The sequence below is a fragment of the Campylobacter concisus genome (genome assembly GCF_002913225.1).
Classification (GTDB): Bacteria; Campylobacterota; Campylobacteria; order Campylobacterales; family Campylobacteraceae; genus Campylobacter_A; species Campylobacter_A concisus_J.
The window spans coordinates 1-49,827 of sequence record NZ_PPAW01000031.1; the positions used below are offsets into that span (position 1 = coordinate 1).

Annotated in this window: 51 protein-coding genes and 1 tRNA gene; 46 read left to right on the forward strand and 6 right to left on the reverse strand. The window is 38.4% G+C overall.

Annotated elements, in window-relative coordinates:
- From CYP26_RS10180 to aqpZ, 14 genes are all read left to right on the forward strand, one after another.
- Positions 1–4,170: hemagglutinin repeat-containing protein (locus CYP26_RS10180; RefSeq protein WP_181000869.1), on the forward strand; the 4,170-nt coding region annotated here is incomplete at its 5' end.
- Complete coding sequence (locus tag CYP26_RS05985) at positions 4,163–4,522, forward strand: hypothetical protein (protein WP_103630752.1); 360 nt, start codon at positions 4,163–4,165, stop codon at positions 4,520–4,522. The genes CYP26_RS10180 and CYP26_RS05985, both read left to right, overlap by 8 nt.
- 140 nt (positions 4,523–4,662) lie before the next feature.
- On the forward strand, positions 4,663–4,932 hold the full coding sequence (locus CYP26_RS05990) for a hypothetical protein (protein WP_103630753.1): 270 nt from the start codon (positions 4,663–4,665) through the stop codon (positions 4,930–4,932).
- Between the two features lie 390 nt (positions 4,933–5,322).
- Positions 5,323–5,679 carry a hypothetical protein gene (locus CYP26_RS05995; RefSeq protein ID WP_103630754.1) on the forward strand — a complete coding sequence of 119 codons (357 nt, stop codon included), beginning with the start codon at positions 5,323–5,325 and terminating at the stop codon, positions 5,677–5,679.
- Positions 5,672–5,974 (forward strand): polymorphic toxin type 50 domain-containing protein, encoded by a 303-nt coding sequence (locus CYP26_RS06000; RefSeq protein ID WP_103630755.1) that lies wholly within the window; start codon positions 5,672–5,674, stop codon positions 5,972–5,974. Before CYP26_RS05995 ends, CYP26_RS06000 begins: the two co-directional genes overlap by 8 nt.
- A gap of 13 nt (positions 5,975–5,987) precedes the next feature.
- Complete coding sequence (locus tag CYP26_RS06005) at positions 5,988–6,275, forward strand: hypothetical protein (protein WP_103630756.1); 288 nt, start codon at positions 5,988–5,990, stop codon at positions 6,273–6,275.
- A 552-nt stretch (positions 6,276–6,827) separates the two neighbouring features.
- Positions 6,828–7,154, forward strand: coding sequence for a hypothetical protein (locus CYP26_RS06010; RefSeq protein WP_103630757.1), 327 nt, complete (start codon positions 6,828–6,830; stop codon positions 7,152–7,154).
- A 105-nt stretch (positions 7,155–7,259) separates the two neighbouring features.
- Positions 7,260–7,505 (forward strand): hypothetical protein, encoded by a 246-nt coding sequence (locus tag CYP26_RS06015; protein WP_103630758.1) that lies wholly within the window; start codon positions 7,260–7,262, stop codon positions 7,503–7,505.
- Complete coding sequence (locus tag CYP26_RS06020; RefSeq protein WP_181000870.1) at positions 7,502–8,101, forward strand: hypothetical protein; 600 nt, start codon at positions 7,502–7,504, stop codon at positions 8,099–8,101. Before CYP26_RS06015 ends, CYP26_RS06020 begins: the two co-directional genes overlap by 4 nt.
- 271 nt (positions 8,102–8,372) lie before the next feature.
- On the forward strand, positions 8,373–8,756 hold the full coding sequence (locus tag CYP26_RS06030; RefSeq protein ID WP_103606476.1) for a hypothetical protein: 384 nt from the start codon (positions 8,373–8,375) through the stop codon (positions 8,754–8,756).
- Positions 8,757–9,101: 345 nt separating this feature from the next.
- Positions 9,102–9,563 carry a hypothetical protein gene (locus CYP26_RS06035; RefSeq protein ID WP_103630760.1) on the forward strand — a complete coding sequence of 154 codons (462 nt, stop codon included), beginning with the start codon at positions 9,102–9,104 and terminating at the stop codon, positions 9,561–9,563.
- 55 nt (positions 9,564–9,618) lie between these two features.
- Positions 9,619–9,993: a phytanoyl-CoA dioxygenase gene (locus CYP26_RS06040; protein WP_103630789.1), complete on the forward strand. Its 375-nt coding sequence runs from the start codon at positions 9,619–9,621 to the stop codon at positions 9,991–9,993.
- A 621-nt stretch (positions 9,994–10,614) separates the two neighbouring features.
- Positions 10,615–10,881: a hypothetical protein gene (locus CYP26_RS06045; RefSeq protein WP_103630761.1), complete on the forward strand. Its 267-nt coding sequence runs from the start codon at positions 10,615–10,617 to the stop codon at positions 10,879–10,881.
- 118 nt (positions 10,882–10,999) lie between these two features.
- Positions 11,000–11,488, forward strand: a complete 489-nt coding sequence (aqpZ, locus tag CYP26_RS06050; protein ID WP_258031433.1) for an aquaporin Z — start codon at positions 11,000–11,002, stop codon at positions 11,486–11,488.
- A 227-nt stretch (positions 11,489–11,715) separates the two neighbouring features.
- Here aqpZ and CYP26_RS06055 read toward each other — a convergent pair whose 3' ends face one another.
- The 6 genes from CYP26_RS06055 to ccoG all read right to left on the reverse strand — a co-directional run bounded on the left by CYP26_RS06055 (position 11,716) and on the right by ccoG (position 19,721).
- Positions 11,716–11,946: a hypothetical protein gene (locus CYP26_RS06055; RefSeq protein WP_180995481.1), complete on the reverse strand. Its 231-nt coding sequence runs from the start codon at positions 11,944–11,946 to the stop codon at positions 11,716–11,718.
- Positions 11,947–11,964: 18 nt separating this feature from the next.
- Positions 11,965–13,347, reverse strand: a complete 1,383-nt coding sequence (locus tag CYP26_RS06060; RefSeq protein ID WP_103630762.1) for an efflux transporter outer membrane subunit — start codon at positions 13,345–13,347, stop codon at positions 11,965–11,967.
- Positions 13,337–16,462 (reverse strand): efflux RND transporter permease subunit, encoded by a 3,126-nt coding sequence (locus tag CYP26_RS06065; protein WP_103630763.1) that lies wholly within the window; start codon positions 16,460–16,462, stop codon positions 13,337–13,339. The genes CYP26_RS06060 and CYP26_RS06065 overlap by 11 nt, the downstream gene beginning before the upstream one ends.
- A gap of 10 nt (positions 16,463–16,472) precedes the next feature.
- Positions 16,473–17,630, reverse strand: a complete 1,158-nt coding sequence (locus tag CYP26_RS06070) for an efflux RND transporter periplasmic adaptor subunit (protein WP_103630764.1) — start codon at positions 17,628–17,630, stop codon at positions 16,473–16,475.
- A 108-nt stretch (positions 17,631–17,738) separates the two neighbouring features.
- A complete protein-coding gene (locus tag CYP26_RS06075) occupies positions 17,739–18,365 on the reverse strand; it encodes a TetR/AcrR family transcriptional regulator (protein ID WP_103630765.1) in 627 nt (208 codons plus the stop codon).
- 30 nt (positions 18,366–18,395) lie between these two features.
- Positions 18,396–19,721, reverse strand: coding sequence for a cytochrome c oxidase accessory protein CcoG (gene ccoG, locus CYP26_RS06080; protein ID WP_103630766.1), 1,326 nt, complete (start codon positions 19,719–19,721; stop codon positions 18,396–18,398).
- Between the two features lie 106 nt (positions 19,722–19,827).
- Here ccoG and CYP26_RS10485 point away from each other — a divergent pair, with 106 nt between their 5' ends.
- The 32 genes from CYP26_RS10485 to CYP26_RS06230 all read left to right on the forward strand — a co-directional run bounded on the left by CYP26_RS10485 (position 19,828) and on the right by CYP26_RS06230 (position 49,778).
- A complete protein-coding gene (locus CYP26_RS10485) occupies positions 19,828–20,571 on the forward strand; it encodes an FAD-binding protein (protein ID WP_258031430.1) in 744 nt (247 codons plus the stop codon).
- Between the two features lie 63 nt (positions 20,572–20,634).
- Entirely contained in the window at positions 20,635–21,303 is a 669-nt protein-coding gene (locus CYP26_RS10490) for an FAD-binding protein (RefSeq protein ID WP_258031431.1), read from the forward strand.
- A 58-nt stretch (positions 21,304–21,361) separates the two neighbouring features.
- Positions 21,362–21,574 carry a 30S ribosomal protein S21 gene (gene rpsU / locus CYP26_RS06090; protein ID WP_009294994.1) on the forward strand — a complete coding sequence of 71 codons (213 nt, stop codon included), beginning with the start codon at positions 21,362–21,364 and terminating at the stop codon, positions 21,572–21,574.
- 103 nt (positions 21,575–21,677) lie between these two features.
- Positions 21,678–22,310 carry a DNA-binding protein gene (locus CYP26_RS06095; protein ID WP_103630767.1) on the forward strand — a complete coding sequence of 211 codons (633 nt, stop codon included), beginning with the start codon at positions 21,678–21,680 and terminating at the stop codon, positions 22,308–22,310.
- Positions 22,307–22,924, forward strand: coding sequence for a UPF0323 family lipoprotein (locus tag CYP26_RS06100; protein WP_021083915.1), 618 nt, complete (start codon positions 22,307–22,309; stop codon positions 22,922–22,924). Before CYP26_RS06095 ends, CYP26_RS06100 begins: the two co-directional genes overlap by 4 nt.
- Positions 22,925–22,926: 2 nt before the next feature.
- Positions 22,927–24,108, forward strand: coding sequence for a glutathionylspermidine synthase family protein (locus CYP26_RS06105; protein WP_103630768.1), 1,182 nt, complete (start codon positions 22,927–22,929; stop codon positions 24,106–24,108).
- Positions 24,109–24,110: 2 nt separating this feature from the next.
- Positions 24,111–25,040: a D-2-hydroxyacid dehydrogenase gene (locus CYP26_RS06110; protein WP_103630769.1), complete on the forward strand. Its 930-nt coding sequence runs from the start codon at positions 24,111–24,113 to the stop codon at positions 25,038–25,040.
- Positions 25,041–25,043: 3 nt separating this feature from the next.
- On the forward strand, positions 25,044–25,541 hold the full coding sequence (locus tag CYP26_RS06115) for a YajQ family cyclic di-GMP-binding protein (RefSeq protein ID WP_103558229.1): 498 nt from the start codon (positions 25,044–25,046) through the stop codon (positions 25,539–25,541).
- A 274-nt stretch (positions 25,542–25,815) separates the two neighbouring features.
- On the forward strand, positions 25,816–26,607 hold the full coding sequence (locus tag CYP26_RS06120; RefSeq protein WP_103630770.1) for a YegJ family protein: 792 nt from the start codon (positions 25,816–25,818) through the stop codon (positions 26,605–26,607).
- A 34-nt stretch (positions 26,608–26,641) separates the two neighbouring features.
- Entirely contained in the window at positions 26,642–26,788 is a 147-nt protein-coding gene (locus tag CYP26_RS10270) for a hypothetical protein (RefSeq protein ID WP_181000872.1), read from the forward strand.
- The gene (locus CYP26_RS06125) at positions 26,785–27,531 is read left to right on the forward strand and encodes a hypothetical protein (RefSeq protein ID WP_103630771.1); all 747 of its coding nucleotides are present in this window, start codon (positions 26,785–26,787) and stop codon (positions 27,529–27,531) included. The genes CYP26_RS10270 and CYP26_RS06125 overlap by 4 nt, the downstream gene beginning before the upstream one ends.
- A 77-nt stretch (positions 27,532–27,608) precedes the next feature.
- Complete coding sequence (locus CYP26_RS06130; protein ID WP_103630772.1) at positions 27,609–28,319, forward strand: hypothetical protein; 711 nt, start codon at positions 27,609–27,611, stop codon at positions 28,317–28,319.
- A gap of 2 nt (positions 28,320–28,321) precedes the next feature.
- Complete coding sequence (locus CYP26_RS06135) at positions 28,322–29,638, forward strand: YrzE family protein (RefSeq protein ID WP_103630773.1); 1,317 nt, start codon at positions 28,322–28,324, stop codon at positions 29,636–29,638.
- A gap of 190 nt (positions 29,639–29,828) precedes the next feature.
- Entirely contained in the window at positions 29,829–31,193 is a 1,365-nt protein-coding gene (locus CYP26_RS06140) for a coproporphyrinogen III oxidase family protein (RefSeq protein ID WP_103630774.1), read from the forward strand.
- Complete coding sequence (locus CYP26_RS06145; RefSeq protein ID WP_103630775.1) at positions 31,193–32,827, forward strand: multidrug ABC transporter permease/ATP-binding protein; 1,635 nt, start codon at positions 31,193–31,195, stop codon at positions 32,825–32,827. Before CYP26_RS06140 ends, CYP26_RS06145 begins: the two co-directional genes overlap by 1 nt.
- A 107-nt stretch (positions 32,828–32,934) precedes the next feature.
- A complete protein-coding gene (locus CYP26_RS06150) occupies positions 32,935–33,324 on the forward strand; it encodes an NAD(P)H-quinone oxidoreductase subunit 3 (protein WP_103630776.1) in 390 nt (129 codons plus the stop codon).
- Positions 33,306–33,818, forward strand: a complete 513-nt coding sequence (locus CYP26_RS06155) for a NuoB/complex I 20 kDa subunit family protein (RefSeq protein WP_021083979.1) — start codon at positions 33,306–33,308, stop codon at positions 33,816–33,818. The genes CYP26_RS06150 and CYP26_RS06155 overlap by 19 nt, the downstream gene beginning before the upstream one ends.
- Positions 33,815–34,579, forward strand: coding sequence for an NADH-quinone oxidoreductase subunit C (locus tag CYP26_RS06160; RefSeq protein WP_103630777.1), 765 nt, complete (start codon positions 33,815–33,817; stop codon positions 34,577–34,579). Before CYP26_RS06155 ends, CYP26_RS06160 begins: the two co-directional genes overlap by 4 nt.
- The gene (gene nuoD, locus CYP26_RS06165) at positions 34,576–35,805 is read left to right on the forward strand and encodes an NADH dehydrogenase (quinone) subunit D (protein ID WP_021086332.1); all 1,230 of its coding nucleotides are present in this window, start codon (positions 34,576–34,578) and stop codon (positions 35,803–35,805) included. Before CYP26_RS06160 ends, nuoD begins: the two co-directional genes overlap by 4 nt.
- A complete protein-coding gene (locus tag CYP26_RS06170) occupies positions 35,802–36,032 on the forward strand; it encodes an NADH-ubiquinone oxidoreductase subunit E family protein (protein WP_103630778.1) in 231 nt (76 codons plus the stop codon). Before nuoD ends, CYP26_RS06170 begins: the two co-directional genes overlap by 4 nt.
- Complete coding sequence (locus CYP26_RS06175) at positions 36,029–36,739, forward strand: hypothetical protein (RefSeq protein WP_103630779.1); 711 nt, start codon at positions 36,029–36,031, stop codon at positions 36,737–36,739. Before CYP26_RS06170 ends, CYP26_RS06175 begins: the two co-directional genes overlap by 4 nt.
- On the forward strand, positions 36,736–39,036 hold the full coding sequence (locus CYP26_RS06180) for an NADH-quinone oxidoreductase subunit G (RefSeq protein ID WP_103630780.1): 2,301 nt from the start codon (positions 36,736–36,738) through the stop codon (positions 39,034–39,036). The genes CYP26_RS06175 and CYP26_RS06180 overlap by 4 nt, the downstream gene beginning before the upstream one ends.
- A complete protein-coding gene (gene nuoH / locus CYP26_RS06185) occupies positions 39,029–40,024 on the forward strand; it encodes an NADH-quinone oxidoreductase subunit NuoH (protein ID WP_103630781.1) in 996 nt (331 codons plus the stop codon). Before CYP26_RS06180 ends, nuoH begins: the two co-directional genes overlap by 8 nt.
- An 8-nt stretch (positions 40,025–40,032) precedes the next feature.
- Positions 40,033–40,671 carry an NADH-quinone oxidoreductase subunit NuoI gene (nuoI, locus tag CYP26_RS06190; RefSeq protein WP_103630782.1) on the forward strand — a complete coding sequence of 213 codons (639 nt, stop codon included), beginning with the start codon at positions 40,033–40,035 and terminating at the stop codon, positions 40,669–40,671.
- The gene (locus CYP26_RS06195; RefSeq protein WP_103630783.1) at positions 40,664–41,200 is read left to right on the forward strand and encodes an NADH-quinone oxidoreductase subunit J; all 537 of its coding nucleotides are present in this window, start codon (positions 40,664–40,666) and stop codon (positions 41,198–41,200) included. The genes nuoI and CYP26_RS06195 overlap by 8 nt, the downstream gene beginning before the upstream one ends.
- Positions 41,197–41,499 carry an NADH-quinone oxidoreductase subunit NuoK gene (nuoK, locus tag CYP26_RS06200; RefSeq protein ID WP_004317991.1) on the forward strand — a complete coding sequence of 101 codons (303 nt, stop codon included), beginning with the start codon at positions 41,197–41,199 and terminating at the stop codon, positions 41,497–41,499. The genes CYP26_RS06195 and nuoK overlap by 4 nt, the downstream gene beginning before the upstream one ends.
- Positions 41,500–41,502: 3 nt before the next feature.
- Positions 41,503–43,341, forward strand: a complete 1,839-nt coding sequence (gene nuoL, locus CYP26_RS06205) for an NADH-quinone oxidoreductase subunit L (RefSeq protein WP_103630784.1) — start codon at positions 41,503–41,505, stop codon at positions 43,339–43,341.
- On the forward strand, positions 43,341–44,852 hold the full coding sequence (locus CYP26_RS06210) for an NADH-quinone oxidoreductase subunit M (RefSeq protein WP_103630785.1): 1,512 nt from the start codon (positions 43,341–43,343) through the stop codon (positions 44,850–44,852). The genes nuoL and CYP26_RS06210 overlap by 1 nt, the downstream gene beginning before the upstream one ends.
- Positions 44,849–46,339 carry an NADH-quinone oxidoreductase subunit NuoN gene (nuoN, locus tag CYP26_RS06215; RefSeq protein ID WP_103630786.1) on the forward strand — a complete coding sequence of 497 codons (1,491 nt, stop codon included), beginning with the start codon at positions 44,849–44,851 and terminating at the stop codon, positions 46,337–46,339. Before CYP26_RS06210 ends, nuoN begins: the two co-directional genes overlap by 4 nt.
- Positions 46,340–46,361: 22 nt before the next feature.
- Entirely contained in the window at positions 46,362–48,731 is a 2,370-nt protein-coding gene (locus CYP26_RS06220; protein ID WP_103630790.1) for a tetratricopeptide repeat protein, read from the forward strand.
- Between the two features lie 6 nt (positions 48,732–48,737).
- Positions 48,738–49,466 (forward strand): HEAT repeat domain-containing protein, encoded by a 729-nt coding sequence (locus CYP26_RS06225; RefSeq protein WP_103630787.1) that lies wholly within the window; start codon positions 48,738–48,740, stop codon positions 49,464–49,466.
- Between the two features lie 236 nt (positions 49,467–49,702).
- Positions 49,703–49,778: transfer RNA gene (locus tag CYP26_RS06230), tRNA-Lys, on the forward strand.
- The last annotated feature ends 49 nt before the right edge of the window (positions 49,779–49,827 follow it).

Genomic DNA, 49,827 nt, shown 5'->3' on the forward strand with positions numbered 1-49,827 from the left:
AGCATAAGCAAATTTAAAAAGGAAGCAAAAGATAAAAACGTAAAAGCCTCAGCTCTAGTAATGGCTAACAACATAGACCTAGACGCCAAAGGCAACATAAGCCTAGCTGGCAGCGTAGTGGCTGATAGTCTAAATTTAAATGCAGATAAAAAGATAAAGCTAAAAGGCGCAGAACTATCAACTAGTAGAGATGCTAACATCGCGGCTAATGATATAGAGATAGATAGCTCTGATCTAAAATCTAAAAATCTAAGCTTAAATGCAAAGAATAATATAAATTTAGATCAAAGCAAATCTCAGTTTAGCAAAGTCTCTAACCTAGAGGCTACAAACGATATAAATTTACAAGCTGGCAATGATATAAAAGTCTCTGGCTCAAATTTAGATGCGAGTGGAGATATAAATTTAAACTCAGGCAATAATATAGAGATAAAAGCAGATGAGTTTAGCTACACTCATCATGTAAGCTCCAAAGGGATGAAATTTGATGAGAGCGTAAAAAGAGTAAGCGCTGCAAATTTAGATGCTAAGGATATAAATTTAAATGCTAAAAATGCTCTTTTAGTCTCATCGTCTCATTTAAATGCCCTAAAAGATATAAATTTAAATGCTAGTGACATCATACTAGCAGCACAGTCAAACACTAGCGAAGCAACAGCTATAAATAGCTCTAAGTCGCTCCTTTCTAAAAAACAAACCATAGATAGCGCCGTAAGCTCAGAGGTTGTAAGCACTAGCCTAAAATCAGGCAATAATATAAATTTAAACTCAGCTAATGATATATATCTAGTATCATCTAAGCTAAAATCAGACAAAGATATAAATTTAAACTCAAACAACAACATCCTCTTTGAAAATGGCTACAACGTAGAGGCTAGCTCACACTCTTCTAGAAAGAGTAAAATATCTTTAAATCCAAATGCCTTTTATAAGAGTAGCTTTGATCTTGTTGCAAATGGCACTAAAAAGGCAGTTTATAGCACTATAGACTCAGGAAGCGATATAAATTTAAATGCCAAAGGTGCTCTTAGCCTAAAAGGTGCAAACCTAAACTCTGGCAATGATATAAATTTAAACGCAGAGCTTATAACTATATCAAACACTAATGATGAAAGCTATCATAAAGAGGAGCATAAGAGTAGTAGGGTAGGTATCTTAAAGCCTAATGAAGTGCTAAAAGATATCTTTGTCGATCTAAAAAGAAAGCTAAACCCTCTAAAAGAAACAAAAGATAAATTTAGCTCACTTAGCACACCTACATTTGTAATAGGAAAAACATCTACTAAATTTGAAAGCAACAGCCTAGAAGCCAAGAGCTCTAACATAAAAGCTGGCAATAATATAAATATCAATGCCAATAAAGATATAAACATAGTTGCTTCAAATGTAGATGCTAAAGAGAACTTAAATTTAAAGGCTAATGAAGCGATAGAAATTTCATCGACAAATAGCATCTCTAATACCAAATCAGAATCTACATCTAGAAAGATCCTTGGCAAACAAAGCGCGTCAGCAAGCTCAACAAATGAAGAGGTTGTTAGCTCAAATTTAAACTCCAAAAACATAAACATAGCTTCAAACCAAGATACTACACTTATAGGCTCAAATATCAGCGCAGATGAGAGCTTAGATATAAAAGCTGATAATCTAAATTTACTCCCAGCCTCATATAGCTTAGAGAGCTCATCTAAATTTAAAGACTCAGGCTTTGGCGATCTAATAAAGTCAAATGGTGAAGAGAGTAGCTCAAACTATAACCTTGCCACAAGCACACTATTAGCAAAAGATATAAGCCTAAGCTTAAATACAATAAACGCCCTAGCATCTGTCATAGAGGCTACTAATTTAGATGTAAATACAAAGCTTTTAAATTTAGTCTCATCAAAGAGCACATCTGTAAATACAACTCTAAGTAACAACGCAGGAGTTTTAACAGCTACTGTAAAAACAAAGGGCAAGATAGAAGAGGTAGAGATACCAGCTATCATCAAGGTAAAAGATAAATTTACACTAAATGGCAAGGATATAACAGATAAACTAGACACTACAGCCTTTAAAGCCATAAACGACTCTTTAAACTCAGAGGAATTTAAAGAAGGAGTTATAAGAGAGCTAAGATCAAACTCAGATACTCCAATAGACGAAGAGACGATAAATCAAGTAAAGGCGGTTTTAAATTCTAAAGAGTGGGAAGATAAGACAACTACTCTTAGTGGAATGGGAGCTCTAATAATAACAGCCATCGTTACATTTCTAACAGCAGGAGCTGGAACCGCTGTAGCTGGAGCACTTGGAGCAGCTGCTAGCTCAACTGCAAGTGCAGCCATATCAGCTATGACAACAGCTGTCATAGCAAACTCAACTGTTCAGCTAACAAACAACCTCTTATCTCATGGCAAGGTTAAATTTGATACATCATCCCTAGCTAAATCAGCCATCAGTGCAGGGGTAGGCTCATATGTTAGTAGCTATATATCAAGCATAGATACTCTAAGTAATACCAACATCACAAATACACCATCCTATACCTTCTCTTATGCAGATCTACTAAGCTCTACATCAAACGCAGCAATAAACTCTGCCATCTATAAAGCAAACTTTAAAGATGCACTACTATCAAATTTAATCTCTAAAGCAACAGATAATGCTTACAAGGCAGTAGGAAGCTACTCAAGCAGTGAAGCAAATATAAACTCTAACTCACTATTTAAAGAATCAGGTCTAGGCAAGATAGCTCTTCACTCAGCCGTAGGAGCACTCTCAGCAAAGCTATCTCATGAAAACGTTGCAGCTGGTGCATTAAGCGCAGCTGTAAATGAAGCACTATCTTCTATCTTATATAAAGATACATCAAATATGAGCACTAAAGAGATAGAAGCTTATAACAATAAACGCCTACTAGCATCCCAGCTAATAGGCATAATAGCTGGAGGTATAGCTAATGGGGATAAAGGAGCAAACACAGGATATAAAATAACCACAAGTGCAGATACTTATAATAGGCAGCTTCATCAAAGAGAAACCGATAAGATCAAAGAGTTATCAGAAATTTATGCCAAAGAAAAGAGCATATCACTAGATAAAGCAACGAGCATAGTAGCAAAAGCATATTATTCTAGTGTAGATAGTGACGCCAACGACTTTTATATAAATAACCTAAGTAGTGATGAGGCTATAGAGATATTAAAAGCAAAAGAATTTATACAAGATAATTTAAATAGCCCTAACAACCATTTAGTAAATGGTAATGATATATCAAACACATCTAAAAAAGAGTATTACGATAGGTATTCAAATTTACAAGGCTATAATGACAATAAAGACTTTTATGAAAAATACCTTAGCATAAAAGATCAAGATAATACTCTTAAATTCTCTGCCTCAGATTTAGCTTCTGGTTTTATAAAACCATATAAAGATATATTTGGCTATATAGTGTCTGATCCACTAAATAGCTCAAAAGATATCTTACTAGGAGCTATAAACCCTATAGGATCAGGATATGAATATGGACGTCACCTAAGAGAAATTTATGAAAAAGCAAGTCTAGATAGCTTCTTAAAAGATGAAGCTGGCTATAATAAACATGGTGGTGAACTAGCAGGTAACGCAGTCCATGCGATAGCTTTAGGTGGTAAAGGTGTAAAGCTAGTTAAGGATAAGCTAGGCTCTTTGGTTCTTAAAGATTTAGATACTCTAGGCAGTAGTTTTTCTGGATATGCCATTAAAAATGCTGGAGAAGCTGGTAGGGCAATAAGCGAATTAAATTCACAAATTTTACTATTAAAAGAGCTATCTTCTAGTGGTGTTAAATTTACTTCAAGTGATATTGTATTGATAACTAAAATGCCTAATGGAAAAATAGTATGGTTGGAAAAAGGAACAACTGATGCCGAAGTCATAGCTTTAGGTAGAAAAAATGGAGCTGGATTAAAACACATAATAGAGAAACATGGAGCTGAATTAGAGCAAAAAGGTATTATGGAAAAGGATATACCAAACTATGTTGCAACAGCAATAAAGGAAGGAAAAGTTATAGGATACCAGGGCAAAGGAAATGGCAGACCAATATATGAATTTAAATATAATGGAAAAATAGAACGAGCAGCAATTACAATAGGTAATAATGGCTTTATCATAGGGTTGAATAGAAGGAGTTTGAATGAGTAAAAAGTTAAAAATAGTTTTACAAACAGAATTTGCATGTGATAGCGTATTTTGGATATATGATGAATTTGGTGAAAACATAAATGGCGGAACATGGGTAGAGCAAGAAGATGAAACATCTTGGGATAGCAAACTTCCAGATGAACTGCTATCTTGTCCAGATATAAAAAGGCTCTCTACGGAAATTATGAAAGAATACAATAGTCTTTTTATAAACAATGAAAAAGAATTTAGTTATAAGGGCTTTGCTAGTCCCAAATCCGAAGCAAAATATATGCAAAAAATCAATGAGCTTAGAAAAATTTTATATGAAAAATGTGGTGACAAATACGAAATAGTAGACTGTTTGCGTTAAGCTAAAATTATTTTATTGCATAAAACATGAAACAATGTCAAAAAGCATCATGCCCATTTCGAGGTATATGACCAACCAATTAAAAGTGGTGGAAAAATAATATAAAATACGGCTGTAGAAATTATTATGGATAGTAAAAAATGAGAGAACTTTATAAGATTTATTTAAAGGACAATGCGCAATTTGGGCAAATGCCAAAAACAATTCACTATTCTGGCAGCGCTCTTTTGTCAAAGCCATTTGCACTAAGTATTGTCAAGTATAGTGACAATGAAGGATATTATTTGCTTTATCTTGACAAATTTGGAGAAGAGCAGACAGATACATATCATGAGACTTTAGAAGATACCTTTGGGCAAGCAGAATTTGAATTTGGCGTAAAAAAAGATGAGTGGTTGATTGCACAGTAGCTAAAGAAAAAACAGTAGATTACTCATAATAACGCAAACAATTGGAACAATAATGGTAATGATGGAATAGTTGTTGCTGGGGGAGAAAATGTTAAAAATATTATCACGGATAATAAGGCTAAAAAAATATTTGGAACAAGAGAAGGGCATATTATTGATACGCCACAAAATAGAGAGCTTTTAACAAATGTTGCCAATGATGCAAATAATATTTTAGGAAATGATAAATTTGGAAATACATGGAGTGCAAAACTTTTAGATACTGGGGAACAAGTTTGGACACAAACTAGAAACGGGCAAATTATAAATGGTGGAATAAACAAAGTTCCTAAACAATTTAATTCTGAAACTGGTTTATCATCACCAATAAGACCAAATTGGAAATAAATTATGAAAAAATATTTAACTACAAATGAAGCATATATTTATGCGTATAACTTTTTGAGTGATTTATATTTTCAAAATTTAGATGATGATTTAGGTGGTTTTTTAGGCAGTATGTCGCCAGAAATTTGGGTGGGAGAGAATTCAGGAGATGGATATTTATATCATCAATGGGCTGGGCTTGTCAATGAAATTTCAAGTTCCGAAAAAATAACACTAAAAGAAAGTTTTTTGATTATGATAAAATTTTTAAATGCGCAACATGAACAGTTTGACGAGAAATGGGCTAAAAAATTAGCTAATGAAATTTTATTTAATAAAAAATATTTCAGGCAATGGATAGCGGAATATAAAAATGATTAAATTTAATAAATATATAAAATTCGGTGGGCAAGGATGCCCACCCTACGGTGCTAATCAAAACGGTGTAACAAGAAGTATATTGACAGAGAATGTAGAAAATTTATTACCAAAATTAGGAACGGGTCAGAAAATAAATAATGTAGAAATCGGTTTAGCTGGTTCAAAAGAAAGAATTGATTTTGGAAAAGTAATTGGTTATTATGTTGATGAAGCTGGAAATAAATTGCCAACTACAAAAGGGATAGTTCATTATGGTAAAAATGGTGCCAATATTGTTCCGAGTAATCCAAATTGATAAAGGATTTGGTATGAATGAAATAATTTCTAAAATTCTATCATCTACAAAGAGAGCATTAAATGGCGAGACTACACAAAATATGCGTGCGTTATATGTAACTTTGGAAAATTTTACTATTAAACTATTGTTTATATATAATGGTGAAATAACAGACGACGATCAGGATAATATAGGATATATTAGTAGTTTGATTATCGCAGATTTTAACGAATATAAAATCGATGAAAAAGCAATTAGAATTGATTATCCAAATTTATTTTCTGTGCCGCAAAATTATTTTTTGGCATATAAAGGATAACGATTAGAAAATGACTAAATTCATAAATTTATCTTAGCACTTATAATTTTTATTGTAACTGGTTGTAGAGTTTCTCTAAATTTAAATAACACAAATGGAGATAAAGGAGCAAACACAGGATATAAGATAACCACAAGTGCAGATACTTATAATAGACAGCTTCATCAAAGAGAGATAGACTTTATAAACAATAAAAACAATATAGAAAGCTTTAAAACAAAGCTACAAACAACAACAAATAAAATTTATAGTGATGATGAAGCAAAATCTATCCTAGCAAAAGCAGCACTATCTCTAACAGATAGATCATTTAACGAAGCATATAGACAAAGTCTAAGCTCAAATGATTTATATAATATAGAACTAGCAACAAATTTCATAAAACAAAGTAGCTTTTACAATACAACTCTAGATAATACAAATGCCTTTAATCCAAATAAGAAGCAAGGTATATCTATCTAGATAGTTTTACTAACAATAGAGAATTCTATGATAAAAATCTAAAAGTAGATACAAAGCTTAGTAATGATATAGCAAACTTTGCAACAGGATTTGCAAAAAGGTGGAATAAATCTTGTAAAAGATACAATAACAGGAGTTTATTATCTAGTAACAGACACAAAAGAGACAGCTAAAGGCATAGCAAATACTCTCTCAAATGTAGATACGCTTATTTATAACGGCTTTATGAAAAGCGAACTAGATACGGTATTAGGTGATTATGAGAGTGTAACTGCTAGGGACTTTGAATTTATAGCTGGACTTACTGGTCCTGGTGCTGCTACAAACAAAGCTGGAAAAGCAGTTTGGGATAAGTTTGGTAAAAAGCCTAGTGAGGTAACTAGTGATGTTGCTAAAATAGATAATCCAACCATATAGTTAGTAAAAGACAAAGATAGTGCCGCAAATGTTTCTTTGTATGAAAAGTATAAAAAAGAGTTGTCGAATTTAGAAATAAGCAGTTTATTTAACAAGGATGGAACTTTGACTAAAGAAGCTATAAAATTAGGAAAACCACTAAGTGGCTATACTGGAGACAAATTAGGAAACGTTGTTTTGAAAGAAAATCTTATTAAGGATGACAGTAACTTAACGGATTGGAATAAAAAATATATAGAGCTAAGTGGCAATAGACAGCTGTATTACTATGAAAATAAGGTTACGGGTAAGATTTATTATGATATGGATTATAAAATAAAATTACCAGATTCTAAAAAGGGTAAAATTTGAAAGTAAGATTAAAAGATGGTGTTGATAAAGATAAATACCACATACCAACATATAATTCTATCGGTGATTATTTAAAAATAGATCAGGAGTATGAAGTTTGCGGGATAGAGGTAAATAAAAATGATCCATGTTGTATAAGTTATTCGGTAATATTTGATTATAGAACTTGGAGTTTTGATGCAAATATTTTTGTTATAACAGATGACACTATTGGTGATGATTGGGTTTTAAGACAGATAAACGAGAGCATTTTTATGCTTGCTCCAAAATGCATAAATTATCTTGGATTTGTAGAGGAATTTTGGGACGACGAACTACTAGCGTTAAGAGCGTATTATAAGAGATTTGATAGTGCTATAAAAAGATCATTTTCACGATATGAATTTAGAAAAATCTTTAACGACTATCAAGATCCAAGTATCAAAGCTATCGGAGTAGATACGCAAGCAGATGGCTACGTGGTTTGTCCGCATTGCTACAATGCAGAACAAGCAAGCGTAGAACTAGGTGCCATAAAGTGTGAAAAATGCCACCAAGAATATAACAACCCACTTGCAAAAATTTGTCCAAGTGGGATAGAAGTGGTGGATGAATAGCTAGTATTAGTTGTTATAGTTATATAAAAAATAGTCGTGATGAGGCTGGGAAAAATGATATATAAAAACTAAATAATAATGACATGTAAGATTATTCATGCACCTAGCACAAGTCAAAAACTAGATAGTTTTCTTAATGATAAACAAGGTTATATTTTAAGAATATACGATAAAAATAAAAATTACTTAGATAATTTTGGAAATAGTGGTGGCTATAAGGCCAATGAAACGCATATGCCAATTTATGGAAATCCTATTTTGGAGAAATAAAATGCTAGTAGAAAAGGGATATTTTTTATTAAATTTATGTAGAATGGCTTCTTTGTGGCATCAAGATAAGTATTTGGTTAATCCAACTATGGATAAATATGAAACAGTAGAGGACTTGGTACAAGATATATATAATGCTTGCGAATATGCGTTATATCCTAGAAATAAAATATATTTTTCAAAGCGAGAACTAGAAATCATAAGCCACTTCAAATCATTTATGGATAAGAATTTTGGAATAGATTTTTGGAATGAAATAGAAAAAATAGATAATAAAACTTTGGTTTATTCAAATAAAACTTGGATAAAAGCAAGAGAATTTGCTGGTACAATTATAAAAAGATTTGGTTTTAGCATAGAAAATTTTAATTATGAAAACTTTTAACCACTTTTGCAATAAATCTTTGAAGATGATCTAAATTTTAGAGAAAAAGAGAAGAGATATTGTTTTGCTTTTAGAAATTATGTAGTTGAATTTGTTGGTTTCATTTATTTTAAAATTTATAAAAGCGAATTTAAATAAATTTAAAGGTACATTGGGAAAATTGCAGAGACTCTTGATAAAATAGAAAAAATATCTGTAAATCAAATAACAAATTCTACGCAAGAAACCTATAAAGGCTCCATCATTATAGGTCATGCGTTAAGTAAGCATACGGGTAGAAAACCTGAAATTTGGGGTAAAACAACTGGTAGTATGGATACTTGGAATTTACAAGGCATGAAGCATTTGAAAGATATTTTAAATTCTGATATTGAATTTAAGAAAGTTACAAATAGTAAAGGTATAACATTTTTGGAAAAAAGATTACCAGATGGTCGTGGTATTAGATTGGAATTAAATGTAAATTCCACTATTTATCCTAATTTATCAAAAGAAAATTATAAAAATTTTAGGTTTGATGAAACACAAAATGGGTATATATATTTTCAGTTCAAAAATTCACAAATTTTTGATTTAAAATTTGAATTTTTTGAACTATATATTCTAATATATAATAATGAAAACGAACTAACATTATCTTTTGATTTTAATGAAGCAAATAAAATTCCCTTACAAAATTTTATTGATTTTTGCAAGAAAATGGCAAATGCATTAAATACAAAGTTTTATTATTGCGGTTTAGAGCCTGCTCAGGATACTAGCACACAGTTTTTTACATACAATGGTGTAGGAAAAATAAACTGGTAAACAAAATAATGAAATCGAGTTTATGGAAATCTTAATGCTGTTAAGGGAAATTAAAATGAGAAAAATAAGGGAATTATTGGCAAAGTCTTTGTTTAGACTTGCTTCAACAGATTATCAAACACAATATATTGATAATTCTACTATTTATGAGTATGTGGTGCCAGAAGACTTAATTGAAGAAGTTGCAAATTTTTGTAGAGAAGCACAATTAGATTGTTTCAAAAATAATTTTTCAGAACGAGAATTAGAATTTGCAAATATATTGCGAAATAAAATACTTAACCTGCCAAATGGTGATATATACAGAACAAATATATGGGCTGAATTAAAAATAGATGCAGAAAAATTTTTAAATATTTTGGGTTATCAAATAAAAGATTTTGATTATAATACAATAGATAATATAGACCGCAATGAGCTTGGTAAATAAAATAACAAAATCGAATTTACGGAAATCTTAATGCTATTATGGGAAAATAAAAATGTATCAACTAAAAAAATATTATTAGAAAGGCTATTTGAATTAGCTTCTACTGAGTATCAAAAAAATATATAGACAATGCTACTACTGATAAATATACTTGGGGCGATGAATTAGTAAATGAGATAATTAATCCATTAGAACTTATACAAAGGCCAGAAAATAAGTACTTATTTGATAATAATGAGCTCCTAGCTATAAAAGAATATAAAAATAAACTTGATACTATTTGTAAAAATAATAATACGGATACAGATTTATATGAAATGCCAGAAATTTGGAATAAGATAGTTATAAGTTCTGTAAATTTACTAAATTTATTAGGTCATTTCATTAATGACTTTGATGAAGATGCGAAATTGATAGCTGAACATAAAGTTTAGTAATATAGTATTGGTAAAAATCAATAAATTTACTTCCTTGCATTTACTATTTCTAAGATGGTGCTATATAAAACTAGATAAGGGTAAATTTGAAGCGATGACAAGCATTGATAGGCTAAATTTATACTTAAAGTGGTGGAAAAATAATATAAAATACGGCTGTAGAAATTATTATGGATAGTAAAAAATGAGAGAACTTTATAAGATTTATTTAAAGGACAATGCGCAATTTGGGCAAATGCCAAAAACAATTCACTATTCTGGCAGCGCTCTTTTGTCAAAGCCATTTGCACTAAGTATTGTCAAGTATAGTGACAATGAAGGATATTATTTGCTTTATCTTGACAAATTTGGAGAAGAGCAGACAGATACATATCATGAGACTTTAGAAGATACCTTTGGGCAAGCAGAATTTGAATTTGGCGTAAAAAAAGATGAGTGGTTGATTGCATAGCAGCTAATGAAAATTAGTAGATTACTTGTTTGGTGAGGCACTTAAAAATTTAAGGATAAAGTGACAGTTGGATGTGTAAAAATAAACGAAAAGCGAGAGGAATTGAAATTACATAAAAATATTTGGTCTTACAGTTCTTACGATGGCTTACGCAGTTGGTCACATCAGTGGCGGACACTTCAACCCTGCTGTCTCAGTTGGCCTATTAGTTGGCGGAAGATTTGATAAAAAAGATCTAGTGCCTTACGTCATCGCGCAAGTTATCGGAGCGATCGCAGCTGCTGGCGTGCTATATCTTATCGCTTCAGGCAAGGCTGGATTTGACGCTACTGCGAGCGGTTTTGCTAGCAACGGATACGGCGAGCACTCACCAAATGGCTATAATCTAGTCTCAGCGCTAGTTGCAGAGGTCGTTCTAACTGCTTTTTTCCTTATTATTATCCTAGGTGCGACTGACGAGCGTGCTCCAAAGGGCTTTGCACCGATCGCTATTGGCCTTGGCTTGACGCTTATCCACCTCATTTCAATACCTATCACAAACACATCGGTTAATCCAGCTCGCTCAACTGGCGTTGCGATATTTCAAGGCACTTGGGCACTAGAGTAGCTTTGGCTTTTCTGGGTTGCACCTATCGTTGGAGCGATCATCGGAGCTATCATTTATAGGATTTTAGGCTGCACATGCGGCTGCAAAAGCGCAAAATAATCAAATTTTATGCTTCAAGGGGCGATCTTCGCCCTTTCTACTCTTTCAAATTTAAATAAGTAAAAAGAAATTTATAATGTATTTTGAGGGTTCATCTAAGAAATTTAATTCTTAGATGAAAAGAGTTTTTAGGCCTTTTTTGTCATCGCCCTAATAGGTATAACAAATATCGCTGCAATAAGGTAAAAAACGATACCAAAGACAGCTGCCATCATAAATATCTCGCCGATATCATAAAAGCTTGACTCAAGCCTAATGGTATCCACGTAATTTATCGCAAACCATAATGCTACGCCAAGAGCGATAGCAAAAACAAAAAATCCCCAAGAAAATAAAAAATTTAAAATTTTAGTCATCAACTTTTCTCCTTTTTGAGTTTATTTATCTACCTTAAATCCGCCGCCAAATGCTCTATAAACTTCAACCGCGCTATCTACCTCATCAAGCTTAGCTGAGATATCTTGAAGCTTTGCTTGAAGCAAATTCCTCTGTGCATCAAGAAGCTCTAAGTGACCGATATAGCCAGCGTTATACTGGTCTTTAGCAAGCGAATAAATTTTTTGCTGCGATTGTAGCAAATTTTTTACCTGATCCAAAGAGAGCTTTGCGTTTTGCCTTGATATAAGGGCATCTCTAACCTCACCAAGGGCTGATCTAATAGTCGCTTCGTAAGTGACGGCCGCGATTTGCTCGTTTGTCTCAGCAACTCGGACATTGTTTTTTGTCCTGCCATAGTCAAATATCTTTTGAGCTAAAGAGCCACCTATGTTCCAAGTATTGGCATTTCCTACAAATATATTTTCAAAATCAACACTCGTAAAGCCCAAAAGTCCAGTAAGTGAGATCGTAGGAAAATAATCAGCTTTTGCCACGCCCACAAGCGCATTTGTAGCTTTTAGATCTGCTAGCGCCTTTGCCACGTCACTTCTTCTAAGCAAGACATCTGAGCTGATGCCAGCCTTTATCTCGGGCGAACTTGGTAAATTTTGCGCACTAACAATGGCTCCTTTTAAAATTTCATCATTGCTCTTGCCAGTTAGGATAGCTAGCGAGGTTAGCGCTTGCGACTTTGAGTTTAGCACTGAAGTTAGGCTAGTCTTTGCCCTTTCTACTTCAGCTTTACTTTGCAGATAGGTCATCTCATTTATGCCACCAAGATCAAGCTGCATCTTGCGAAGCGCTAGCGTATCTTCGTAGGTTTTTAGTGTCTCTTTTAGCACCGCTTCTTGCATGTTTAGCGACACTAGAGCAAAGTAGCTTTTTGCCACACTTGAGCTAAGGCTTAGTCTGGCGCTATCGTAGTCAAATTTGCTAGCATTTAAGCTTTCATTAGCTGCAAGTACGCTATTTCGCACTCTACCCCAAAGATCTATCTCGTAGTTTAGCCCTAAATTTATGCTCGAGCTTCTATAACGTGTTTGAGGCTGCCCAGTGTAAGTTTCACCACTGCTTTTTGCTTTGGTATAACTTACATTTAAATTTACCCCAGGGAGCAAGCTAGCCTCAGCAACACCAAGGCTTGCCTTTGCCTTCTCTAAATTTAAATATGCGATGCGTAAATTTGTATTTTTCTCAAGCGCACTTTCAACAAGAACATTTAAATTTTCATCTTTAAATTCCTTCCACCAAAGATCTCTTACATCGCTTGTCTCGAAAGTGTATGTTGAGGTAAAATTTGTATCCACATTTGGCATATCTGGGCGAAACGAGCAACCAGCCAAAAACGCCGCCGTTATAAGTATAAACGCCTTATTTCTCATCTTTTTTTGCTCCCTTTTTCCAGTATTTTTCATTTAAATTTTCAAGCAAATAGTAAAACATAGGCACGAAAAATATCGCTATCGTTGTTGATGCGATCATGCCGCCAACTACGCCAGTTCCTAGTGAGTGACGAGATGCAGCGCCAGCACCCGTGCTTATAACCATTGGGAAAACGCCTAGAGTAAATGCGATCGAGGTCATTACGATAGGTCTAAAGCGAAGTTTGGCCGCATTTACAGCTGATTCAAATATGCTCTTTCCACTCTCGCGCTCTTGCATAGCAAATTCTACGATCAAAATGGCGTTTTTGGCCGCTAGACCGATGAGCAGCAAGAGTCCGATCTCAAAGTAGATATCGTTTGTCAGCCCTCTTATCCAAACAGCTAGCAACGAGCCAAATACTGCAAACGGCACGGCAGTGATGACCGCAAGTGGGATGAGCCATCTTTCGTACTGAGCCGCAAGGATCAAAAAGACAAAGACCATACCAAAGATAAAGGCGACTGTGCCTGTTCCTTGAGAATTTACCTCTTGATACGCCGTTCCAGCCCAGCTTATAGCGTACTCATCGCTGCTTAGTGTGTCATTTACGACCTCTTGTATCGCTCTTATCGCATCGCCTGATGTGTAGCCAGGTTTTGGATCGCCCATGATCTTAGCTGCTGGAAAGAGGTTAAATCTATCAACGATATCAGGTCCGATCGATCTTGTGAGCGTCGCTACTGAATTTAGTGGCACCATGCCGCCCTCGTATGAGCGGACGAAAATTTTTCTTAGATCCTCGGGGTTGTTTCTAAAGTTATCGCTTGCCCTTGCATATACGCGGTAAGACTTGCCAGCAAGGTTGAAGTCGTTTATGTAGTAAGAGCCAAAGCTAGCTGCTATCGTGCTAAAAATTTCGCTCTCGCTTACGCCAAATAGCCTTGCCTTTTCTTTATCAACTGTTATCTTAAACTGGCGGTAGTTTGTCTCAAGCGTCGTTCTCACGCCAGTTAGCTCAGGTCTTGCGTTTGCTGCTGCAGTTACCTTTCTAGCGTCCGCTTCTATCTCGTTGTAGCTCTTGCCGCTCTTATTTTGTAGATACATCTCAAAGCCGCCAGTCATTGATAGACCCATGATAGGTGGCACATTTACGACAAAAGTCATTGAGTTTTTTGAACCCCAAAGCATGCCATTAAACTGACCTACTAAGGCATCTGCACCGTCCGTTGCACCTTTTCTTTCATTCCAGTCTTTTAGCTTGACAAAGCTGATGGCTGAGTTTTCTCTAAGCGAGCTAGCTAGCATATCATAGCCTGCAAATCCCATGGTAAATTCGACATTTGGGTTGCTCAAAATGGCGTTACTAATAGATTTTACCTCTTCTTTGGTCTTTAGCATATTTGTTGAAGGTGGAAGCGAGGTGATAACCATCAAAGCGCCCTTATCTTCTGAAGGCACAAGTCCTTTTGGTACCTTTTGAAATAGGCCATACGTTGCAAATCCCATTATGCCAATGACTATAAAGCTAATGATGACGTGTTTTAAAATTTTTTCCACGCCAGCTGTAAAGAGCCTAGTGCTAAAGTCAAAAAAGTCGTTAAATTTCTGAACTATCCAAAATGGCTTGCTCTCTTGCTTTTTAAGCATAACCGCACAAAGTGCTGGCGTAAGCGTAAGAGCGACAAAGCCCGAAATACAAACAGAGACGACAAGTGTTAGCGCAAACTGCTTTTGTATAACGCCAACAAAGCCCTCCATAAATGAAACTGGCACGAAAACCGCGCAAAGCACGAGCACGATAGAGATGACTGGAGTTTGCACCTCCTCCATCGCCTTAAATGTCGCGTCTTTTACGCTTATCTCTTTATCTTCATGCAAAATTCTCTCGACGTTTTCTATAACGATGATCGCGTCATCCACGACGATACCGATGGCTAGGATCAGGGCAAAAAGCGTTATCAAATTTATACTAAAGCCCATCACATAAAGCCCACCAAATGTGCCTATGATAGAGACTGGCACGGCTAGCATCGGTATGATGGTAGCTCTAAAGCTCTTTAAGAAGAAGTACATTACGATAAGAACTAGCACCATCGCTTCTACGAAAGTTTTTATGACTTCGTCTATTGAGACGGTGATAAATTCAGTTGGATTATAAGCTATGGTGTGCTCTAGGCCAACTGGGTAAGTTTTCTTTAGCTCTTCAAGCTTTGCTTTAACCGCTTCAGCAGTTGCAAGTGCGTTTGCGTCATTTTGTAAAAATAGTAAAAGTGGCACTGCTGGCTTGCCATTTAGCATAGCTTCAGATGCGTAGCTAGCAGCTCCAAGCTCGACTGTGGCGACCTCTTTTAGCTTAACAACTGTGCCATCTTCGCTTTTTATCAAAATTTCGCCAAACTGCTTTGGATCTTTAAAACGTCCTTCAGAAACTACTGAATAAACATAAGGATTTTCACCCTTTGATGGCTGCTCGCCGATCTTGCCAGCGGCGTATTGTGAGTTTTGAATTTTTACTTGAGAGATGACGTCGCTTGGAGTTAGTTTAAACTGAGCAAGTCTGTCTGGCTTTAGCCAAATTCTCATCGAGTACTCTTTGTTGCCAATTAGCACCGTATCGCCGATGCCATTTACCCTTTTGATCGCGTCAGCGATGTTTAAATTTACATAGTTGTATAGCTCAACTTGGTTCATATTTGGATTTGTAAAGCCAACTACTTGAAGGATCGAACCACTTCTTTCACGCACCGTTACGCCCATATTTTGCACCTCTTGAGGCAATCTTGAAAGGGCAGCTTGCACGCGGTTATTTACATCTATCGTAGCTTGTTTTGATGATGAGCCGATCTTAAAATATACACTTATATTCATAGTGCCTGCTGAACTTGATGTGCTTTGCATATAGAGCATATTTTCAACACCATTTATCTGATCCTCAATGGCACTTGCGACTGAGTCAGCGATCGTCTGTGCATCAGCACCGCTATATGTTGCAGTTACAGAGACAGTAGGCGGGGTAAGACTTGGATACTCCTCTATAGGAAGCCCCTTGATACCCATAAAACCTGCTATAACTATGATGATAGATATAACAGTTGCAAATATCGGGCGGTTTATGAAAAATCTTGAAAACATCTATCTGCCTTTACTTGCTACTTGTAGCGTTTGCATCTTTGTTTAAGAAATTTGCGCTTAAGTCTTTATCAGTTTCAACTGGTGCGCCAACTCCGATTTTAAGGAAGTTACTAACTATTATCTTATCGCCCTCTTCAAGGCCCTCAGTCACTACGACCATATCCTTTGTTTGGTAGCTAGTTTTTACATTTTTTTGGCTTACTTTGCCATCTTTTACGACTAAAACATAAGTGTTTGTAGCGCTTTGCTGAAGGGCAACTTGAGGGATGTTAAAGGCATTTTTTTGCACAAATCCACTCATCTTTATATGACCAAACGCACCTGGTAAAATTTTACCTTCGCTGTTATCAAAGCTAGCCTTTGCCAAAACGCTGCCAGTCGCGGTATTTACGACATTATCTATAAATGTCACTTTGCCAGTGAAATTTTCATTGTTTAAATTTAAGATAGCCTCGCTATTTAGTTGCTGCCAAGCGCCGTTATCTAAATTTGCTTTTCTGCTTAGATTATCCACGTCTGCGATGTAAAAGTCAGCCTCGATCGGATTTATCTTTGTTAGTCTTACAAGCTGGGTTTGGCTTGCTGTTACAAGTGAGCCAACATCTACTTTATTATCGCCAACAACGCCGTCAAATGGAGCCGTGATAGTTGTATAGCCAAGATCGATCTTGGCATTTTTTAAAGTTGCTTTTGCGCTTACTAAAGTTGCATTTGCGATGTCATAAGCTGCAACGGCTGCGTCGTAGTCTTTTTGAGAGACTGCATTTTTCTTATAAAGGGCAGAAATTCTTTTAAACTCAGTCTGCGCATTTTTTAAATTTGCATTTGCCACGCCGACAGCTGCGTCAAGCGAGTCAAAGCTAGCTTGATATTTTTCTGGATCTATCAAAAATAGCTTATCTCCAGCCTTTACCTTGTCGCCTGGCTTAAAAAACTGCTTTATGATCGTGCCGCTAACTTTTGGATAGATGATGACATCTTGGTTGCTAGTAACTGTGGCCGTGTAGTCAAAACTAATAGGCACATCTGCTTTTTGTGCAACGAAAATATCAACGTGAGATATTGGCATCTGGCGGCCTGCAGCAGCCTTTTTGTCGCCACTTTCAAAGCAGCCAGAAAATAAAAAAACGGCAGCTGAAAGCACAAGAAAACTTTTAAATTTCAACATAAAAACCCCTCTTAATTTTAAATTTTAATCCCAAATTTAGTTTTGTAATAATCATTACAAAATTTTAAAGGTCCCTGACTATAACCAAAAATAAATTAAAAGTCAATTTTACTTTTTAATGATGCCATTTAAAAATAACTCAACACACAAGGCAACGTGCTCTTCACGCTCCTTTTTGCTTAGTTTTGGCTCCTCGTCTAATATGAGGGCGTTGTAGTAATGTGACCCCTTTACATTTTCTATAAAGCATTTTGCAGCAAATTTTGCTGGAAATTTTGGATTAAGCTGGGCTTTTATCTCATCTCTTTCAAAGAAATTTATAAGCACAAGGTCAATCTTATTTAAAATTTGATCTAAAAATACCCTGCCAAGCTTGCCACCATTTTTAGAGCTCTCACTTATCATAGTCCTGCTAAGCAAGACGCTTTTTTTGGTGCAGACGATGGAGAAGATAATGGTTGCAAATTTGGTTAAAAACTCCTCTAAGCTATGAGAAATTTTAAGATCTATCTTCTCATCGATCTCTTTTATAAAGTCATCTATCTCTTTCTCGATGATCGCTTGAAAAAGCCCCTCTTTGTTCTCGAAAAATGTGTAAATGCTAGCAAGCGAGCCGCCGCTAATTGCGACGATATCGCTAAGGCTTGTCTTTTCGTAGCCATTTTTTAAAAATAGATCAAGCGCTGTTTTTACGATGAGTTCGTATCTTTTTTTGCCTTTTTCTGAGATCGCCATTTAAATTCCTGCTAAATTTTTGTCATTTTATCATCTTTTAGGATATATAAAAGTGCTAGCTCTTTGCACGCTGATAGTTGGCTCGTCAGTGGCGCAAGCTCTTATATTTATATGTTTTAAAAGATCTTTTTCGCTTGTGTTTTCATTTTTTGATTTTAGCGTGACGATGACCTTTTGTTTTGCGCCAGCTTTTAGCGTAAAAGGCCTATTTGGACGCGAAATTTCTATGCTTTTATCATCTATCTCAAAGAAAAATGTATGCTCTTTGTTTTGGGTGTTTTGCACCAAAAAGACGTAAGAATTTTCAACTTCACCTTGATCTAAAACCTTGTAAAGTTCGCTAGTTCTATTTATATTTAAAAGCATGTTCTCTTTTTTACCACTCATCAGCGCAGCAGCTACTAAGACAATGCATAAAATGACAAGATAGGCAACCGTTCTAAATCTAAAAATTTTCACCTTTTTATTTTCATTTTGAGAATTTATACTTCTCCACTCTATAAGCGAGCTCTCGTTAAAATGCCCCATCACTTTAGCGCACGCATCGCTACATTCAAGGCAGTTTATACACTCAAGTTGCATGCCTTTTCTTATATCTATATGCGTCGGACATATCCTCACGCAGGCCTCGCAGCCAGTGCAAAGCGCGCCTTCTTCTTTTGGCTTTTTAAATTTCTCCCGGCCCTCATATATGATGCCACCTCGTTTTTGATTATAAATAACTTGTATCGTGTCGCTATCAAACATAACTGACTGCACCCTCGCATACGGGCAGACATAGACGCAGAAATTCTCTTTTAAAATGACCACGTCATAGACTAGCCAAGCAGCAATACCAAGCCAAAATGCAAGTAAAATTTTATGCTCGCTTGGCTCACTTATATAGGCTAAAAAATCAAACGGCGGCACAAAAAACCACATAAAATTTGCAGCTATTATAAGGGCTAAAACAGACCAAATTCCAACAGCTATTGCACGTTTTAAAATTTGACCTTGTGGCTCATTTTGTTTGTTTTGGATATTTTTTCTGATCTTTAAAATTTTAGTCTGTAAAAGGTCACGAAAGACTGTTCTAAAAATGGTCTGCGGACAGCTCCAACCGCACCAAACGCGCCCTGCAAGCGTCGTTAGGAAAAATATAGTCAAAAACAAAGTGATAAACAAAAACGGCATCAAATATAGCTCTTGCATATCAAATTTTGTAAAAAATAGATCAACTCTGCTCTTATCAAAACTTAGCAAAAATAGCTGCGCGTCATTTATCCTAATAAATGGCAAAATAAATACAAATAACGTGATACAGGCAAAAAAAATGTAACGCCTCTTGGCGTAGCTAAAGTGAATATCCTTTGACATGGTGAGCCTTTTTTTATTTTTTTGTGATTATACATTAAAACCGCTTTAAACCCATTTTTGCCCCTTTTCTAAGATATATTTTTACAAATTTATTAAAGGAGCGTGCATGATTTCTAGACGAAAATTTATAAAGACAAGTTTAGCAGCCACAACACTAGCTGCTTTAAATTTAGAGGCGTCAGCGAATGAGCCAAAATGGGATAAGGAATTTGACGTACTTATCGTTGGTAGCGGACTTAGCGCAAATGTAGCTGGCATAGTTTTGGCTGAGGCTGGACTAAAGGTAGCGCTGATTGAAAAGATGTCAAGACTTGGCGGTAACTCGGTTATTTCACAGCTTGACTTTGCATGCGTTGGATCAGACGAACAGGTAAATGCTGGCATAAAAGACTCCATAGAGCTCTTTGTCAAAGACCTAAACAAAGCTGGCAAGGGCTTTAACGACGTCGCTCAGTCTTTACGTATAGCTGAAAATTCAAAACGATCTTATGAATTTGTAAAGGCAAGAGGTGTTAAATTTGCTAGCAAACTAAAACATCTTGGCGGACATAGCGTAGCTAGAAGCTTAGAGACAGAGGGCGGTGGTGGAGCGTTTGTTCAGACTTTAAATTCGCACTTTGAAAGTAAAGGTGGGGCAAGTCTTAAGCGCGTAAAGGCTGATGAGATTATATTTGACGAAAGCGGCAAGGTAGCAGGCTTAAAGGTGAGAGAAGGGTATAAATTTGATAAGAGCTTGGCTGATGATGATCTGCAAAATACAGCAGGCGATGTCAAATTTTACAAAGCAAATAAAGCTGTCATCTTTGCAAGTGGTGGATATTCGGCAGATAAGGCATTTAAAGCTGCTTAAAATCCAAGATTAGCTCTTGCTAAAACACCTTCAAATCCAGGTGCAACAGCTGGTGCTTTAAAGATGATGTTAGCAGTTGGAGCAACGCCTATCCAACTAAGTCTTGGCAGGTACTCTTTTGGTATCCCAACTGAAGACCTCGTCTTTTCAATGATAGTTGATGGTAAAAACTCAAAAAGGTTTATGAATGAAGATGGCGACAGGCAGGGCTTATCGGATAAAATTTTAGAAAATATGCAAGATAATAACTCAGATAAATTTGCAGTGATAATCTTTGATGAGGTTGGTTTTGGAAGCAGTCACGATCCAAAAAGGCTAAATAAATTTGTAGAAGATGGAAAGATGAAGAAATTCCAAAATTTGGACGAACTAGCAAAAGAATTTGGGCTAAATTTAGAGGTTTTAAACAGCGAGATCAAGCGATATAATGAAAATATAGAGAAAAAAGATGATAGTGACTTTAAAAAGGACCTTAGCAAGGTAAATCCTATCTTAAAAGCGCCATTTTACGGCATGCTAGCAGCTCCTGGCATAAGCTATACACCAGGCGGAGTAAGGGTTAGTTTAAATTTTGAGGTGCTAGGTTTAAAAGATAATATGCCTATTAAAAATTTATATGCCATAGGTGAGGCAACAGGCGGAATTCACGGCTATGCAAGGCTGACAAGCTGCTCTACACCAGACTGCATTAGCTCTGGTTTGATAGCTGCTGAGCATATTTTGAAAGCTTAAATTTATAAAAAACAGACTATACTCACGGCTTATTTTAATCTGAAAGGTGGTGAGGACGTTGCCTGGTATTAAGGTACATCCTAACGAGTCATTTGACGAGGGTTACAGAAAGTTTAAAAAACAAACTGACCGTAACTTAGTCGTTACTGAAGCAAGAGCTAGACGCTTCTTTGAGCCTAAAACTGAGATCCGCAAGAAACAAAAAATTGCAGCTCGCAAGAAAATGCTTAAACGTCTTTATATGCTTAGACGCTACGAGTCAAGACTCTAAAACCAAGACAAAGGGAGCTTTGCTCTCTTTGTTTAACTCTTCTTTTAGCCTTATTTTTTTATAATCAAAGCAATTTTTTTATTTTATTTTAAACGGAAATCCGATGCAAAAGCTAGCTGTAAATGAAGCTGCAGAAATTTTAGGCATAACAAAAGAAGCAGTCTATAATAGAATCCGACGAGGCTCGTTGAAAACAGTCATTGAAAATGGCACAAAATTTGTCATCCTTGACGAGGAGCCAAGTAGCGAAAAACCCGCAAAAATTGCTTCAAAAAGCACAAAAACTAAATCCCAAAACGACGAGTTTGTAAGTTATTTGCTAAATGAGCTAAATGAGCTTAAGAGCTTAAATTTAAATTTGCAAGCCGACAAAGATAGGCTTTTTAAAGAAAAAGAGCAGATGCTCATCGAGCGAAAAAATGAAATTTTGCAAATTTACAAGGATAGAGACGAGAAGCTCATGCAGTTTCTAAACGCCATGCAAAGGCCTCTTTTAGCACCTAAAAATGAAAGTGCCACAAGCGAAGTGGCGATAGATGCGCAGATAGAGGACGAGTCAAAATGGATAAATTTAAGCGAATATCTAAAGGAGTTAAATTTAAAGCCAAAAGCGACAAAAAAGATCAGTGAAAAGATAATAAAAGCGATACATCACTCCAAATTTATCAAATTTAAACGCGGCGTGATACTTGTTAGAAGACATAAAAATTTAAAAGAGTTGATAGGAGAGATATGAAACACATCAAAAAAATAGCAACTTATGCTGCGGTTGGGGGATTTGGTGCCATTATCATGGCTGGACTTGCAGGTTGTGGAAGCGACGATGGCGGCAATGAAAATGCACTAAATGAAGTTGCGCAAAAAAACGGTGCCTTTGTTATCATCGAGGAGAGCGCACCTGGCGTTTATAAAATTTTAGAAGAGTATCCAAGCACTGAAACGAGGGTCGTGCTAAAAGATATGAACGGCACTGAGCGCGTGCTAAGTAAAGACGAGATCGATAAACTTCTAGCTCAAGCAAACGCAAAGATCGACAATAACACTTCAAATTTGACAAGAACGAGCGACGCACAGCTAAGTAGCGGCGGACTAAGCCTTGGCGAGACTATCCTTGCTTCAGCAGCTGGCGCGATACTTGGTAGTTGGATAGGCAGTAAGCTCTTTGGTAACCAAAATTTCCAAGCAAATCGCCAAAGCACATATAAAAATCCAAGTGCTTACACAAGAAGTGTGGATAGCTTTAACAAGCAAAAAGCGGCAAATTCTGCTGCAAGAAGCAGTGGCGGTAAGAGTGGGTTTTTTGGTGGTGGCTCAAAGTCAAGCTCTAGCTCATCAAGCTTTGGAGGCTGAAAATGGTAAATTTAAGAAAAATCACCCCATTAAACAATGAATTTATGGAGAAAATAGGCTTTGCATGGCATACAGATAACGATAACAGCTCATATATCGCTGATGAGATCGTGCAAGTAAGCGAAAAAGAGGCAAATGCCTACTATGAGGCTGCAAATGAGCTTTACGATATGTATGTAAATGCCGCTCAGCACGTCATAGACAACAACCTTTTTCACGAGATAGGTATACCATTTAACCTTGTTGATATCATAAAAAATAGCTGGGAAAATGACGTTCATTGGCACCTTTACGGCAGGTTTGACCTAGCGGGTGGGCTTGATGGCAAGCCTATAAAGCTCATTGAGTTTAACGCCGATACGCCAACGGCAGTCTTTGAGACAGCGATCATCCAGTGGGCGATGCTAAAGCTAAATCACATGGACGAAGCAGCCCAGTTTAACGACCTTTACGAGTCGCTAAAGCAAAATTTCAAACGCCTTATCACGCTTGGCGACGAGGATGCCGACTTTGACGATCTTTACGAGGATTGGGGGATACTATTTAGCAGTATCGCAGGCAGTATCGAGGACGAGCAGACCGTAAAACTACTGCAATACATCGCAAAAGAGGCTGGCTTTGAAACAGACTTTGCCTACGTTGACGAGGTCGTTTTCAATGATGACGAGGGTATTTTTAAAGGCGATGAAAATTTCGAGTACTGGTTTAAGCTTGCCCCTTGGGAGAGCATAGCGATCGACGAGGGCGAGCTGGCTCTCATACTCTCAAACATCATCAAAAACCAAAAAGCTATCATCATAAATCCAGCCTACACGCTGCTTTTCCAAAGCAAGGGGATTTTAAAAATCCTTTGGGATCTATATCCTAATCACCCTCTCTTGCTTGAAACCTCGAACGAGCCGCTAAAAGGCAAAAAATATGTGAAAAAGCCGGTATTTGGCAGAGAGGGCGCAAACGTCTCGATACACGATGAAAACGGCGCACAAATAGCAAGTAACGACGGCGAATACGACTCAAACAAAGCCATCTATCAAGAATTTTACGAGTTTAATCAAGATGAGAGAGGCGAGAGCTATCAAGCTGGCGTATTTTACGCTTATGAGGCGTGCGCTCTTGGATATAGAAAGGGCGGCAAAATTTTAGATAACTACTCTAAATTTGTAGGACATTTCATTAAGGACTAAGGATGAAGATCGTTTGTTTAGACGCGGCCACTCTTGGCGAAAACGTAGATCTTAGTGTTTTTAAGAAATTTGGCGAGTTTATCAGCTACCAAAAAACCAAAAGCGATGAGGTCGTGGGGCGTCTAAAGGGCGTTGATATCGTCATCACAAACAAGGTCGTCATCGACAAAGCCGTGATGGACGCGACAAATTTAAAGCTTATCTGTATAAGCGCAACTGGCATGAATAACGTAGATCTTGAGCACGCAAAAGCTAAAAATATAGCTGTAAAAAACGTCGCTGGCTACTCAACCGCAAGCGTCGTGCAGCACACGTTTGCCTTGCTTTTTGAGCTGACAAATCACATCAAATTTTATGATGAGTACGTAAAAAACGGCGAGTGGGTGAAGAGTGAAATTTTCACCTATCTTGGCGCAGATATCAGTGAGATCGCTGGTAAAGAATTTGGCATCATCGGACTTGGCGAGATAGGACGAAGCGTGGCGGCAGTGGCACGTGCATTTGGCGCAAACGTGAGCTACTACTCGACAAGCGGAGCAAATAAAAATAGCGAATTTAAGCAAAAAAGCTTAGAAGAGCTACTAAGGGTCAGCGACATCATCAGCATCCACGCACCGCTAAATGAAAAGACTAGAAATTTACTAGGTATAAACGAGATAAATTTACTAAAAGATGATGCGATAGTGCTAAATTTAGGACGTGGCGGCATAGTGGATGAAGTGGCGATGGCAAGGGCGATAGATGAGAGAAATTTACGCTTTGGCACCGACGTTTTAGAAAGCGAGCCGATGAGCAAAAATAACCCATTTTTAAATGTAAAAAACAAAGAAAATCTACTAATCACACCGCACGTAGCATGGGGCAGTTTGGAGGCCAGAAAACGGCTGATCTCGCTCATAGTTAAAAATATAGAAGAATTTATAAAAGGATAGAAAATGGCAAGCGAACACAGCTTTGATATAAGCGCTGAAGTCGATATGATGGAGGTTAAAAACGCTCTTGAGACGGCTAAAAAAGAGATCGCAGCAAGGTATGACTTTAAGGGGCTTGCGGCTGAAGTTGAGCTAAATGAAAAGGAGAAATTTATCACGCTTCTTAGCTCAAGCGACAATAAGATCGACGCGCTAAAAGATATAGTGATCTCAAAGCTCATCAAGCGTAACATCCCGCCAGTTGCGATTACAGAGACAAAAAGAGAGCCAGCTAGTGGCGGAAATTTAAAAGCGACGCTAAAGCTAAACGACACGCTTGATGGCGAAAACTCAAAAAAGATCACCAAAGCGATCAAAGACTCAAAGATCAAGGTTAGTGCGCAGGTCAGGGGCGAAGAGATCAGGGTGACAAGCAAAAGCATAGACGATCTGCAGGAGTGTATAAAGCTGGTTAGGGGGTTAAATTTAGAGCTTCCGATAAGCTTTAAAAACCTAAAATAATGGCCTCTCGTGAGCGCCTTTAAATGAGCTAGAAAAATTTTCGCTCCGCAGGCTATACGCCTAGCGCACGCTTGATTTTTCGTCACAACATTTAAATCCATCTCACGATGTTTTTGTTTAAATTTGGTAAGTTGCTAAGCTAAATTTTTGAAATCGCCTAGCCTAATTTTGCGAAATAGCCACTAAATTTTTCATTTAAAATTTAGCTATTTAGCCTAAATTTGGCAGTTTTTTTGCAATTTTACACTTAAATTTATTTCACTAAGGATAAAAAATGAGTTTTTTTAAGAAAATTTTTGGCAAACAAATCGATCTTGGCGAGCAAATGCCGATCTATTTTGTAAGTAGCGACGAAGACTACATGCAGCGCGCATTTGAGCAGGCTCGTGAGAGCTTTAGATATTTTTGGCGTGAGCTTTACTGGGAGCGCCGCAGGATCGTGCCTATGCTTGATTATGCGATGGTAAAAATTTGCTTTCTTGACACCATAAACGGCGAAGAGGTGGGCGAGCACATGTGGATAAACGACGTGGAATTTGACGGAGATACGATATATGGCACGCTTGTAAATGAGCCTGACACCGTGCAAAACGTGAAAGTTGGAGATCAAGTAAGCGCGAAGATAGAAGAAATGAGCGACTGGCTCTTTGCCATAGACGGGTGTGCTTATGGTGGCTTTAGCGTGCAGGCGATGCGATCACGCATGCAAAAAGATGAGCTAGCCGAGCATGACGCGGCTTGGGGGCTTGATTTTGGCGATTTTAACGATATCTTGGTCGTTTACGAGCAAAAAGAACACCCAGAAAATTTGATAGAACACCCGATGAGCAAAAATATGACTGAGCAGTTTGAAAACTACGCAAAAGAGCACCCAAGCGTAGCCACAGACACTGATGAGTTTGGATATACGCAGCTTCACCACGAGGCGATCGCTGGAAATTTAAACCTTGTAAATCTCTTGCTAAAATATGGCGCTGATAAAAATGCCCGAACAAAAAGTGGCAAAACGGCGGCTGAATTTGCTGAAAATTTGGGCTGGGAGCACATCGCAAAGGTGCTTAGCTAGTTAAATTTGTAAATTTAGTAGAAAGAGGCAAAATTTGAGCTACCAAGACATTTTAGATGAAAAAGATAAGAATATTGTCAGAATAGACAAATTTATAGATTTTTTAAGAAAAAACTTTAAAGAACTAGATAAATACAATCAATTAGTAGCACTTCTAAACAAAGAAAAAAATTATATTTGAAGTTAGGTGAAAAAGATTCTAACGATTTTACTAAAGAATTAAAAGATATAGGATATCAGATAAGTTTAAAAATCTTAGAAATTAAAAATAATAAAATAAATGTTATTGATGAAATAAGTTCTGAAGACAAAAAGCAAATATTAGAACCAGATAAATTATTAGATGAAAATATGCACAACATTAAAAAAGAATTGTATAAGAATTTTAAAAATATATTTTCTTGTCTGTTTGATTATAAAGAAAGTAACGCTAGTAGGGTTAGAGAATTTTTAGAAGAGACTTTCTTTAATTGTGATTGTAAGGGGTCGCCACAATCAAAAATCATAGAATTATTAACAAGCATAAAAAATAATAGAGAAATATTAAAAAACAAAAAAATTAAAAAAATTTTTAATAAAGAGGTAGAAGCCGAAATAGCAAAAGAAAAGTTTAGTGATAAGTTTATTAAAAAAAAGAAAGAGGAGTTGTTAAATAATGAAGCTATTAAAATAAAAAATAGATTACTTTTCAATAAGTTATTTGAATATTATTTAACAAATTTTTATGAACAAAAAAGTATTAAAGACCATGTAAATGCTCTTTTAAAATTTCATCCATTGATACTATCTGGCATTAGCTTGATTAGTATGATTTGTTATTTTGTGTATTTTGGTCTATTTGTTGGATATTTTCCGGCATTAAGTGGTTCCGATGTTTTTTACTTTGGTGGTTTAATATTTTTTGTAATTGCTTTTTTTCTATAATTATTGTTTCTCCAATGCTTTTATATCCAGAATATTATAAAACAGAGAAAAAATTTAAACTGATTTTGGCAATATCTATGCCATCTATATTGATTTATACCTATCTCATGTTGATTGCAGGGGCTTCTACTAAGTTGTTTGTTTTTGTGACTACTGCCATATATATTATTACTCTTTTACTAGTGTTTGGCGCATTTAAAATCAAGGATTATATTTTTGATAGTATTTTAAAACAAATAGTTTCAATAATAGTAATTGTTATAATCATAATATTGTTAGCAAAAATACAATATTATTTATCAAATAATATTGTAAAATTAATGATAAAACTTTTTTCCATTTCAATATTGATAAGTTTTGTTATTCCTCTAGGCTTTTTGTTATATATGCACGAAATTTACCAAACTGGAGAGTATAGACTTATTTTGAGTGGTTTTATTGTTGCAATTCAAGTGTATTTTTTTGTAACAATTACAGACAATATTGCAAATAATTTTGAAATCGCAAATGTTAAATATAAGTATTTATCTATAGAAAAAAGTGTAGCAAGTGCTTTACCAGAAAAAATTTGCAAAAATGCTAAAAATAAAAACTGCGATTTCAATAAAACCTACTACGATGAAAATGAGACAAGCGGAGTTATGAAACTTTACAACATTAAGGCCCTTTCAACTCTTGGTAAATTTTATTATTTAGAAACAATTGGTTATAAAAACAAGAACGATAAGGAAATAAAATTCGAGCTTGACGCAAGTAAAATTATCTCAAGAGAGAAGCAAGAAAGGTAAATTTGAGTTATCAAGACATTTTAGATGAAAAAGATGAGAGCGTTAAAAACGCTAAAAAATTTGTAAATTTTTTAAAGGCAAATTTTTCAAACTGCGAGATAAGAAGCAGCAAACAAGCGCGTTTGATCGCTCTTTTAAACGAAGAAAACGACCTTTTTGATAGGTTAAATAGGACAAATTTTGCTGAAGTTTTAAAAAGGCTTGGCGAGATAAAAGAGCAGATCACTCTTGTTATTTTGGATATCAAAGATGAGATCATAAAGGATTTTGACGAGCAAAACTATGAAATTTACAAAAGGGTGCTCTCAAAAGAGCCAGAGGAGCTTGAAAAGGTCAAAAATGAGCTACTTTTAAACTCGTTTTTCGAGAGCCATTTGGGCGAGCACTCGGCAAATTTAAAGGCAAATTTCATAAAAGAGTGCGTTGCAAATTTCTTCAAACACTCAAATTTCATAGTGCCTATCATCAGCGTGCTTTGCTACTTTTTATATTTTGGTTTTGAGACCCGATATTTTCCGAGTTTAGATAGCTCAGAGATGATATTTACAGGCATCTTGCTATTTTGCGCAACCGCATTTATCACTGTTTTTGAGATATTAGTCCTCGTTTTTGTCTCATTTTTGTACCAAAACGACGATAAAAAGCATAAATTTAAAAAGCCAAAATTTCTATTTTTTTATAACTCAAATTTCATCTACATTTTAACTCTCATCTCTTTTGCCATTTTGGCCTTTGCAAGCTACAAGCTAAACTACGGCTGGAGCACTATTTTGTCGATGTTTTTACTTTCCTACGTTGGAGTAAATTTGGCAGTTTCCTTTAAAGATAGATCAAAATTTATCATCTATCTTCTGTCATTTCTCATGATTTTACTCTTTATCATTTCGGTTGTTATCTCAAAAAATAGCGAATTTTTGGCACTTTGGATACTCTTTTGCTCGTTTATGCTCTCTTTTATACTGGGCGCTGCTAGTATCAAAGAGACTAGAGGCTTTTCATTTGTTTTCTACGCTGCACTTTCGCTTATGATCGTTTCAAACTCGCTTTTGTTTATAAAATACACAGCAAAAACCTTTAACATAGGCGATGTGGATTATAAATTTTTACTTGTGGATAAAAGTGCGTTAAATGCCCTGCCAAAGTCACTTTGTGAGGCAAAAGGCAAAGAGCAAACGCCTTGTGAGATAGATGAAAAAGCGGTTAAAATTTATGATGTGAAGTCGCTTTGCAATATCGGTAAATTTTACTATTTGCAGACAAAAGACGGAGTGAAATTTGAGCTTGACTCAAGCAAGGTCATATCAAGGGTTAAAGAGTAAGTAGGCTAAGCTTAAATTTGTAGAGCAAAAGCGAGCAAGATATGTAAAAATCGCAGGTTTGTAAAAATGAAAAATTTAAAAAATGATTGCATTTTTTACTCAAAATTTACGTTAATACAAGGCTAAATTTATTAAAATTTGGCTATCCTAATGGACTAAATTAAAACTAACTTATTTAAGGCGATTAATTATGATTTTTAAAAATATTGTTGAGAGTTTTGCTGTAAATTACGCTCATAATTCTATACAAAAATCGCTATATAACGAATTTAACATAGACATTTTAAACACGACTTACACCAAAACTCCAAAAAAAGACAAAAAGTACATGCTCTACGCTCACGTGCCGTTTTGTCACACATTTTGCCCGTATTGCTCGTTTCACAAGTACCACTACGAGCAGGAGCTTGCGAAAATTTACTTTGAAAATTTACGCGAGGAGATGAGACAGATAAAAGAGGCTGGCTTTGACTTTACATCGCTTTATGTGGGTGGTGGCACGACGCTTATAAACGAGCCAGAGCTTGAAAAAACGCTAAAACTCGCAAAAGATCTCTTTAGCATAGAGGATATCTCAGCAGAGAGCGATCCAAATCACATCTCGCCAGAGAGTCTCAGCCGCTTTGACGGCCTCATCGATCGCTTAAGCGTAGGCGTGCAAAGCTTTGATGATGAGACTTTAAAAAAGGTTGGCAGATACGATAAATTTGGCTCGGCAGAGGAGACAAAAAGAAAGATAGAGCAGGCTCTTGGCAAGATCCCAGTTATCAGCCTAGATCTCATCTTTAACCTACCAAATCAAACAAAAGAGCAGATAATAAACGACGTAAATGTCGCAAAATCGATCTCTCCGCAGCAGATCACCTTCTATCCGCTTATGAAATCGGAGCTAACGAGAGAAAACATCGCTCGCGCACTTGGCGTCTCAAACGTCGATAACGAGCGCGAATTTTACGAGATCATCGTGAGTGAATTTGCTAAAAGCGGCTACAGACAAAGCAACGCCTGGGCGTTTTCAAATGAAAAAAGCGCAGATCTTCGCGACGAATACGTGGGCTCAAATTTAGAGTACGTAGGCGTTGGTAGCGGGGCATTTAGCTTTCTTGACGGTGAGCTTGTGATAAATGCCTTTAACCTACTTGACTACGGCAGAAAGATCAAAGGCAGGCAAAGCCCAGTCATCGCAAAATGCGCATTTAGCAAAAAAGAGAGACTAAAATATACATTTTTAACAAGGCTTTTTGACGGCGCAGTCGATATCAAAACCTACAACGAGCAAAACGATGCAAACATCAACAAAGATCTATTTGTTGAGCTTAGCTTGCTAAAACTAGTAAATGCGATCTACGAAGAAAATGGCGTTATCAAGCCGACATTTTTTGGCAAATACATCTGCGTCGTGCTCATGCGCGACTTCTACGCTGGCATGGACAAGGTGCGCGCGATATTTAAGGATGACGCTAAGATCAAACGCAGCAAGGTGCTTCACATCATGAGTGAAAATACCGAGCAAAAATTTGATCAAAACATCATTCAGCCACGCGCTGCGATGTAATGCTTGCAAATTTAATAAAAAGCAATCTTTTTTCAATAATCAAAATAGTGGTCCTGACGCTTGCTTTTAGCGGGCTTGGCGTCTGGACGCTCTCTTTTATCAACAATGAACTTGTAAATTTAAAAGAATTTAACGCCTTCGTGGCGGTTAAATTTATAGCTATCTTGGTCTTATTTTTCATAAGCGCCATCGCTGCAAACATCTCGCTTACAAATTTCGGACATAAATTTATCTACGAGCTTAGATATCAAAGCGTAAAGCAAATTTTAGACACGCCAAATAGCGTGATAAACGAGATCGGCAAGGCAAAGATCATAGCCAGTCTAAACAACGACATAAAGACGATCACTTTTGCTTTCATGAGCGCTACTGGCTTCATACAAAGCCTAGTTTTCATCATTTGTGCTAGCTTTTATCTAGCCTATATTGCGCCAAAAGTATTTATATTTAGCGCAGTTTGGATCGGTGCAACACTCGTTATAAACACGCTTTTGATGAAAAAGATCCACTTTTACTTCAAAGACTCAAGGATGCAAGATGACGCACTGCAAAAGCACTACGACGACATCGTCGAGGGCCACAGAGAGCTTAGCCTAAACAGGGTAAGGGCAAGTGTCTGCTTTGATGAGCTAAATTTAACAGGCGATAAGAAGCGCCAAAGCATGGTAAAAGCTGACGTATATCACGCGCTAAGTGATAATTTTACAAACGTAATGCTTCTTGGTGCGGTCGGACTTTGCGTATTTTTGTGCGTGGCATTTGGCTGGGCGAGCCTACAAACGGCGCTTAGCATAAGCCTTACGATACTATTTTTAAGAGGCTCATTTATGAGTATGGTTGGCTCCATACCAGCCGCACTTAGCGCAAAAGTGAGCTTAGAGAAGATAATGAACTTAAATTTAAATGAATTTAAGCAAGGCTTTAAATTTGATGATAGCCTAAGCGACGAGTGGCAAAGTATCAGGCTAAAAGATATAAATTTTAGCTACGAGCAGGGCAAATTTAGCCTAAAAGGGGTAAATTTAGAGATCAAACGCGGCGAGATAACATTTATCATCGGTAAAAATGGCAGTGGCAAAAGCACGCTTATAAATATTCTCTGTGGCCTTCTTCGCCCAAGTAGCGGCGAAATTTACCTTGATGGCACAAAGATAGATGAGGCAAATTTACAAAGCTATCAGGCAAAGATAAGCGCTATTTTTGCTGATTTTTATCTATTTTCGCAAACGCTCTCTCGTGATGGCTTTGCCAGCCAAAGCGACATAGATGAGCTTTTAGTGCTGCTTGAGATAGATAAAAAGGTAAGTGTTGTTGATAATAAACTTAGTACCACGCAGCTCTCAACCGGTCAGAGAAAGCGCCTAAGCCTGCTAATAGCCATCTTAGAGCACCGCTCTATCCTTATCCTTGATGAGTGGGCGGCCGATCAAGACCCGCTATTTAAGCGTAAATTTTACAAAGAAATTTTGCCATTTTTGCAAAGTAAGGGCATAAGTGTTATCGCCGTGAGCCACGATGATAGCTACTTTGACGTGGCAACTAGGATCATTTTAGCAAAAGATGGTTTTGTGCGCGAGCTTGATGAGAGTGAGCGTGCCAGCGCCGCAAAAGATGCCGTTGAGAAGATAAAATAAGAGTATTTTTTACACAAAAAGAGATTTGAGTGCGCTACTCTTGAGCTATTTCAAGATCAAATAAATTTAAATTTAGTAGAATTTTGAAAAATTAAAAAAGGCGAAGTATGTCACACTCAGAGCTTGACAGCACCTATCTTGGCGCTTTTATCATACTTTTGTTAGCTACTTGTTCGTTTAGCTTGATAACATTTTTATCCTCAAAGATAGGCAAAAAGCTAGCCAACCGCAATACCGAGCGCCTAAAAGTAGGCTTTTACGAGTGCGGACCGACAACTGTAAAACAGCCAAATAAGATAAATATCCACTACTTTTTTTATGGAATTTTATTTATTTTATTTGACGTTGAGGTCATTTTTATGTATCCGTGGGCGGTGGATTTTAGGCTGCTTGGGCTATTTGGGCTCATAGAGATGCTGCTTTTTGTAGCGATCTTACTCATCGGCTTTGCCTACGCTTGGCAAAAAGGAGTCTTTAAATGGCAAAGCATCAGATAAACTACGCTGCAAATGGCGGTCTGCCAGTAGTTTTAACAACCGTTGATAAGCTCGTGCAGTGGGGCAGGAGCAACTCACTTTGGGCGCTTAGCTACGGGCTTGCATGCTGTGCGATCGAGATGATGGCAAGTGGCGCTAGCAGATATGACTTTGATAGATTTGGCACCATTTTTAGGGCTAGTCCAAGGCACTCGGAGGTGATGATCATAGCTGGCACGCTAACTAAAAAGCACGCTGAATTTACAAGGCGGCTATATGATCAGATGCCTGAGCCAAAGTGGGTCATCTCAATGGGTAGCTGCGCAAACACTGGGGGCATGTTTAACACCTACTCAACCGTTCAAGGCGTAGACCGCATAATCCCAGTCGATATCTACATCCCAGGCTGTGCCCCGCGCCCAGAGACGCTTCAGTACGCACTTATGATGCTTCAAAAAAAGATAAGAAAACAAAGTGCATTTAGGGCGCAAAAGCCAAGAAAGCTAGATATATGAGAGAGTATAAGCCAAAAAACGACCTGCAAAAAAAGCAGTATTACAGCGAGAAATTTTATATCGCCAAGCAGACGCCAAAAGAAGTGGCAAGTGGTTCTAAATTTGACGAGGAACTAGCTGTTTTAGAGCAAAGCGGAGTGCAAATTCTATCTAGCTACGTGGAGTTTAACCAACTTGTTCTCTATGTAAATTCTAGTGAAAATTTTAAAGCACTTGAAGTGTTAAAGAGCTTTGGCTACGAGCAGCTTTGTGAGCTTGCGGCGGTTGATTATATAGCACAAAAAGGTGGATATGAGGTATTTTATCAGCTTTTAAGTGTTAGTAAAAATAGGCGCACACGCGTAAAGTGCTTTGTCAAAAAGGATGAGATGCTAAAAAGCGTTTGCGAGCTTTATAAAAGCGCAAACTGGGCGGAGCGCGAGATGTATGATCTAAGTGGCGTTCTCATCAAAGATCATCCAAATTTAAAGCGTCTTATAATGCCTGATGACTGGCACTCGCACCCGCTACTAAAAAGCTATCCGCTAGTTGGCGACGAGGCTGCTAAATGGTACGAGGTGGATAAAATTTTTGGGCGTGAGTTTAGAGAGCAGATCGGCGAAGAGAACCGCGACCCAGCCTTTGTGGATGAGAAAGATACCTTTGGATTTTCACGTGTGTTTGACGAAAATGAAGAGTACGAGTATCAAGAAGAAGGCGGCGTGAGATTTGTCAAAAAGGCTAAATTTAACCAAAGCCAGATAGTAAAGGAAAGACCTTGAGCCAGGCACCAAACCGCTTAAAACCATTTTTTGAAAATTTAGAATTTGAGCAAAATGACGGCAAGATGATACTAAATTTTGGCCCGCAGCACCCAAGCGCACATGGACAGCTAAAGCTCGTGCTTGAGCTTGACGGAGAAAAGGTCGTGCGCGCTATGCCAGAGGTTGGCTTTATGCACCGAGGCGTTGAAAAGATGGCTGAAAATATGACCTATCAGGAGTTTATCCCAGTAACTGACAGGGTGGATTACATCGCCTCAAGTGCGAATAACTACGCATTTTGCGCGGCTGTGGAGAAGCTTTGCGCCATAGAAGTGCCTCGCCGTGCGCAGATCATTAGAGTGATGCTTTTAGAGTTAAACCGCATCAGCTCGCACCTTTTATTTTTAGCCACGCACGCCCTTGACGTAGGGGCAATGAGCGTCTTTTTATACGCATTTAGAGAGCGTGAATATGTCCTTGATCTCATAGAAAAATACTGCGGCGCAAGGCTAACTCATAGCTCCATAAGGATCGGTGGCGTGCCGCTTGATCTACCTGATGGCTGGTGCGAGGAGCTGCTTAAATTTTGCGAGAAATTTCCAAGCGACATCACGCTTTACGAAGATCTACTAAGTGAAAATAGAATTTGGCAAGCAAGGCTAATAGACGTGGGCGTAGTTAGCAAAGAGCTAGCCCTTAGTAGCGGCTGCTCTGGCGTCATGCTAAGAGCAAGTGGTGTGGCGCGTGACATCAGAAAAGAAGAGCCATATCTCATCTACGACGAGCTAGAATTTGACGTGCCTTACGCCACCAAGGGCGACTGCTACGCAAGATATTTACTTTATATGAAAGAGATGCGCGAGTGCGTGAAAATTTTAAAGCAGTGCGTTAGCAAGTATCAGACCAGCAGTCCTGCTATCATCGCCGATGCGCCAGAGTATGTGAGCGCCTCAAAAGAGCAGATAATGAGCCAAAACTACTCATTAATGCAGCATTTTGTGCTGATAACTCAGGGGCTAAAGCCACCAAAGGGTGAAATTTACTTTGCTAGTGAGTCGCCAAAGGGCGAGCTTGGAATTTATATAAACTCAGACGGCAGCGCAAGCCCGTACCGCCTAAAAATTCGAACGCCAAGCTTTTGGCACTGCGCTATTTATGAAGATATGCTAGTTGGGCAGTATGTGGCAGACGTGGCTGCGATAATTGGCAGCACAAATATCATCTTAGGCGAGGTTGATAGATGAGAAGGGTCGATCTTAGGCATCTAAAGGGCGAGTTTTTGAGCGCTCTTGGGCAGCAGATAAAGGCAAGCGAGCCAAGCGAAGTGGTGATATTTTTGTTTGAGATAGGTGATTACAGCGGCGTGGAGAAGGCTGTAAATTTGGCTTATAACTTAAACTGCGAGGTGATGAACTCGCTTAAATTTAACCAAGTTGATTGGGCATTAACGATAAAAAAGGGCAAGATATGAAATTTAATGATCTAATAGCAGGCAAGAGCCTAAGTATCGCAAATTTACTAAGTTTGAGCGACAAAAATTTAGCAAAAAAGATAAAAGAGCACGAGTTTAAATACATCTCATGCTTTGAAGATAACGAGCTTGGCGGCGAAAATTTGATCCGCTGCGAGATAGGATCGATAAGCTATGTCTTAGCGCTTCTTTGCAAGTATGCAAATTTGGTGAAAAATGAGTTTTTCGATGAGCTTGATGATGGGCTGATAAGCGGCGAGTGTAACGTGGGCGAGGAGGAGTTTGAAGAGCTTGGCGAGTGGATAAAGGACGTTAAAAACGTGATCATTGATGACTCCTTTTTTACTCATCCAGACAAAGATGCGATCTTTTGGCTACTTGAAATTTTAGGCAAAAATGTCGTTTTAGCAGGCGGTGAAGTGAGAGAATTTGCAGCAGGCGGCGAAGTTGGCGAGCTAAGAGAGCTTGATAATTTTGACGGAGCGGTCGTCTATCTAAACAAAAACGCAAGCGACGAGATCGTTGGCGGCGTGCAGTTTGGCATCGTGGCAAAGGCGAAGGATGGCGAAATTTTAAATTTAAAGGCAAAAGACTTTAGCGTGAGCGCTAAATTTAGGCTTGATCCAACGCTAAAAGGCACAGTTGCCGTGCTTGGCGCAAAAAATTTTGATGGATATGCATTTAAACAAGTAGTAGTTAGCAAATGAAAATCACCATAAACGATCAAATTTTAGAGGCAAACGAGGGCGAGAGTATCCTAAATATCGCAAGGGCAAATGGCATCTACATACCCGCGCTTTGCTACCTTAGCGGCTGTTCGCCAACGCTTGCTTGCAGGCTTTGCATGGTCGAAGCAAACGGCAAAGTGGTCTATAGCTGCAATGCCAAAGCCAAAGAGGATATGCAAATTTACACAAATACGCCAGAGATCGCTGCTGAGCGAAATGCGATCATGCAGACTTACTGCGTCAATCACCCCCTTCAATGCGGCGTTTGCGATAAAAGTGGCGAGTGCGAGCTACAAAATTTAACGGCGCATCTGCGTGTAAATGAGCAAAAATTTGCCATAGAAGATACGCACAAACCGCACAAAAAATGGGGGCTAATAAACTACGACCCAGCCCTTTGCGTGGTCTGCGAGAGGTGCGTGACGGTCTGTAAAGATAAGATCGGCGAGAGTGCGCTAAAAACGGTGCCAAGGGGCGTTGAGGTGCCAAAAGAGCTAAAAGAGAGCATGCCAAAAGATGCCTACGCCGTCTTTAGCAAGATGCAAAAGAGCTTAATTGGCCCAAGTGCGGGCGAAAATTTGGACTGCTCATTTTGCGGAGAGTGCATTAGCGTCTGCCCTGTTGGCGCGCTTGTTAGCTCAAATTTCCAGTATAACTCAAACGTCTGGGAGCTAAGCCGTGTCCCAGCGGCAAATCCGCACCAAAGCGACTGCGAGCTCATTTTTTATGACATAAAAGAAAAAAGCACTAGCGATAGAAGCAAGCAAATTTACCGCGTTAGCAACGACTTTCACTTTGGCGAGATAAGCGGTGCGGCAAGGTTTGGCTACGACTTTCACAACAAAAACGCGCGTAAAAATGAGACGAAATTTAATGAGCTCATTTCAAATTTTAAAAACGGCAACATAAAAAATATAAAATTTAATAGCTTCATAACAAACGAAGAGGTGCTTATTTTGGAGCGCTTGAGAGAGAAATTTGATCTAAATTTATTAAACGATGAGGCTTTTAAATTTCAAAATTTCTTAAATATTTTTAGCGAATTTAGCGGTCTTAGCTCATATAACGCAGACTATGAGAGCCTAAAAAATAGCGACTTTGTGATCACGGCTGGCAGCTTCTTGCGCCATGAGAGCCCAGTGACAAGCTATAAGCTAAATAACGCTCTAAAGATAAACAAGGCGGCTGGAATTTACTTTCATCACATCGCTGATGAGGTCGTGAAGAAATTTTCAAAGAATTTCGCCTGTGTGAGCTATGAGGCTGGCAAATTGGAGCAAATTTTACTCTTTGTGCTTAAAAACTGGGGCGAAAATTTACCAGCAGCACTTCAGGCTAGACTTGAAAAATTTGATGAAAACTTTGGCGTGGAGGCAGCCGCTCTTAGCGAGGGCAAGGCTAAATTTACGCTCATTTTGGGTAGTGACTTTTACACTCATGAAAATGCAAATTTACTAGCTGCGCTTGTTGGAGTGATCGCAAGAGCTACGCCTTTTGCTGTGATGCTGATACCGCCTCGCACAAACTCGCTTGGTGTGGCTAAAATTTGCACGCTTTCACGCGAGAAAAAGCCTGGCAAGACGCTAGGATATAACGAAATGGGCGAGTTTAAATTTAGCATTTTTGAGGGCGATCTTGACGCTGGTGCGCTAAATCAGCAAGAGGGCACATTTACAAGCATAAATAACGAAGTAGTGCCGACAAATGCGGCTTTGACACATGGCGGCTACTTCTTAAATGACATCGCAAATGCGCTTGGACTGGCGGCTAAAAATATGATTGATTATACAGCGCAGCTACCAAAGGAGAAGGGCTATAAGGGCGTTAAATTTGATGATTTAGAAAACTTTTACGCAAATGACGGCACAAGTCACAGAGGCTACAGGCTTGAAATCTCAAATTTCACGCCAAAAGAGGACATAGAGCCACTTTTTAAAGAAAAAAATGAGCTAAATTTAAAAGAGGACGAAGCGTTAATAAGCCTTGCAAATCCTATAAATTTGCCATCGTTTTTTGCAAACTACGCTACACAAACTGCTAAACGCGCGAAACTTTACGCAAGTAGCGAGTTTATGGCTAAATTTGAAATTTCACAAAATGAAGCGGTCATTTTAGAAAAAAATGGGCGTAAATTTGCCATTTGCGTAGAGCTTGATAGCGAGCTAGGAGGCGTGGCGGCCTATCTTGGCGACTACGATGATAAGATTGATGTAAGCGCCATTTTTGAGGGCAAGAGTTACGCTAGCGTAAAAATAATAAAGGCAGAGAATGAGTGAAATGCTATTTTTCGTGATAACAACTATTGTTAAAGCAGTCGTCATCTTGGCCGTCATGGCGAGCCTTGCAGGGCTTGCGACTTATGCTGAAAGAAAGGTGCTAGCCTACATGCAGCGCCGCGTTGGGCCTGATATGGTGGGACCTGCTGGTGTGCTTCAGATCGTGGCTGACATGATAAAGCTCTTTACAAAAGAGGACATCCTCCCAGCAAATGCAAATAAATTTATCTTTTTAATAGCGCCTCTCATCTCTGCTATCGCGGCATTTGCAGCGCTTGCGCCGGTGCCATTCTTGCCTGAGTTTGAAATTTTTGGTCGCACGATTAGACCGATACTTGCTGACATAAACGTAGGCGTTTTATATATCGCTGGCGTGGCAGCGGTTTGCGTATTTTCGCCACTTGCAGCAGGCCTTGCAAGCTACAATAAATTTGCACTAATCAGCGCTGCTCGTGCAGTCGTATCGCTTCTTAGCTTCGAAGTGGTCGCTGGCATGGCTCTTTTAAGCGTTGTGATGGTGACTAGCTCACTCTCGTTAGTTGATATAAACAACTACCAAAAAGGCATATTTAACTGGCTCATCTTCAAGCAACCCCTAGCCTTCGTGCTTTTCGTGATGGCAAGCTTTGTGGAGTGCAACAGAACGCCATTTTGCTTAACAGAAAACGAGACCGAGATCGTAGCAGGTTACGGCACCGAGTATAGCGGCATGAGATGGGCGATGTTTTTTATAGGCGAATACACAAATATGATCGCAGCAAGCATCATTATCACGCTTTTGTTTTTAGGTGGTTTTAACGAGTTTTTATTTATCCCTGGTGCTTTAATGATCATCTTAAAATCAAGCCTAGTCTTTTTCTTTTTTCTCTGGACGAGGGCGTCGTGGCCACATTTAAGGGTCGATCAGCTTAGTATGCTTTGCTGGAAAATTTTACTTCCGCTTGGCATCTTAAATGTCGTAATCACCGGCTTTGCACTACTTATCTAAGGCGTAAAATGAGCGAGAAAAGATATATTTTGATAGACGAAAAGATAGAGCCAAAAGGGGTATTTGATAAATTTAAGCACTTCATCGCCGCTACTTTTAAGCTCGATCTTTTAGTGGGGCTAAAGATCACGCTAAAGCAGATGCTATTTAGCAAGTCGCACACTCTAAAGTACCCTATGCAAAAGATGCAGCTAAACGCCAGATATAGGGGAATTCATAGGCTTTTAAAATTTGTTGAAAGCGAAAATGAGCGCTGCATAGGCTGTGGATTATGCGAGAAAATTTGCGTTAGCAACTGCATCTCGATGAAGACTTCTCTTGGCGAAGATGGTCGTAAAAAGGTCGCAAGCTACACGATAAATTTAAGCAGGTGCGTATATTGCGGATTTTGCGCTGATGTCTGCCCTGAGCTTGCTATCGTCTGCGGGCAAGAGTACGAGGTCGCAAGTGAAAACAAAATCCTCTTTGGCACAAAGGCTGAGTTTTTAACAGATGATAAATTTTTAAAAGATCAAACCGAGTTTGAGGGCTATGGCGCACTACCTAAAAATGCTGATAGCTTGGTGAAAAAGACGCCAAATGCGCTTACAAATGAAGATAAGGCAGAAACGATGGATATAAATTTAAAAGGGTCAAGCGATGTATGAGAGCTTTGCATTTTATCTTTTTAGCGCCCTTATATTAGTTAGTTTTTCTTTTAGTGTGCTTTGCAAAAACGCCCTAAATGCGGTCTCTGCGCTAGCTGCTGGCATGGTTTTTATCTCGGCTATATTTTTCTTGCTTGGGGCTGAGTTTTTAGGTGTGGTGCAGATCATAGTCTATACAGGTGCCGTGGTCGTTTTATACGCATTTGCGATGATGTTTTTTGACACCAGCAAGGAGTGCGAGCCAAAAAGCGGTAAAAAAGCAAAGATCATCATCTATCTTCTAAGCAGCTTCATAGCGCTTCTTTTGATATTTATCTTTTTAGCGCCGATCTATAGTGCTAAGCAAGAGGTGGTAAATTCTGCTCTCACTAACCTTGGCAACATCGAAGCGGTTGGAATTTTGCTCTTTAGCAAGTACCTGCTAGCCTTTGAGATGTGCGCTATCATGCTACTTGTGGCGATGGTAGCTGGCATTATCTTGATACACAAAGACCTAGATGCACAAAGCAAATTTGAGGAGATGCTATGATAGGCCTTACTCACTACCTCATCCTAGCTAGTCTAGTCTTTGTCATAGGGCTCGTTGGCATAATGAGAAGAAGAAATTTGATAATGCTATTTTTCTCAAGCGAAATTTTACTAAACTCAGCAAACATCGCGCTTGCAGCCATCTCGAAATACTACTTTGACCTAACTGGGCAGATCATCGCATTTTTTATAGTAGCCATCGCTGCTAGTGAGGTCGCTGTGGGGCTTGGGCTGCTCGTGCTTTGGTATAAAAAGACTGGCAGCATCAGTTTAGATTCGATGACAAATATGAAAGGCTAAGAGATGATTTTATTTTGTATTTCGCTATTTTTCCCGCTTCTTAGCTTCATCATAGCTGGCATCTTTTCGCATAGCAGTAAGAATTTATTTATCGGTCTTTTTTGCTCGCTTCTCATGATCGTTAGCGCCACAGCTTCACTCATGCTAACGGCTAGTCTTAGCGTAGATGAGCCACTAAATTTAACCCTAAAAGAGTTTATAAATTTTGGTGGTTTGGAGTTAAATTTTAGCTTTTATCTTGACGCCATCAGCCTTGTGATGCTTAGCACCGTGGGTGTGGTCGCTAGCATCGTGCACATCTACTCTATTGGCTACATGAGAGATGACGCGAGCTTTAACCGCTTTTTTAGCTACCTTGGGCTCTTTGTCTTTTGCATGAATGTCCTTGTATCAAGCGATAACTTCATAGGGCTCTTTATCGGCTGGGAGGGCGTTGGGCTTTGCTCTTGGCTACTCATTGGCTTTTGGTATAAAAGACCTAGCGCAAACGTCGCTGCAAACGAGGCTTTCGTGATGAATAGAGTGGCTGACCTAGCCATGCTTGTTGGCATTTTTTATATATTTTATAGCTTTGGCTCGCTTAAATTTAGCGAGGTTTTTAACGCTAGAAGCGACCTTTCTGGGCTAAATTTAGGCATCATCGCCACGCTTCTTTTTATAGGCGCCATGGGTAAAAGCGCGCAGTTTCCATTTCACACTTGGCTTGCAAACGCCATGGAGGGACCAACGCCGGTTTCCGCACTCATCCACGCTGCGACCATGGTAACAGCTGGCGTCTATCTAGTCATACGTGCAAATTTCATCTTTGCAAATGTACCTGAAGTCTCGCACTTTATAGCCTGCCTTGGCGCATTTGTAGCGGTATTTGCCGCAAGCATTGCACTAGTGCATAACGACCTTAAAAAGATAGTCGCTTACTCGACGCTTTCGCAGCTTGGATATATGTTTGTAGCGGCTGGTCTTGGCGCTTACAAGATCGCACTTTTTCACCTTGTCACGCACGCATTTTTCAAGTCACTTCTCTTTTTGTGCGCTGGAAACGTCATGCACGCGATGAATGACGAGCTAAATATCAAAAAAATGGGCGGACTTTATAAATTTATGAAGCCAACAGCACTTCTTTCTATCATCGCAAGCTGCGCGCTGGCTGGCTTTTATCCATTTGCTGGCTTTTTTTCTAAAGATAAAATTTTAGAAGTCTCCTTTAGTGAAAATCAAATTTTGTGGGCCGTCTTGCTATTTGGCGCGGTGCTTACGGCATTTTATAGCTTTAGGCTTGTCATGCTAGTCTTTTTTGCAAAGCCAAAGAGCGATACTCACGCACATGAAGCTAAAAACTACATGCTTGTTGGCATGAGTGTGCTCGGCGTTCTCTCGGTCATTAGTGGCTTTTTTTGGAGCAACTTTAGTGAGTTTTTAAGTAACAGCCTTGGGGATTTTAAGCTAAATTTATCTCACAGCAGTGAAATTTTCTTACTCGTTTTAACACTTACTTTAGTGCTTGCAAGTGCTGGCTTTGCTGTGTTTGCTTATAAAAAAGAAATTTTTAAAGAGAGCATTTGCGAGAGTAAAATTTACAAAATTTTGCAAAATGCCTACTTTATCCCAAAATTTTATGAGAAATTTTTTATAAATGGCTACGCTTTAATCTCTAAAATTTGCAAGAAATTTGATGAGATGATAGTCGATCGAAGTGTTGATTTTGTCGCACTTTTGGTTACTAAATTTGCGTATCTTGCAAACAAAATGCAAAGTGGCGATCTAAGCGTCATGCTTAGGTTTATGGTCGCAGGATTTGCCTTGCTTTTAAGCTTTATATTTTTATTAAACGGAGCCAAATAATGCTAAGTGTCATCATATTTTTCCCAGCAATAAGCGCAATACTTGGCTTTTTGATAGAAAATAAAAGTATCAAATTTTATGGAGCAAGCATCGCTTTAATCGAGCTTTTACTAGCCATTTTTATCTGCGTAAATGTCGATTTTCAGGGTTATGACTTTGTTTTAACGCATCAAGTCTCGCTTATACCAAGCCTAAATATCAGCTACTTTGTCGGCATCGATACCATCTCTCTTGTGCTTATAGTCCTTAGTGCGTTTATGAGCTTCATCTCTATCGCCGCACTTAGCGATGATGGAAATTTAAAGCACCTTGTTATTAGCGTGCTATTTTTAGAGAGCACGATGATGGGCGTCTTTAGCGCGCTTGATATGATCTTGTTTTACAGCTTTTGGGAGCTTAGCCTCATACCGCTTCTTTACATCATCGGTGCATTTGGTAGTAAAAATAGAATTTACGCAGCGATTAAATTTTTCATCTACACATTTTTAGGCTCTGTCTTTATGCTAGTAGCGATCATTTTTATCGGATATCTGTGCTATCAAAAAAGCGGCGTATTTAGCTTTAACCTGCTTGATTGGTACAAGCTTGGTATCGGAGAAAATGCTCAAATTTGGCTATTTTTAGCATTTTTCTTTGCTTTTGGCGTGAAAACTCCGCTGTTTCCATTTCACACGTGGCTACCTTATGCGCATGGACAGGCTCCTACGATCGGCTCAGTGCTACTTGCTAGCGTGCTTTTAAAGATGGGTACTTACGGCTTTGTGAGATTTTCACTTCCACTTTTTCCAGATGCGAGCCTGCTTTTAAGCGGCTTTGTCTGCGTCATAGCCATCATCATGATCATCTACGCAGCCCTTGTTGCCTACGCGCAAAGCGATATGAAGCAAGTGATCGCTTATAGCTCCATTTCACACATGGGCGTCATCATGCTTGGCATTTTTTCACTAAATTTAATAGGCCTTGGCGGCTCAATATTTTTAATGATAAGCCACGGCATCGTAAGTGGCGCGCTATTTTTGTTAGTTGGTGTCATCTACGAGAGAGCTCACACAAAAGAAATTTGCGAATTTGGCGGCCTTGCCAAGGTGATGCCAAAGTATGCGCTTATATTTTTTATAGCAACTCTTGCAAGTATCGGCCTGCCGCTAACGATTGGCTTTGTGGGCGAGTTTTTAAGCCTGCTTGGCGTCTTTAAGCTAAACAAGCTCTTTGCGCTACTTGGTGGCTTTAGTATCATCGTGGGCGCTATTTATATGCTCGTACTTTATAAAAGGGTCTTTTTTGGCGAGTGCAAAGAGAAAAATTTAAGCCTAAAAGATCTAAATTTTAAAGAGTTAGCCGCTCTTGTGCCACTTTGTTTGCTCATAATCATTCTTGGTATCGCACCAAATTTGATACTAAAACCACTTGAGCCAAGCGTGCAAAATATCATAAGCAAAATGCAAACTAGAGCTGTAAATAGTGACACAAAAGATAAAATTTCATCTTTAAATGGCGGGAGCAAACTATGAACGAAATAGCCTTTTTAGACCTAAACGAGATCTCGCTACAATCACTCTCGCCGATGCTTAGCATGATGGTTTTTGCGCTATTTATCCTTATAGTAGGTGCTATAAAAAAGGACCTTTCAAGGAATTTCTACTGCGTATTTTGTATCATCGCTATATTTGTAAATTTAGGCATTACGCTTGATTTTAACGGGCTTAGCATAAGCTTTTGGGATATGCTCTTAGTCGATGGAATTTCTATCATCTCGCAGATCATCATCCTAATCGCCTCAGCTCTTTTCATCCCTCTTGCACTTAGCACAAAAGAGTATTTTGAATATAAAATTTACGAGTACTACGCGCTATTTTTATTTATGATCGCTGGATTTTTGTTTATGGTGAGCTCAAACAACCTACTCATCATCTTTTTAGGCCTTGAGATCAGCTCGCTTTGCCTCTACACCTTAATCGCCCTTCATAACAAGGCAAAAAGTGTCGAGGCTGCTATCAAATACTTCGCGATGGGCTCGCTCTCAGCTGGCTTTTTTGCGATGGCGATAGCGATGTTTTATCTAGCAACAAACTCAATAGACATCGCTCGTATAGGCGTTGCCATAAAAGATCTTAGCCTAAATCAAAACTTAATCATCTTGCTTGGCTGCGTTTTCATCGCTTCAGCCATTGGCTTTAAGCTCTCACTCATACCATTTCACACATGGATACCAGACGTTTATGAGGGCTCAAATGCCCCACTAGCAGGCTATATGTCGATCGTGCCAAAGGTGGCAGGCTTTATCGTCGCGTTAAGAATTTTTGCGATGCTTGAGGGCTCTGGAATTTCATGGATAAAAGATATGCTCTACATCATTGCCGTGCTTACGATGAGCCTTGCAAACATCATGGCGCTAGTGCAAAAAGACGTCAAAAGGATGCTCGCTTTTAGCTCCATAGCTCACGCTGGTGTCGTGCTTTGCGCGCTTGTGGCAAATTCTCACGAGGCAAATGTTGCCTTGTTTTTCTACTGGATCATGTTTTTGTTTGCAAATTTGGGCGCATTTTCTATGCTCTGGGTCGCAAGGTGCGACGACGTCGTCTGCTGGGACAAGCGCTTTAAACACCCGTATGAGAAATTTTCAGGGCTTATTAAAATTTTGCCAAGTTACGCTGTGATAATGGGAGTTTTCATGATAGCCCTTGCTGGCATACCACCTTTTAGCGTATTTTGGGGCAAGATGGTGCTTATCTCATCGCTCATAAAGTCTGATTATGTCGTGCTTAGCCTCATCATCATGATAAACTCGGCGATTGCTATTTATTACTACCTAAAGCTCATCGTCTTTATGTTTTTAAAAGAGCCTATCGTAAAAGATAAAAATATCTACATCTCAAATGTCTCGATGGCGCTAAAGGTGATCGTTGGAGTTGCCGTTGCTGGCACGGTCTTTGCCTTTTTGTTTTCTGGAGCGATTTTGGAATTTATCGAGCATTTTGTCTTTGCTTCAGGATTTTAGAAAATTTAACTATAATGGCGGCATGAAAAAGCTCTTAACCATCTTATTTTTACCGCTTTATCTATCCGCCTTTAGCCTTAGCCTAAACAGCGGCGCAAACGCAAATAAGCCTTATAGCGTCCTTCAGCTAAGCGACGAAAAAGAATTTGAATGTGTGGAGCAAATTTTAGCCTATGACACGAAGCGCTACGTTTGTATGCTCGATGATGGGATCTTGCCAAAGATCGAAGATACGACGCTGCCTTTAATGGACATAAAATATAAAAAGCAAGACGGCAAGCTCTTTATCGTCATCATGCCAAAGGCGCCTTCAAAACTTCTAAATGTTCAAACTGAGCTTTACAGCAGTCCAAGCGTGCAAGATACGCCAAAGACGACCATCTCAAAGCACTTTAGCATCATAATCGACACTTCGCTTAGCGAAAACAACAAAAGAGTATCTGGGCTAAATTTTTCGCCTGATTTTAGAGATATGCTAAGTCCAAGCATTGGAGCGCTTGATCTTAACAAAGCGCCTATCGCTGGGCTTGATAGCAATGATATAGACATCTACATAAATATAAAAAGAGCTTACGAAAAGGGCGCTTATGAAAGCGTGGTAAAAGATACGCAAACAGCGATGAAAAGGCACCCAGCCAGTCTTTTCTCAAGTGAGTTTTTACTTTTTAGACTAAGAGCACTTGATAAAATTTTTGAGACAAAGAGCGAGTTTGAGGGGCTGGAGCCAAAGGATATCGTGAGCGAGGGCAGAGCTTGGATAAGGAAATTCCCCTCTGATGAAAACTACTCAGAGGTGCTATATCTCATCGCCAGAGCTTACCTCAAAGATAGCATCGCAAGTGATGCCAAATATATGCTTGACATACTAAGTGAAGAGCACGCGGAGTCGAAATTTACAAAGCTTGCCACGCTTGATTATGCTGACTACCTATATAAAATAGGCAGGCAAAAAGAGGCGCTAAGCGACTATGAAAAGGTGCTCTACTCTACAAACGACATCGACCTTGCAAGTAGAGCTGCACTAAGTCTAGCAGATGCAAATATCGACAAAGAGAAATTTGACGAGGCGAAGAAATTTGTACTAAAGATTGCAAATGCAAATGAAAAATTTTTCATGAACGATCCGACAAAATCGATGAATTTAGCCTATACATTTGCTAGCAAAGATATGCCAGACGTGGCTGCTAAAATTTATGAAATTTTGGTAAATAATAGCGACAGGACAAAGGATTTTTACGAGGCAGCATTAAAAAATTTAGCGTTAAATTTAGCCAAAACTAAAGATGAAAAAAGGGCGTATGAGTATCTAAACAGATATGAAAAAGAGTTTAAATATGGCGATTATATCGATGAGGTCGCTAAGGCAAAGGATGGGCTATTTTTTGAAGAGGATGACAAAAACGCCACCGCACTTCACGCAAGATATAAAGATCTCATCGAAAAATACGCTGGCACAAATATCAGTCAAAAGGCATTAATTAGCGAGCTTGAGCTTGATCTAAAAGAGCGTAAATTTGCCGATGCGCTGGCTTACAACAACCTCGCAAAAGATGAAAATTTAAGCCGGGCGATGGAGCTAGTAAATGAGGCTGCACTTGAGCTAACAAAAGAATTTTTCATCAAAGATGACTGCACGGCGGTTGTAAATTTACTAGAAAACTACGATGTGAGCAAGGTCTCTTTGCCACAGTTTAAGCTATTTAACTGCTATTTTAGAACGGCGCGCTACAACGACGCGCTAGAGCTTGCAAAGGCACACGTGAAGGATGAAAATTTAGAAGATAGAGTCGAGTGGCTGGTAAATTTGAGCAAAATTTTATATAAAAATAAAGACTACGAGCATGCGATCACTGCGGCAAATGACGCGCTCTCGCTTGGCTCAGCGGTCGAGTACTCGGATCCTACGCCATCGCTTTTTGATAGATTTTACTCGCTGCTTGCGCTAAAGCGCTTTACTGAGGCAGTCTCTACGATCAGTGCGATTGAGCAGCTAAGGGGGCAGGACTTTAAGATCATCGAGGCGTATGCGGCTATAAGTGACTATGCGATGAAGAGCAACGACTATGCTATCGCTGCAACCTACGCTAAAAAGGCGCTTGAGCTGCAAACTAGGGCCAAGATAAATACCTTTTCACCAAAGCTAAATTTTGACTACTCGGAGGCTTCACTAAAGACAGATAACCTTGACGAGGCGCTTGATGAGGCGAAATTTATACTAAATATGAAGCTTGAGCCAGAAGACCGTTTGCATGCGCTAAATTTAGCAAGTGAAATTTACATCAGACAAAAGCAGTATAAACTAGCTAAGGGCTATTTGGACGAGTGCGTTAGCTCAAATTTCACAAGTGCTTATAAAGACGCCTGCAAAGCCAAACTTGAGATGATAAAGTAAAAATTAGTGCTAAATTTAAATGATCTTGAAAGAGAGTATCTGGGGCTTAAAAAAGAGAATTTCCCAGATGGCAAAAGGATCAAATTTATCGCAAATTTAGGCGCAAGTGACGAGATAGCATATCATTATGAGCTTATTTGCAAGCAGTGGCAAGAGGGCAGGCAACTAAATTTTGAAAGTAGCTTTGATAGGCACGGAGGCGCTGGGCTAGAGTTTTTGTTTGAGCGCTTAGCCAAAAAGAGCGATCAAAAACTAAAAATAGAAACCATCTATCTTATAGCGCAAATCCTTTCTAAGTCTAAGCATAGGGACTTTTATACCACATTTTGCGACCGCCTTATCCCTCAAATAACCTCTTTTTTAGGGATAAATGATGCACTGCGCCGCAAACTTATAATAGCGCTTGGCTGGGTTGGCACATTAGAGCAAATAGAAATTTTAATAAGCGAGATGCATGGTAGCAAAGATAGCCTTTGCAGGGTATGGGCGGCAGCTAGCCTTATGCAGATGTCATTTCACAGGGTTGCTCAAGCAATCTTGCGAGATAAAACAAAAGCCGCATTTTTGCAAAGCATCTCTAGCGAAAAAGATCTATACACTTGCGCGATTATGATAGAAGTAGCTCAAAATTTATTTGGTAAAAAGTGGATATCATCTGCCGCAGTCCAAGATCAAGACACTGAAAAGATAGAAAAAGCTAGAAAAATGGCGGTAAGGTTTTTAGGCAGGGATTAAATTTGTTACTAAGCGGATTAGCTGCTTGATTGTGTTTTGCTTGTTGGATTATAAAGTAAAAATGGTTTAAATTTGTAAGAAATTTTGGCTTTAAATTTATAAGATTAAAAATAAAATTTTATATTTTTTGCTTAGAAATAGCGGACAAAATAGCTTTAATTTGATTTAAAATTTAATTTTTTCTTGACATATAATAATGTTTTTTGTATAATCTCAATTCTTTTTTAAATAATTATGTCTTGCTAGCTCAGTCGGTAGAGCATCTCACTTTTAATGAGGGGGCCGTTGGTTCGAATCCAACGCAGGACACCATTTTTTGGGTTTATGACCCTTTCGTCTAGTGGCTCAGGACTCTACTTTC

What these genes read in the sequence shown, in the direction of transcription:
- CYP26_RS06110 (WP_103630769.1), top strand. Translation starts at nt 24,111, where the DNA reads ATGAAGATCGTTTGTTTAGACGCGGCCACTCTTGGCGAAAACGTAGAT.
- nuoL (WP_103630784.1), top strand. Translation starts at nt 41,503, where the DNA reads ATGATTTTATTTTGTATTTCGCTATTTTTCCCGCTTCTTAGCTTCATC.
- CYP26_RS06115 (WP_103558229.1), top strand. Translation starts at nt 25,044, where the DNA reads ATGGCAAGCGAACACAGCTTTGATATAAGCGCTGAAGTCGATATGATG.
- CYP26_RS06175 (WP_103630779.1), top strand. Translation starts at nt 36,029, where the DNA reads ATGAAATTTAATGATCTAATAGCAGGCAAGAGCCTAAGTATCGCAAAT.
- CYP26_RS06030 (WP_103606476.1), top strand. Translation starts at nt 8,373, where the DNA reads ATGCTAGTAGAAAAGGGATATTTTTTATTAAATTTATGTAGAATGGCT.
- nuoN (WP_103630786.1), top strand. Translation starts at nt 44,849, where the DNA reads ATGAACGAAATAGCCTTTTTAGACCTAAACGAGATCTCGCTACAATCA.
- CYP26_RS05990 (WP_103630753.1), top strand. Translation starts at nt 4,663, where the DNA reads ATGAGAGAACTTTATAAGATTTATTTAAAGGACAATGCGCAATTTGGG.
- CYP26_RS06170 (WP_103630778.1), top strand. Translation starts at nt 35,802, where the DNA reads ATGAGAAGGGTCGATCTTAGGCATCTAAAGGGCGAGTTTTTGAGCGCT.
- ccoG (WP_103630766.1), bottom strand. Translation starts at nt 19,721, where the DNA reads ATGTCAAAGGATATTCACTTTAGCTACGCCAAGAGGCGTTACATTTTT.
- nuoK (WP_004317991.1), top strand. Translation starts at nt 41,197, where the DNA reads ATGATAGGCCTTACTCACTACCTCATCCTAGCTAGTCTAGTCTTTGTC.
- CYP26_RS06195 (WP_103630783.1), top strand. Translation starts at nt 40,664, where the DNA reads ATGTATGAGAGCTTTGCATTTTATCTTTTTAGCGCCCTTATATTAGTT.
- CYP26_RS06120 (WP_103630770.1), top strand. Translation starts at nt 25,816, where the DNA reads ATGAGTTTTTTTAAGAAAATTTTTGGCAAACAAATCGATCTTGGCGAG.
- CYP26_RS06040 (WP_103630789.1), top strand. Translation starts at nt 9,619, where the DNA reads ATGAGAAAAATAAGGGAATTATTGGCAAAGTCTTTGTTTAGACTTGCT.
- CYP26_RS06065 (WP_103630763.1), bottom strand. Translation starts at nt 16,462, where the DNA reads ATGTTTTCAAGATTTTTCATAAACCGCCCGATATTTGCAACTGTTATA.
- CYP26_RS06150 (WP_103630776.1), top strand. Translation starts at nt 32,935, where the DNA reads ATGTCACACTCAGAGCTTGACAGCACCTATCTTGGCGCTTTTATCATA.
- CYP26_RS06105 (WP_103630768.1), top strand. Translation starts at nt 22,927, where the DNA reads ATGGTAAATTTAAGAAAAATCACCCCATTAAACAATGAATTTATGGAG.
- CYP26_RS06180 (WP_103630780.1), top strand. Translation starts at nt 36,736, where the DNA reads ATGAAAATCACCATAAACGATCAAATTTTAGAGGCAAACGAGGGCGAG.
- nuoH (WP_103630781.1), top strand. Translation starts at nt 39,029, where the DNA reads ATGAGTGAAATGCTATTTTTCGTGATAACAACTATTGTTAAAGCAGTC.
- CYP26_RS06145 (WP_103630775.1), top strand. Translation starts at nt 31,193, where the DNA reads ATGCTTGCAAATTTAATAAAAAGCAATCTTTTTTCAATAATCAAAATA.
- CYP26_RS10490 (WP_258031431.1), top strand. Translation starts at nt 20,635, where the DNA reads ATGATGTTAGCAGTTGGAGCAACGCCTATCCAACTAAGTCTTGGCAGG.
- CYP26_RS06220 (WP_103630790.1), top strand. Translation starts at nt 46,362, where the DNA reads ATGAAAAAGCTCTTAACCATCTTATTTTTACCGCTTTATCTATCCGCC.
- CYP26_RS06155 (WP_021083979.1), top strand. Translation starts at nt 33,306, where the DNA reads ATGGCAAAGCATCAGATAAACTACGCTGCAAATGGCGGTCTGCCAGTA.
- CYP26_RS06005 (WP_103630756.1), top strand. Translation starts at nt 5,988, where the DNA reads ATGAATGAAATAATTTCTAAAATTCTATCATCTACAAAGAGAGCATTA.
- CYP26_RS06095 (WP_103630767.1), top strand. Translation starts at nt 21,678, where the DNA reads ATGCAAAAGCTAGCTGTAAATGAAGCTGCAGAAATTTTAGGCATAACA.
- nuoI (WP_103630782.1), top strand. Translation starts at nt 40,033, where the DNA reads ATGAGCGAGAAAAGATATATTTTGATAGACGAAAAGATAGAGCCAAAA.
- CYP26_RS06140 (WP_103630774.1), top strand. Translation starts at nt 29,829, where the DNA reads ATGATTTTTAAAAATATTGTTGAGAGTTTTGCTGTAAATTACGCTCAT.
- CYP26_RS06075 (WP_103630765.1), bottom strand. Translation starts at nt 18,365, where the DNA reads ATGGCGATCTCAGAAAAAGGCAAAAAAAGATACGAACTCATCGTAAAA.
- CYP26_RS06045 (WP_103630761.1), top strand. Translation starts at nt 10,615, where the DNA reads ATGAGAGAACTTTATAAGATTTATTTAAAGGACAATGCGCAATTTGGG.
- CYP26_RS06060 (WP_103630762.1), bottom strand. Translation starts at nt 13,347, where the DNA reads ATGAGAAATAAGGCGTTTATACTTATAACGGCGGCGTTTTTGGCTGGT.
- CYP26_RS06100 (WP_021083915.1), top strand. Translation starts at nt 22,307, where the DNA reads ATGAAACACATCAAAAAAATAGCAACTTATGCTGCGGTTGGGGGATTT.
- CYP26_RS05995 (WP_103630754.1), top strand. Translation starts at nt 5,323, where the DNA reads ATGAAAAAATATTTAACTACAAATGAAGCATATATTTATGCGTATAAC.
- CYP26_RS06210 (WP_103630785.1), top strand. Translation starts at nt 43,341, where the DNA reads ATGCTAAGTGTCATCATATTTTTCCCAGCAATAAGCGCAATACTTGGC.
- CYP26_RS06000 (WP_103630755.1), top strand. Translation starts at nt 5,672, where the DNA reads ATGATTAAATTTAATAAATATATAAAATTCGGTGGGCAAGGATGCCCA.
- CYP26_RS06070 (WP_103630764.1), bottom strand. Translation starts at nt 17,630, where the DNA reads ATGTTGAAATTTAAAAGTTTTCTTGTGCTTTCAGCTGCCGTTTTTTTA.
- CYP26_RS06160 (WP_103630777.1), top strand. Translation starts at nt 33,815, where the DNA reads ATGAGAGAGTATAAGCCAAAAAACGACCTGCAAAAAAAGCAGTATTAC.
- CYP26_RS10485 (WP_258031430.1), top strand. Translation starts at nt 19,828, where the DNA reads ATGATTTCTAGACGAAAATTTATAAAGACAAGTTTAGCAGCCACAACA.
- CYP26_RS06130 (WP_103630772.1), top strand. Translation starts at nt 27,609, where the DNA reads ATGCCATCTATATTGATTTATACCTATCTCATGTTGATTGCAGGGGCT.
- CYP26_RS05985 (WP_103630752.1), top strand. Translation starts at nt 4,163, where the DNA reads ATGAGTAAAAAGTTAAAAATAGTTTTACAAACAGAATTTGCATGTGAT.